We start from the raw sequence: 57,671 nt of genomic DNA on the forward strand, positions 1-57,671 counted from the left end.
TTTTTATACCTTCCTTTACAATTGTCTTTCGCCTCATAGCAACTCAAAAACACCATCTCCCTTACACACTTAACACACAACAAAGCCCCCTTAACACAGACATATACATATAAAAGGTGCACAAACTCTTGAGCAATACCGCTCAGAAATCTGTGCACCCTTTCGTTGTCCGAAGACAAACTCTTAATGTGTTAATCCTGGTTTACAATCTAAATCCCTTTAATAACTAAAAACCTATTTAATCTAAAACAATCAATCAAACTACCTGTAATAACTAAAACCCTAAATATATATATGTTATAAAACTATGAACTCTTTTGTTTTGACAGTGCAAAGGTAAGTGTGCGCGTACACATACGCAAACTTTTCATGGAAAAAGTTTCATTTCGTAACCTTTTTTTTGACTTACATCAACCCGCCTTAGTTCTCTTCCCCTTTTTCTGCCCTATGTCTTCCCAAGCTCAACCTACGCCAAAGCACTCTTGGAACACACCTCATAGCCAGTGCCACCACATGCCAAAAGCCATCTATATAAGCCACGTGCTTACGCTTATATATAGCCTTTAAGATGTCTTTGGCAGCTTTATCCACCGGCAGAAGATGAGGGTAACTGTTGCCTTTAAGTAGCGGTGTAGCTACAAAACCCGGACGAATATCGGTAATGAGTATGCTCTTTTTGCTATTGCGGGCTTTCTGTTCTAAGGCTTCAAGGTAAACGTTTTGAAAGGCTTTCGAGGCAGAATAAGAGGGAGAAGCCCCAAGACCACGCACTCCGGCAATAGAGCTTACCACAGCAATATGCCCCTTTCCCTGCTCAAGGAAATAGCGAAAAGCCTCGCCCACCATTCTTGTAAAGCCCAAAGCGTTAGTCTGCACCGTGGGAAGCTCTATCTCGGGCAGCAGTATAGGGCTTTGCTCACCTATGCCCGAAGCATAGAAAAAGAGGTCTACACCACCTAACGCCGTTATAAGAGTACGCAAAAGGTGAGGCGACTGCTGCATGGTAACATCTATAACTGCCCACTCCACCTGCTCTTCCCACTCCTTTTTAAGAGCCTCGAGCGGAGCTTTTCGCCGTGCCGCAACACCTACTTTCCACCCATCACGAAGCAATAACCGAGCCACGGCAAGACCTATTCCTGAAGAAGCACCTATCACTATGGCTCGCTTTGGCAAGCCTTCCCAATACCTTTTAACCATAAAAACCTTTTTATATTATTCCTCCAAGCAAAGATAATAATATTTTCACTTTTTGCAAAGGCATACTATAAAATAACTAAAGCTAAAGAGCTTTATATCACTAATATACTCATTATTAGGTATTGTCCGTATTTTCAAGAACGAGTATCTTTGCAATAATAATTTTTTTTGTAGAATTTTAAACAGTAATAAAAGAAATGAAAACTATCAATTTACAAAAAGTAGCCGTAGGATTGCTATGCTGCTCCTTCGTCTTCTTTACTTCTTGTAGCAAAGACGATACCTTGGATAAGCTGCAGCAAGAGGTAGAAACTATGAAAAAGAAGCAAGACGAAGAGGCTCAAAAGAGAAAGCTCAAAGAAGAAGCCGACAAGAAAAAGCAGCAAGAAGAGGCTGAGCAGAAGAAGAAACAAGACGAAGAAAACAAGCAAAAGCAAGAGGAGGAAAAGCAAAAGCAAGAAGAAAAGGAAAAGCAAAGAGAAGCTGAAGAGCAGAAAAGGCAAGAGGCTGAAAGGCAAAGACAAGAAGCTGAACAGAAAAGGCAAGAGGCTGAAAGGCAAAGACAAGAGGCTGAGCAAAAGAGAAAAGAAGCCGAACAGAAAAGAGAGCAAGCCGGCAAAAAGCCAGAAAAGGCTCAAGGCTTAACCTTTAAACAAGGTTCGTCTGTAAAAGTACCTCCTTACCAAAGTAAAGCAATAGATATAGTAGGTGGTAAAGCACCTTATACTGTAGTAGCTAAAACTAAAAATTTAGTTAAGATTACTCAATATGATAATGAAAATTACTTTTCTGTACAAGGCATGGCTTGGGGCGAAACAGAAATAGAAGTAACCGATAGCACTGGTAAAACAGGCATTCTCAAGCTAACAGTAGGCTACTAACAAAGCAGTACCATTAATATTTAGTCATAAAGGAAGCCCCCTTTAGAGATGAGCCACTACACAACACTTTAGAGGCTACAACATCTCCTAAAGGGGGTTATTATAAGGAAAAGGGGCAGAAAGGCTTCCTTTTAGCTAATAAAAAGCAAGCTACCAAAACTTTTTCTCTCTTCCCTGTGCGTGTTACAGCCGTTTTATGTAACTTTGCTTTATAACATATTATAATTTCTCTGTTTATTAACTAACAAACTATAGTTTATGAAAAAGATTTTATCTCTCGCATTTTTACTAATGCTCTCTCTATCTGTTTTTGCACAAAGGCAGGTTACCAAGTTTTTAGGAATACCCGTAGACGGCAGTCGCACAGCTATGATACAAAAGCTAAAGGCTAAGGGCTTTAGATATAATAACTATGTTAAAGCTCTTGAAGGAAAGTTTAATGGAACGAATGTTTGGATTAGTGTGCAGACTAATAATAACAAGGTTTGGCGAATTGCAGTAGCATACAAAGATAGTTTTAATAAAGGGGATATTAAAATACAATACAACAGCCTTATTAATCAGTTTGCTAACAACCCAAGATATATGTCCTTTGATGCAGAAGAGCTTACCGACAAAGACGACATAGGCTATGAGGTGAGCATTAATAAAAAGCAATACGCAGCCAGTTTTTATCAGCTCTCTGACGACGAAAATATAAAAAACGGATTAGTATGGTTTACTATTAGAGAAGATCCTAATAATTTCCAAAAATATTCTATTGCAATTTTTTACGAAAATTGGTATAACGAAGCCAACGGCGACGACCTTTAAAAGGGGCATAACCCCTAAAGGCGCAACGAAGAAAGCCCTTTTGCTTTCCTTCGTAAGGAGAAAAACGAAGCCGAAAGAGGGTGAGAAGTGGCATAAAGAAACATCACCTTTTACCCTCTAAAACATCACCTTTCGTGGCATAAAACATCACCTTTTACTCACCAAAAGGTGATGTTTTTTTCTTCACTAACGGCATAAAAAAAAAGCACTAACAGCCATTACAGCCGTTAGTGTCTTTATATATTGCCTACACCCTTGCCCGCTAAAGAGCCTTACTCCTAAAGCCCTTGCCTTCAGAAGCCCCATGTAAGAGCCTCTAAAGGGCGAGGGTGTGAGGGTTAGAGCTGCTCGCTCCAGTCTTCCTTAGTCTTACGTACGTAGCTCTGATAACGTAGCTTAGCCATGTCTTCACAAGCCTTAAAGAGCTCATCAGCCTCAGCAGGATATGCTTTCTTTACTGATAAGAAGCGCACCTCGCTTGCAAGATAGTCCTGGAACTTCTCCCATTGAGGAGCCTTAGAATCGAGAGAGAATGGGTTTTTGCCCTCTTCAGCCAAGGTAGGATTATAACGCCATAGGTGCCAGTAACCAGCTTCTACGGCACGACCCTCCTGTGCTTGTGAGCGTCCCATACCGCCCTTAAGCTTCAAGCCGTGGTTAATACATGGCGAGTAAGCTATGATGAGCGATGGTCCATGATAAGCCTCAGCCTCTTTTATGGCTTTAAGGGTCTGAGCATTGTCAGCTCCCATAGCTACCTGTGCTACATATACATAGCCGTATGTAGTGGCCATAAGCCCAAGGTCTTTCTTACGTACACGCTTACCCTTAGCGGCAAACTGTGCGATAGCGCCAAGCGGAGTAGCCTTAGAGCTTTGTCCACCAGTGTTAGAATATACCTCAGTATCGAGCACAAGGATATTAACATCTTCACCCGATGCAATGACGTGGTCTAAACCACCATAACCTATATCGTAAGAAGCACCATCACCGCCTATTATCCATTGTGAGCGTTTTACCAAATAGTGGTCTAACACTTTAAGCTCTTTACATACAGGGCAGCCAGCCTTAGCACCTTCTTCTATGAAAGGCTTTAGCTTATCACTTGCCTTCTTAGATGCTTCAGCATCGTCCATGCTTTCTATCCACTCCTTAGCAGCTTCCTTAAACTCGGCAGGCACATGTTCGTCGCTTGCCTGCTGTGTTAATAAGAACTTGATACGTCCGCGCATCTTCTTATTACCCAAAGCCATACCAAGCCCAAACTCGCAGAAGTCCTCAAACAAAGAGTTGTTAAAGGCAGGACCCTGACCACGCTCGTTAGTGGTATAAGGTGTAGAAGGCACAGAGGCAGAATAGATAGACGAACACCCAGTGGCATTGGATATCATCTCACGGTCGCCAAAGAGCTGTGAAACGAGCTTGACATAAGGTGTCTCACCACAACCTGCACATGCTCCAGAGAATTCGAACAGTGGCTGTGCAAACTGTGAGTTTTTAACGTTCATCTGTATATTAACCAAGTCTTGCTTGCTCTTAACCTGCTTTGTAAGATATTGCCACTGTGCTGCGTTGTGCTTTGTTTCTTCGCTTGCAGCGTTAAAAGGCTTTAAGGCAAGTGCTTTCTCGCCTCGCTTACCCGGACATACGTCTACACAGTTGTTACAGCCTGTACAGTCGAGATCGGATACCTGAATGCGGAACTGCATGCCTTTAAGCTCTTTAGGAGCCATAACGTTTATGGTAACATCGTCGAAACCAGCCTTCTCCTGCTCATCGAGCACGAAAGGACGTATAACAGCGTGAGGGCAAACATACGAGCATTTGTTACACTGTATGCAGTTTTCCGAGTTCCATACTGGCACGAAAGCTGCTACGCCACGCTTCTCATAAGCTGCCGTACCCACCTGCCATGTACCATCGGTAGTGCCGTGATTAACAAAGTCTGACACCTTTAGAAGGTCGCCAGCCTGTGCGTTCATAGGGCGGCAAACCTCTTTAACGAAAGCAGGAGCGTCGTCGTTTTCCTTCTCATCGTCAGGGAGATTAGCCCAAGAAGGGTCTACCTCTAAGATGTTATACTCACCTCCACGGTCTACAGCGGCATAGTTAAGATCTACCACGTCCTGACCTTTTCTGCCATAACTCTTAACGATAAATTCCTTCATCTGCTCTATAGCAAGATCTAAAGGAATAACCTTTGTTATGCGGAAGAAAGCCGATTGTAAGATGGTGTTGGTACGTTTGCCCAGCCCTATCTCCTGTGCTATCTTAGTGGCGTTGATGTAATAAACGGTGATATTGTTTTTAGCAAAATAGCGTTTTACCTTGTTAGGAATAAACTTTACGAGCTCCTCACCCTCAAAGATAGTGTTCAGCAAGAAAGTACCGTTCTTACGCAGACCGCGTGTAACATCGTACATATTAAGATAAGCCTGCACATGACATGCTACAAAGTTAGGCGTCTTAACCTGATAGGTAGAGCGTATGCGCTCATCGCCAAAGCGAAGGTGTGAACAGGTGAAACCTCCCGACTTCTTAGAGTCGTACGAGAAATAAGCCTGACAATACTTATCAGTGTTATCACCTATAATCTTTACAGAGTTTTTATTAGCACCTACCGTACCATCAGCTCCAAGACCATAGAACTTAGCCTCAAAGGTGTTTTCACCACCAAGTGGTATTTCCTCCACCTCAGGTAAAGAGGTAAAGGTAACATCGTCTACAATACCCACAGTGAAATGGTTCTTTGGCTCTGGAAGCTCTAAGTTGTTATATACAGAGATGATGTGTGAAGGTGTGATATCTGCCGACCCTAAGCCGTAACGTCCACCCACTATCAAAGGCTTGATGTCAGCATCGTAGAAAGCCGACTTGATGTCTAAGTATAAAGGTTCGCCCTCTGCACCCGGCTCTTTAGTACGGTCGAGCACCGAAATGCGCTTAACAGTCTTAGGAACAGCTGCAAAAAGATGCTTCTTAGAGAAAGGACGGAACAAGTGTACCGCAACCATTCCCACCTTCTTGCCCTGCTTTAAAAGGTAGTCTATAGCCTCTTTAGCAGCCTCAGTGGCAGAGCCCATGAGGATAATAATGTTCTCGGCGTCCTCAGCTCCATAGTAATCGAAGAGATGATGCTCACGACCTGTTATCTTAGAAATCTCGCCCAAGAAATGTTCTACTATCTCTGGAACGCTGTTATAATACTTATTGCTTGCCTCACGGTGAGTGAAGAAAGTCTCAGGGTTTTCTGCTGTACCACGTGTTACTGGGCGTTCTGGGCTCATAGCACGGTCGCGGAAACGCTTAACGTCGTTCATATCGAGTAGTGGACGTATCTCTTCCTGATCCATAAGCTCCACCTTCTGATATTCATGAGATGTGCGGAAACCATCAAAGAAATTGATGAAAGGCACCGAAGACCTCAATGCCGACAAATAGCTTACTGCAGAAAGATCCATTACCTCCTGCACAGAGCCAGAACAGAACATGGCAAAACCCGTCTGACGACATGCCATAACGTCCTGATGATCGCCAAAAATACTAAGAGCATGGCTGGCAAGTGTACGCGCTGTAACGTTGAAAACGCAAGGTAAAAGCTCACCAGCTATCTTATACATGTTAGGAATCATCAACAGAAGACCCTGCGAAGCGGTAAACGTTGTAGTCAAAGCACCAGACTGAAGAGAACCATGCACAGCACCTGCTGCACCGCCTTCAGACTGCATTTCCTGAACACTTACCTCCTGACCCCACAAATTCTTACGACCCTTAGCCGACCAATCGTCTACATGCTCCGCCATAGGTGAAGAAGGAGTAATAGGATAAATAGCTGCTACCTCTGAGAACATATAGCTCACATGAGCAGCTGCTTCGTTACCATCACAAGTGATAAACTTTTTTACTTTAGCCATTTCTTTTTAATTAAAATGTTTTTTATAATGTTTTTGTTGTTTTATATATTATGGTTTGGCAAAACTTTCTTCGGATTCCCTTAATAAAGGAAACCGAAAAGCCATAAAGGCACATTATTGTCTGAACCAATTTCTTCGTTATATTGAGCATAATAAGTCTGGGCATTCATACGCACATTAGCCGTCTTAGCATCGCAAACCCTTATGCTCTTATCGCCGTCTACGATATAAGTACCCGCCTTCTTACTGTCGTTAATAATATGGCTGGACCACAGGTTGTTTACCAAAAATATCTCCATAAGCTCCTGAACGTCGCACTGAATGGGATAAATGGCATGCACCAAGTTAGTATTATGAAGCATCAGCTTTGCCGGTTTCTTAGGAAAAGACTGCCCCTGAGGGTAAATGATGTTTATTAAACGGGCATCAGCCAAGTTCTTAATATAATTCATCACAGTAGCCCTACTTGTGTTAATGCTACTTGCCAAACTGCTTATATTGGGTGCTTTAGGACCTCCTAAAGCCAAAAGGTAAAAAAGATCTTTTATCTTTGTGAGATATTTTAGCTCTATCTGCTTTATTAATAAAATATCCACCTCTATCATCATGTTCATCGTCTTGAGCAAATTCTCTGAGAAATTACGATGCTCTAAGAAAAAAGGATAAAAGCCATGGTGTAGATAATCTCGAAAATAAATCAAAGGATTCACCTTTGATAACACCTCTCTTGCTATCGACTCGTGATGAGATAATATCTCTTCTAACGAATAGCTCTTCAATCTTAAGCCAGCCTTTAGGTTAAGATACTCACGGAAAGAAAAACCTAACAAATTATAACTCTTCACTATACCGTTAAGCTCCGGATTCTCTTCCTTTAAGCGCATAACACTGGAACCTGTGAAAACTATCCGCAAAGAAGGATAGCTATCGTAACATTTCCTTAGCTCGGCGCTCCACGAAGGCTGCTTAAAAACCTGATCGATGAGCAACGTCTTGCCACCATTACGATAAAACTCACCAGCAAAATCGGCTATGCCCCTACCCTGAAAATAAAAGTTGTTCATATTAATGTAAAGACATTGACGATCTAAAGCTCCGTATCTCTCCTTAGCATACTGCAGTAAGAACGTTGTCTTACCCACACCGCGCGTACCTTTGATGCCTATTAGACGGTCGTTCCAGTCGATCTCGTCCATAAGAGCTCGGCGCACAGGGGCATTCACATGTTCTACCAAATAGGTATGTGTACGAAAGAAAGTATCCATTGCTTACCTTTGCTTTATAATTTGCATTGCAAAGGTAATATTATTTTCTATTATTTGCAAACTCTACTTTACAAAAAATATTATTTTTAATCTTTTATTTTTGCGCAAGACATTACTTTCTATTACCTTTGCAAGCCCCAAAGAAAAAAATTAAAATATGATTTTACACATTTTTAATCCAGAGCACGACGCTGCTCTTGCTAACAACGATAAGCACTTTGTAGCATCGCACGCTGCACGGCTATTACGTACGGACCTCGACTTCTTGCCCGCTCTCTATGCTAAACCTAACGACTTAGTTTTAGTGAGCGACTATCTTTCGGCTAAGAAGCATCTGAAACAATTGGAAAAGTTTGCTAAGACATATCATCTTGTTACCTTAGACACCTTACAAAACATAAAAAGCGACATAACAGAGATAAGACCTTGGGCTTGGGACAAGGCTATAAAAAACAGTTTAGATAACGTAGGTATAAGCAAAAAACTTATGCCCACAGACCAAGAGCTAAGCATGATAAGGGACGTTAGCAACAGACAGTTTTCGGCATCTGTGTTAAAAGCACTAAAACGCTCGCTAAACCTTCCTAACATAGTGGGAGAAGCCGTATATGTAAACAACATGAAAGAGCTTACACTATATGTGAAATACTATAAAAAAGCCATCTTAAAAGCCCCTTGGAGCTGCAGCGGGCGAGGCATAAGATACATTGACTCTTTACAAGACGCATACACCACTAACTGGGCACACAACATTATAAGAAAGCAAGGAGGAGTGATGATAGAGCCTTTCTATAGCAGGGTGAAAGACTTTGGTATGGAGTTTTATGCCTATATGAGTACGGTAGACTTTCAGGGAATATCGCTCTTTAACACCAATAACGGTGCTTACTCGGGCAATCTTATACAAAGCGAGGACTACAAGCTGTCTGTGCTTGCTAAATATGTTAACCCCGATGAGATAATACTTATAAAAAACAAGCTCGAAATGCTCCTAAGACAATACATAGCTAAACGCTACACAGGACCTTTAGGAGTGGATATGATGATAGTAGCTGACGAAAAACACAAAAAAGCTAAGAAACCCTCGTTCTTTATACACCCTATGGTGGAAATAAACATGAGGTGCACCATGGGACACGTTGCCCTAAAACTATCTAAAACACCAGAAGCTATAGGAAAGATAATGCTCACTGAGTATGACGGGTCGCACTATCATCTGCGCCTAAGCCAGCATAACACCGAGCTTTTCTCTTTATAACACCAAGCTATACAACGCTAAAAGCTAAGGGAAAGCCGCTAAGGCTACAGCCTTTATGTTATTAAAGGCTAAAGGAAAAGCCACTAAGAGATAAAGGAAAATTCTCTTTTTACCTTATAAATATATAACTCCTAAAACTACTAAGATAGCCATTATGATAAGAACGACTAACAAGCCACGCTTAAAAAGCAGCCTACGCTTTCTTCTCTCAGAATGTATCTTACTACTAAACTCTGTGTACTGGTTATGCTTTGCCATACATGCAGTTTGTTTTTAGTTAAAGCATTATAACATAATGCCTATTTATATTATTAAAGAACCTAAAAAGAATAACTGTTGCAAAAGTACAAAATATTATAAAAAAGACGAGAAAGTATTTACCTTTTTTTACACTATCGTGTATTGCCCTCCCCGGTTTTTAATTATTTTAACCTACAAAATCAGCCACACCCCTACCCTTTCTTTAGGTAAGCGTGTGGCTGACAGCTTATAAAGACATGCCTCTTCTTTAGCTATAGGCTTACTTTAAGCCATGCTATGCGGCAGCAAAAATCCATTCGTATATGCCACTGCACACACCAAAGAGCAAGATACCTACCATGCAAACGGCTAAAGCCATCTTGGTATTGTTATCGCTCTTAAAGGTTGGTAATGGGCTATCTGTACGAACAATGTACATAGCCTTAACAATCTTAAGATAATAGTACAGCGAGATAACCGTGTTTAGCAAGGCTATGAACACCACTGCGTATGCCCATGCGCCCATAGTAGTTTGCACAGAAGCCCCCTTAACGCCTGCCATAAAGACAAAAAACTTAGAGAACATACCTGCAAAAGGCGGAATACCAGCCAAAGAGAACATAGCCAAAGTCATTAGTAACGACAGGCGTGGATTAGTTTTATAGAAGCCATTATAGTCGTCTATCTCTGTTTTGCCTCCGTTATTCTGTTCTACTACAGACACTATGGTAAAGACAGCCATGTTAGCAGCAACATATATAAGCACATAGTAAGTAAGCGCACTTATAGAGCTTGCCCAGTCAGTGCCTATAGCTGCAAGGATAATATACCCTGCCTGCGAGATAGAACTAAATGCCATAAAGCGTTTTAGCTCACTCTGTCTCACAGCAAAGAGGTTAGCCACCGTGATAGAAAGCACTATGACAATCATTAAAAGCACATGCCAGTAAGTCATCATGCTACCAAAGACATGGAACAAGATGCTTAGCAAGGTAAAGGCAGCTGCTCCTTTAGAGATAACACTGAGGTATCCCGTTACTGTAGTAGGCGCTCCCTGATAGGTATCGGCAGTCCAAAAGTGGAAAGGCACTAAAGATATTTTAAAACCAAGCCCACTGAAGAAGAACACCAGCCCTGCCACTGTCAGGAAGTTAGGGGTTATCTTTGCAGCAACATCGCCAAAGTATAACGTGCCATAAGCAGCGTAAAGCATACTTATACCATACAGCATCACACCGCTTGAGAAGGTAGCCGTAAGGATAAACTTTGCTGCACCTTCAGCCGAATTGTTACGTTTCTCATCGAAAGCCACCATGCAAGCCAAAGGCACTGATGCCATTTCTAAACCTAAGAAGAACATAAGGAAATGACCCGCACTCATCATTACAAACATTCCCAATAAGGTGGAAGCAGTGATAAGGTAAAACTCGCCTTCCTTACCGCTCTTCTTAGCCCACTGAGAGCTTTGCAAAAACACTATAAACGTGCCCAGTGAAAGTATTGCCTTCATAACGTTTACAGCTCCCGAAGTAGTGTACATTCCCCCGAAAGCCATCGTAGGCTCTAAGGGTAGCAAGCATACTATAGTGTTAAGCAACAACAGTACACAGGCAAGCGGGTTGAGCCACTTACGCTCTTGCGACTTAGCCGACACAAAATCGGCAACAAACAAAATCACCAAGACAGCTACAAGGCTTGCCTCTGGTATCATCTTATAAAATTCTGTATAATTCATTTTGCTATAATCTTATAAGTTACCTATTGTTGGAACATACTCTATGATATGGCTAAAGATAGGTGCTACCCCGCTGATGATTATCTTTTCGAAGACGATAGGGAACATTCCCAGCCCGGCTACGCAAAAGATAAGTCCGCCAATGGCTAAACGTTCGTCCCAAGAAGCATCGTGTAGCTTAAAGAACTTGTCGTTAGCCACTTTCTGAAACAATATCTTACCCACTACACGCAAGATGTAAACGGCAGTAATCACTATCGCCGTACAAGCCACTATGGTAGCTACACGGTGGAACATACCTGCGTTATGGAACGAACCCACAAAGATAGTCATCTCAGCCACAAAGCCCGAGAAGCCCGGAAGACCAAGGTTAGCCAGTCCGGCTATAACGTACGACACTGCAAGGAAGGGTATTACCTTCATTAATCCGCCAAGATAGCGCACATCTCGCGTGCCAGCACGGTGGTATATCATACCTATACATGCAAAGAACAGGGCAGTCATAAGTCCGTGAGACAACATCTGAAGAATGGCTCCCGTTATGGAAGTCTGGGTAGTCATGACAAGCGCAAAGAGCACCATACCACAGTGAGAAACAGAGGAATAGGCGTTGATATACTTTAAGTCGGTCTGCACACAAGCCGAAAGCGCACCATATACTATAGATATAGTGGTAAGGACTAAGAACACCGGAGCCCATACCGTTAAGGCATCAGGCATTAAGAACATAGCTATACGCAAGCAGCCATACCCTCCGAGCTTCATCAAAACACCTGCATGGAGCATAGACACTGCCGTAGGGGCAGAGGCATGACCATCTGGCGACCATGTATGGAAGGGGAATAAAGCACCAAGCACACCAAAACCTATAAAGACAAATGGGAAAAAGATGTTCTGCATCTTCACCGGCATGGCGTGCATCTTAGCAAGCTCAAGGACATTCATCGTAGAAGAGCCACTAAAATAGTAAATACCCAGAATACCTAATATTATAAGAGCAGAACCTCCCATAAGCATAAGGGTAAGTTTCATAGCAGAATACTCCTTAGCTCCAGTACCCCAAACACCTATTAACAAATACATAGGTATCAAAGCTACCTCATAAAACATAAACATGGTAAACATATCTATAGATATAAAGAAGCCAAACACACCTATAGAAAGAAGTACGAACCAAAGGAAATATTCCTTTTTCATAGGTTCCTGCTGCCAAGAGGCAAAGGTACCTGTGAAAACTATCACCGCAGAAAGCAATATCATTACCACTGAAATGCCATCTACACCAACGGCAAAAGCTATGTTGAGAGGTTTAAACCACATAGCAGAAGCAGAAAGCAACATACTACCTGTATTACCTGCCTCACGCTGTTGTATGAAATAAACGGTAAGCCATATAGCTCCCACTAATAACAGTGAAGAACCAGCTACCATAACGCCACGCACCTGATTGTCGTTCTTGGCAACCCAAAGCCCCAAAAGCATCAAGACGGGGATTATTACGAATAATGTTAATATCCAACTCATTTTTTTATATCAAGCAAAGTAATACTAATGTTAAAGCGATAGTACCTGTTAAGAACCATATTACATATTGGCGCACATCGCCACTCTGCCAAGAGCGTATAGACTCTCCTGCCTCGTTAGCACCCCAAGCCATAAAATTGAATGTGCCATCTATAACACGACGATCGAACCAAGCAATAGGAATAGAGAAGAAACGGAATACTATCTTATGTGTGAAAAACTGCCATGCACTGTCTATATAAAACCTGTTTAATGCCGCTCTATGAAGACCCGGCATAGCACGCTGCAACGCATCGGCAACGGGCTGCTTCTTACCCATATACATAAAGGTAGCTAAAGCAATGCCGATAACAGCTGCTACGATACTTGTGGTGGCTATACCTGCATCGATATGTATATCGTAGCGCAAGCCATTAGCACTTACGAAACGCCCAAAGGGTATCAAGCCTGCCACACAAGAGATGATAGCCAAGAACACAAGCGGACCCCACATAACAAAAGGCACCTCCTGAGGACGACGACGATGCTCCGGATCTAGCTCATAATAAGACTGACCCCAGAAGATAACATAATAAAGACGGAACATATAAAACGCCGTCATACCTGCTACAAGCGTCATTATCCACTTCAATGCCTGACCCTCTGCACCTGGAAGAGCATTACAAGCCGATATTATCTCGTCCTTTGAGAAGAAACCCGCAAAGGGAGGAATACCAGATATGGCAAGGCAGCCTATCAGGAAGCAAATGTTTGTAATGGGCATATACTTATGCAGACCGCCCATGTACTCCTTAAAGTTGCTACCTATAATAACTATTATTGCTCCAGAACATAAGAAGAGCAACGCCTTAAACATAGCGTGGGTAAACAAATGGAACATTGCTGCCATATAGCCTAACCCTCCATGATGTAAAAACTCTGCCGAAGAGAAGCTGCCCTGCTTACTATCGTAAAAGCAAACCCCTAAGGCTACAAGCATATAAGCTATCTGAGAGATAGTAGAAAACGCCAAGCCTCGCTTAATATCTTTCTGCACACAAGCCACGGCAGCTGCATAGAAAGCTGTAAAAGCTGCTATCCATGCTATCCAGTGAAGCTGCTCTTGAGCACCAAACTGTAAGTAGATGGGCAGCAAAGACGCTACCTGAAACACACCGGCTACAACCATCGTTGCCGCATGGATTAAAGCCGAAACAGGGGTAGGACCCTCCATAGCATCGGGAAGCCATATATGTAATGGGAACATAGCCGACTTACCTGCACCACCGATAAACATCAGAAACAACGCCGTAGGTATTGCCCATGATGTAGAAGGGTTAGCAGCTAAAGAAGCGAGCTTACCTACAAGATGAGGATTTACCGATAAGTCGTAATTGAAAGTACCTACATAGAAACTGAAAAACAATATTCCTATAAGGAAAAACAAATCGGCAAAACGCGTTACTATAAACGCCTTCTTACTGGCATGTACCGCTGTATGCTTTGGATAATAAAAGCCTATCAACAGATAAGAGCACACACCCACAAGCTCCCAGAAGAGATACATCTGGAAGATGTTAGTAGCTACCACCAAGCCTAACATAGAACAGGTAAACATAGACAAGTAAGCATAGAAACGCTGGAAACCATGCTCATACTCCTCAAACTCATATTTCTCGCCTCGCTCTGCCATATAGCCAAACGAATAGATATGTACCATGAAACTAACCGTGGTGATAACAACAAGCATCATCACGCTGATAGGGCTCAAGCGGAAACCTATATTAAAGGTTAGAAGATCTGTAAACTTTAGCCAGGTGAGGTTAAACACCGTTATTGTAGGGTAAGCACCCTGACCACCGTCAAGCCTACCATTAACAACCTTAAAAACCTCGCCCATGGCTGTAAACTCTCCCGTATAGAAGAAGTAACGATAAGCTGTATAAAGACTCAAGGCAAACAACACACCCAGCATGCAAGTGCCTGCAATACCTGCCACTTTCTTAGGCATCTTCATTCCGGTAAGTCCTAATACTAAAAAGCTTAGGAAGGGAAGAAGGAGTATTAAAAATGCGTAATCGAACATAATCTTTTTTTATAATTTCATGTTTTCAATACTGTTCACCTGATCGTTATGGAAATGGCGGTAAACATTAATAATTATAGCAAGTGCCACGGCTGTTTCGGCAGCACTGACACCTATGGAAAACAGTGTGAAGAACATGCCCTCAAAACCACTGGGATAAAGCAAACGGTTAAAAGCAGCAAAGTTGATATCAACACTATTTAATACTAACTCGATAGAGATAAGCATCGCAACAAGGTTACGACGGGTAACAAAACCAAATACCCCAATAAAAAACAGTATTCCGCTAAGTAGGAAAAAATATTGTACTGGTATCATTCTAAGCCTCCTTTTTGTTTTTTTTATTTAATATAACCAGCCCGCCTATGATACAAGCCAGTAAGAAGAGCGATATAAACTCGAAGGGCAACACATACCCATACTTATCCGCACTCATAAGCGTTGTGCCTATCTTCTGCATTGGCACCTCGCCTTTTACCGATGAAGACACTACAGCATTTAGTAGCTCGTTCTTTAAAAACACAGCTGCCACTACCACAAAGCCTACCACGGCAAGCCCAGCGGCTAAGAACGTACGCTTACCGAGCCAACGCTCTGACAAGCCACGAAGGGTCTGCTTATTAACAAGGTGAATGGCAAAAACATATACCATAGTAATGCCACCGGCATAAATGCTTATCTGCACCGTACCAAGAAAGGTATAGTCGAGCAAAAAATACATTCCTGCCACACCAAACAACACAAACAACAACGCCGTTGCTGCACGCATAATCCTACTGGTTAGCACCGAGAAAAAGGCTGCTGCCAATATTACTACGGCTAAAACCGCAAACATAATAATCTGTGCCATAGGGCTTATTTCTTTTTGGTATTAAAGGTTCCTACTTCCCAGTCGGCTCCGCCATCAATGATATTAGGCAAAGACCCTCCGGTATAAACTTCTTTATCAAGATGAAGAACGAGCTTAGAACGGTCGAAAACAGCATTCTCAAAGTCGTTTGTAAACTCGATAGCACCAAAGCCGCAAGCATTTGTACACAGCTCGCAAAACATGCAATCGCCCAAATCGTACTGGTAATCGACAAGCTGCTTCTTCTTCCTGCCCTCCTCGTTGGTAACCATCTGCGACAAGATGCGGATAGTTCCGTTAGGGCAAGCTTTCTCACACATGGTACAAGCAGTACACTTATAGTTGCCTTCCTCATCGCGGATAAACGTCAAACGCCCACGATGGCGTGCAGCAACGTGTAAGGTTGTTTTACGATTCTCTGGATACTGTTCTGTCGACTTTGGTGTGAAATATTCTTTCATCGTAACCTTTAAGCCGGTAGCCAGTGTCTTTAGAGCACTCCCAACCTCACCGAAATATGATTCTTTCTTTTCTTCCATATCTCTTCTTAAGCATTAATAGTAAACGTCCAGCCGAAGGCTACACACACCGTCATTAAGACTAAGATGACCAGCGACAGGGGCATTAAATATTTCCATTCGAGCTTTAAGATCTGGTCTACACGAAGACGAGGGAAAGTCCAGCGCACCCACATAAGCAGGAACACCACTACAAACGTCTTACCCAAGAACCAGACAATGCCCGGAATAAAGTTCATTACACTGTCGAAGCCCTCGATACCTATATTTAAAGGTGCCCAGCCTCCTAAGAAAACTGTAGTGGCAATACCCGAGACTACAAACAGATTAAGATATTCTGCTAAGTAATAAAAGCCAAAACCCATACCAGAATATTCGGTATGGTAACCTGCGGTAAGCTCGCTCTCGGCTTCTGCCAAATCGAAAGGACCACGGTTAGCCTCTGCATTACCTGCTATGCAAAACACTAAGAATGCCAGCAAGGCAGGTATATGTCCCTGTACGATGAGCCACTGCCAGGGACCCGTCTGTGCTTCCACAATACCAGATACCTGCATCGTACCCGTAAGGATAACGGCAGAGATAAGACACAAGCCCAAAGAGAGCTCGTAAGAAATCATCTGCACTGCCCCACGCATAGCCGAAAGCACGGAATACTTGTTATTACTACCCCAACCAGCAAGGAAAACCCCTACTACACCTATCGAACTAATAGCTGTAACGAGGAATATACCTACGTTAAAGTCGAGAATGTTAGCACCTTTGTTCCAGGGAAGGAACGAGAATGTACCCACCGAGGCTATAATAACCAAGAAAGGTGCTATAAAATATATCAGCTTATCAGCCTTATCTACTGAGAAGATCTCTTTAATGAGCATCTTCAATACATCGGCAAACACCTGCAATGTGCCCCACCAGCCCACACGCACCGGACCTATACGACACTGGAAGTAAGCACATACCTTACGCTCCATGAAGATAAGCACAATAGCAAGCACAGCATAAGCCGTAAGGATTATCAGCCCCACTACAATACACTCTATCAGGGTAGAGGAAAAATTGCCTAAGCCCAGCGTTACTCTTAGCAAGGCATCAAACCATTTTGTTATAATACTAAAATCGAACATTATATGATTTTATGCTTAATTATTTACTTTTTTTCATACCACTTTCTTAACGGTCGATGTCTGGAATAACAAAGTCTAAAGCGGCTACGTTGGTAATCAGGTCGGCTACCTTTTCGCCTCTCAACATCTTATCCAAAGCACCCACCAAGGTAAGACCCATAGGGCGGAACTTAACACGATACGGACTCTTATCTCCACGTGAGTCGAGATAACAGCCAAACTCGCCACTGGCTCCCTCCACAGAGAAGAACCACTGCCCTTGAGGCACCTTTATTATAGGTCGCTGCTTAATATAGAAATCGCCTTCAGGGATATTATCTATTAGCTGCTCTATGATGTTAAGGCTCTCATAAATCTCCTTTATATGGCAATAGTAACGATCCATAGAGTCGCCATGGGTCAAAACTACCTCTTTAAAGTCCACCTTATCATACATATCGTATGGGTGATGCTTACGAACATCGTTTTTCCAGCCTGCTGCACGACCTGCCGGACCCGTTACAGCGTAGCTTATAGAGTCTTCTCGGCTCATATATCCCACCTTCTCCAAACGCTTATGAGTAATGACGTTATCGCCAAAGACGTCGAGATATTCCTGCACCATAGGGCGAAGATACTTGCAGAGCTTCTTCACATTATCTACAAAGTGAGCATCGATATCTGCCTGCAAACCACCTATACGATAGTAGTTTTGTATCAAACGTCCACCGGTAGTCTCCTCCATTACGTTAAGCACATGCTCACGGTCGCGCATACCATAAAGGAAAGCGGTAAGCGCACCAAGGTCTTGAGCCACACATGAGGTATAGAGCAAGTGGTTATCTATACGCTGAAGCTCGTCCATAATGGTTCTTATATACTTTATACGGTCTGAAAGCTCCACGCCAAGCCCTTCCTCTATTACACCCACTAAAGCGTGGCGGTGCATCATAGCCGAAAGATAGTTCATACGGTCAGTAAGAGCCAGTGTCTGTGGATAAGAAAACTCCTCACAAAGCTTCTCTATACCACGATGTATATACCCAAGATGGGGATATATGCGCTTAACGGTCTCACCGTCTAAGACTGTCTGCAAACGTAGCACACCATGCATGGCAGGGTGCTGCGGACCAAAGTTTACCACATAATCGTCATCGGTAAAGAGCGAATGCTTTGTAGAAACAAGATTGCCACTACCATCTAACGACCACTCCAAAGTGGTATCCACCTCTACATCGTCGGTTAAGGTATAAAGGTTTTTTGTAGGATCTTTATCGAAATCCTTACGCAAAGGGTAACCATTACTATAGTCGTTACGCAAAAACAGACGACGCATGTCAGGGTGCCCTAAAAACTTAATACCAAAAAAGTCGTACACCTCGCGCTCCAGCAGCTCGGCATCTGCCCATAGCTTAATAACAGAAGGAATGACATGCTCTTCATCTATCTGCTTAGCTATCTGCTTTACCGATATACGCTCATGAGAAAGAGTGTTCTCAAGAATGTAAATACAGCCTAAACCCTCTTCCTGACCAAAGTCTTCACCAACAATAGTTACAAGGTAATCGAAATGATTCTCGTTCTTTAATCTTGCCATCTCAAGGGCAAAACTATCAAAGCCAAATTCTTTATTTTCTAATTTCATCTTCCTTATATACCTTATTTATTATTAGTATCCGATGGCTTACTTACAGAGTTAAGCTCATCTATCTCCTTACCAAGCGATTCTACCTGCTGCTTAGTTACAGGCTTATCCACCACGATAGTATCTTTCTTTATAGCAGTAGCCTCTGGAGCCGCAGCCTTTGCTGCTACTGGCTTTTTTACAGGCTTTGCCTTAGAGCCGTTCTCCTCTAACCAAGCTGCCTCACGCTTTTGCTTTATCTCAAGAGGGTCTATGCCCAGCTTATCCTTAAAAATAAGCGTAGCATTACTTACACCAAGCTCACGCTCTGAAGAGCTCTGCTTATGGTTGACACCTCCAAAAAACTTCTCTATCTTTACCTTACGCTGAAGCTGCATCATACCATAGATAATAGCCTCAGGACGAGGAGGACAGCCCGGTATATAAACATCTACAGGGATAATCTCGTCTATACCACGCATAACATGATAACTATTCTTAAACGGACCTCCAGAAATGGCACAGCCACCCACTGCAATAACATACTTAGGCTCTGCCATCTCATCATACAAACGCTTAAGAGCCGGAGCCATCTTATTAGTAATAGTACCGGCACACATTATAAGATCTGCCTGACGAGGAGAATTACGAGTTACCTCAAAGCCAAAACGAGAAAAGTCGTAACGGGCACAGCCCACAGACATAAACTCGATACCACAACACGATGTAGCAAAGGTAAGAGACCACAACGAATTACTACGACCCCAGTTTATCAACTGATCCAAATTGCCCAAAACAAGGTTAGTACCACCATCGTTAAGGTCGGCAGCCATCTTGTCAAGAGTGTCGTTGTCCTTCCATTCTTCATAAGGAAGCGATTTTATCCTGGGCTTTCTTATTTCCATTCTAACGCTCCTTTCCGCCAAGCATAAGCAAGGCCAAATACTAATACCAACATAAAGAACCCTATCGTAAATAACGCTAAAGGCCCAAATGACTTAACAACAACCGCCCAAGGATACAGAAACACCGTCTCTACATCGAACATCAGAAAAAGAATGGCAAAGAGGTAATAACCTATACGAACAGGCAGCCAAGACTGACCATACGTAGGAATACCACACTCGAAAGGCTCACCCTTTATCGGACTGTAAGACCGCGGACCTATCAGCTTGGCAATGACATAAGCAGCCACTACCAAAAAAGCTGCAGTTATCAATACGGTAACAAATAGTGTGAAATACATAAATTTATATAGCTATAATTTTTATTTAATAAATTAACCTTGTCTCGATTTCATAACCACCGCAAAGGTAATAATAAATTCTCTAAAGAATAAAAAAAATATAGTAAAAATGTAATATTCACTTTGCAAAAACATTATCCCTTATACAGCAAAAGGTGATATTTTAATCACTAAAACATCACCTTTTAAGGTGTAAAACATCACCTTTTACTCTATAAAAGGTCATCTTTCTTATCCACCTTCTGTGTTATCAAGATATTCAAAACAAACTTTTATCCCTTACACAAACATATACATACGAACATCTCTCCTCTCTAAAAGAGAACACCATAAAGCACTGACACTTTAAAAGACCTGAACATCATTTGCGAGATAACCTAAGCGATGCTTTATGGTAGTTGCCAAAGTTAAGAAAAAACTTTTATATAAACAAGAAAAAACTTTCTTTTTTATTATTTTTCTTCTTTTCCTTTATAGACAACAAGAAAAACAGTACCTTTGCACACAAAGTAATTAAATAATAAGCATTTAGATAATAAAAAATGATTACATTATCAAATATCGCAATCCAATTTGGTAAAAGAGTATTATACAAAGACGTAAACATAAAGTTTACCCGTGGTAACATCTATGGAGTAATAGGAGCTAACGGAGCAGGAAAATCGACACTACTAAAAGCTATCTCAGGAGAATTAGAACCTAACAAAGGAACTATAGAGTTAGGAACGGGAGAAAGATTGTCGGTATTGGAACAAGACCACTTTAAATACGACAGCTTTAACGTTATGGACACCGTACTCATGGGACACAGCAAGCTCTGGGATAACATGAAAGAAAGAGAAGCACTATACGCTAAAGAAGAAATGAGCGAGGAAGACGGTAACAGAGCTGCCGACTTAGAACTCAAATTCGCAGAGATGAACGGCTGGGAAGCTGAAAGCGAAGCGGCACAGCTATTACAACACTTAGGCATAAACGAAGATTTGCACACTAAGGAAATGGCACAGCTTTCTAACAACGAAAAGGTTAGAGTAATGTTAGCCAAAGCACTCTTTGGCAAACCTGAAAACCTTTTACTCGATGAGCCTACAAACGACCTCGACTTAGACACCGTGGAATGGCTCGAAGATTATCTCGCTGATATTGACGACAACCAAACAGTACTCGTAGTTTCACACGACAGACATTTCCTTGACACTGTAAGCACACAGACCATTGACATCGACTTTGGGAAAGTAACCGTCTTCGCTGGAAACTACTCCTTCTGGTACGAAAGCTCACAACTCGCACTAAGACAAGCACAAAACCAAAAACTAAAAGCTGAAGAAAAAAAGAAACAGCTCGAAGAGTTTATAAGAAGATTCTCTGCCAATGTGGCTAAAAGCAAACAAACCACATCAAGAAAGAAAATGCTCGAAAGACTTAACGTAGAAGAAATAAGACCGTCAAGCAGAAAATACCCCGGAATAATATTCCAAATGGAAAGAGAACCGGGTAACCAAATTCTACAGGTAAACGACCTTAAAGCCGTAGAACCTGACGGAACTGTACTCTTCGACCACGTAGACCTCAACATAGAAAAAGGACAAAAAGTAGTCTTCATATCACACAACCCTAAAGCCATGACGGCATTCTTCGAAATAATAAACGGTAACAGAACACCCGATGCCGGACAATATAACTGGGGAGTAACCATAACCACAGCATATCTACCTTTAGATAACACCGAATTCTTTTCTTCAGAACTTAACCTCGTAGACTGGCTTTCACAATACGGACCAGGCAACGAAGTGGCTATGAAAGGGTATCTTGGAAGAATGCTTTTCAGACAGGAAGAAGTGGAAAAACAAGTGAAAATACTCTCCGGAGGAGAAAAAATGAGGTGCATGATAGCAAGAATGCAGCTACAAAACGCTAACTGCCTTATCTTAGACACACCCACTAACCACCTCGACTTGGAAAGCATACAAGCCTTTAACAACAACCTCATCAGCTTTAAAGGAAATATCCTCTTTAGCTCACACGACCATGCTTTCATCGATTCTATTGCTAACAGAGTCATTGAGCTTACTCCTAAAGGGACCATTGACAAACTTATGCCATACGATGAATACATACACGATGACAAACTAAAAGAAAAAAGAAACGCAATGTACCAATAAGAAATGAGCTTTTATATATAAAACTATTCTTTTGGCACATAATTTGCTTTACTTACAAAAAAACAATTATATAAAATGAAAGCAAAAAAAAATAACAAAAACATAAACAACAACACTCAAGAGCAAGAAAACAATGCTCAAAGTACTCTGGAAAATGAAGCTCAAGAAGATGTTAAGCAGCAGGATAATGAGCAGCAACATAGTCAAGAAGAAAGTAGTGAGCAAGAAGAAAAGGTAGACCCTACTGCTAAAGCACAGCAAGAGGCTGAACAGTGGAAAGATAAGTACATACGATTAGTAGCTGAATTTGATAACTACAAAAAACGTACTCTCAAAGAAAAAAGCGAACTTATCATAAATGGTAGCGAAAAGACTATCAACGCCGTACTACCTATCTTAGACGATTTTGAACGAGCATTATCTGACAATACCGAGGACCCTAACTCGATAAAAGAAGGATTTAACCTTATATATAAGAAGTTTGTCGAAACTCTAAAGAAAATAGGTGTACAGAAAATAGATACCGATAATGCCGATTTTAACGTCGATTACCACGAAGCAATAGCTATGGTGCCAGGAATGGGAGACGAGAAAAAAGGTAAAATAATAGATTGTGTACAAACAGGATATACGCTTAACGATAAAGTTATACGCCACGCTAAAGTGGCTGTAGGGCAATAAAAAAAAGCTCGAAAGAGAAATAAAAGAAAATGGCAAAAAGAGATTACTACGAAGTACTTGGGGTAAGCAAAGACGCCTCAGAAGATGAAATAAAAAAGGCTTATAGAAAGTTAGCTATTAAATATCACCCTGATCGTAACCCTGACGATACTCAGGCTGAAGAAAAATTTAAAGAAGCTGCCGAAGCATACGATGTTTTACACGATCCACAAAAAAGGCAACAGTACGATCAGTTTGGGTTTAACTCACCCGGAGGATTCTCATCAGGTGGATTCTCATCAGGTGGATTCTCTGTAGACGACATCTTTTCTGCCTTCGGCGATATTTTCGGTGGGCATCAAGGCTTTAGCGGATTCTCCTCAGGTGGAGCTCAAAGGCGACAACATGGCACAGATATGCGCCTTAAAGTAAGGCTTACCCTACAAGAAATAGCCACTGGCGTTAAAAAGAAGTTTAAAGTGCGCAAAGACGTAGTGTGCCAACACTGTCATGGTACAGGAGCAGAGGGAAATAGCAAGCCAATAACTTGCCCTAACTGCCATGGCTCGGGCATGGAAGTACGTACACAACAGTCTATGTTTGGCATAATACAGACACAAGGTCCTTGCCATGTTTGTGGAGGAGAAGGCACTATAATAAAAGACAAGTGTAAATGTTGCAATGGAGAAGGCATCGTAAAAGGCGAAGAAGTGGTAGAAATTAACATACCAGCAGGAGTAGCTGAAGGCATGGTGCTCAACGTTGCAGGAAAAGGTAATGCCGGAAAACGAAATGGAGTAAATGGAGATATTCATGTATATATAGAAGAAGAGGAAAACGATACCTTCCTTAGAGATGGACAAAACATCATTTACAACCTTCTCTTAGATATTCCTACAGCTACCTTAGGAGGACAAGTAGAGATACCTACCATAGAGGGAAAAAACGTAAGGATAACCATAGAACCCGGAACACAACCCGGAAAAACTCTTCGCCTACGAGGAAAAGGGTTACCCGCAGTGCAAGGATACGGCTCTGGAATAGGAGACCTTATCGTACACACAAGCGTGTATATACCAAAAGAACTAAGCAAGTCGGAGAAAAAAGCAATGGAAGAATTTGCTAAAAGCGACAATTTTAAAGGAGATAAAGCCACAAAACACTCTATCTTTGAAAGCTTTAAAAAATTATTTAGCTAAATAAGAGCTAGTTGTACTAGTTGTACTAGTTGTACTAGTTCTACTAGTTCTACTAGTTCTACTAGTTTCACTAGTTCCACTAGTTCTACTAGTCCCACTAGTCCCACTAGCCCCACTACCCCCACCACTTATCATGAACTACCAAGAAACTATACAATATCTTTTTAACAGCACGCCTGTCTTTGAGCATGTTGGTGCACAAGCATACAAAGAAGGACTATCTAACACACACCTGTTAGATAAACACTTTAACCACCCACACACCCGCTTTAAAACCATTCATATAGCAGGAACAAACGGGAAAGGCTCATGCTCACACACCCTTGCAGCTATACTGCAAGAAGAAGGGTACAAGGTAGGGCTATATACAAGTCCGCATCTTATAGACTTTCGTGAACGAATACGCATAAACGGCAAAATGATACCAAAAGAATATGTTATCAATTTTGTTGCTAACGAACGCCATTTCTTCGAACCTCTACACCCTTCATTCTTCGAACTCACCACTGCACTTGCCTTTAAATACTTCGCCGAAGAACAAGTAGACATCGCTGTTATAGAAGTGGGATTAGGTGGAAGGCTCGATTGCACTAATATTATAACACCTATACTATCCATTATCACAAACATATCCTTAGATCACACACAGTTTCTTGGAAACACTTTAGAAAAAATAGCATTCGAAAAAGCTGGTATCATAAAGCATAACATACCTGTTATAATAGGTGAAACAGTAAAAGAAACTAAAGACGTCTTTCTACAAACTGCTGAAAAAATGGAAGCACCCATAACTTTTGCCCAAGACAAAATACTCTTCCAACCCACACCTAAACACGATGAAAAAGGAATACATTACCACGACACACCTTTCGGAGATATTATAGGAGAACTAACAGGACTATATCAACAAAAAAACACCAACACACTGCTTTATGCATGCCTAAAACTACAACAATTAGGTATTCACCTCAACAAAGAAAACATCATCAAAGGTTTTGCTAACGTTACCACTAACACCTCACTCATGGGACGATGGCAAACAATATGCCTATCTCCACTAACCATCTGCGACACCGGACACAACATAGGGGGCTGGAAATATCTTGCAGAACAGATAAAAAACACACATGCAAAAGAAAAACACATCGTCTTTGGTATGGTAGATGATAAAGACCTGCACACTGTTTTAACATTATTACCTAAAGACGCACACTACTACTGGACACAACCTTCCACACACAGAGCATTCCCTGTAGAAAAAGTAGCATCAGAAGCACTGACCTTACGACTTAAAGGCACTACCTTTCACGATGTCTTCACAGCATATAAAGCAGCTAAAAAAGCTGCACAGAACACCGATTTTATCTTTATAGGAGGCTCAAGCTACGTTGTTGCCGACCTCTTAAAACACCTACAACCACTCCCCCAACCTAAAAACACCTGACCAAAAGCCTATATCTAAAACAAACTCTTTTCTAAACAAGACTTTTTATATCGTAAAAAATGTATATTCTACATACCAAAAGAACATTTTTTCTTACCTTTGCACCACAACTTTGAATGCTATTATAGCACATACAAAGGCAAAAACATATTATTTTTATTATTTTTATACATTAATATTTTAGTTTTTATGAATAACAAGATTAAAAGATTTTCTGTGTTTTTATCTCTACTTATAGTAGTTTTGTGTAGCATCACCCTGCTTACTTCGTGTGATAAAGATATCGAGAAGACGATGAATGCTAAAGTAACCCTTAGAGAAAATGGGGATAGATTTTTTGTAAAGTTTTATCCTGATAATACAAAATCTCAATTTATAGAGATTGATATACCTAAAAGGTTAAACGCACAGAATATAGATCTTACCCAGCAAGGCGATTGGAAAGTAATAGGTTTAGGATTCTATGGAGAAGATGGGCACGTTCCTTTCGAAAAAGGTAGCTACATATATATTAATAAAATAAGCGACAAACAGATAAAAGTAGCGTTCTCTATCAAGCAATATAACGATGGCAAACTCATAGAAAGATCACAGACTTACGAGGGACCTATCTCGTCTGACTAAAACAAAAAGCAGCAAGCAATAAAACAAAAATCAGCAAATAATAAAACAAAAAGCAACAAGCTCTCGCCCAGAAAGAAATGGGTGAGAGCTTTTTTTTTATAAAAGCATCTTAGATAATGTAAGATGTAGTTAGCATTTTATGGCAAGTAGTGGTTAATTTAATATTGTTTAATACTTAAATGGATTGCAAATCTAAGAATAATTCTGTAACTTTGCATTGTTTCAGGAAAAGAAATACTCTTTTAGAGCGTAAAAGAAGATTTATAATATTCACTTTAATAAATAAAAGTTAAAAGACAATGATTAAAATTGGTATTAACGGTTTCGGTCGTATCGGTCGTTTCGTGTTCCGTGCTACTTGCGAAGCAGCAAATGCAAAAGAAGTTCAGGTTGTAGGTATTAACGACCTTTGCCCAGTAGACTACCTTGCTTATATGTTGAAATATGACACTATGCATGGTAAGTTTGAAGGTTCTATTGAGGCAGATGTAGAAAAGTCTGAGCTTATAGTAAATGGTCAGCACATCCGCGTAACAGCAGAGCGTAACCCAGCAGACTTGAAGTGGGACGCTGTAGGTGCTGAATACGTTGTAGAATCTACAGGTCTTTTCTTAACAAAGGAGAAGTCTCAGGGTCATATCGATGCTGGTGCCAAATATGTAGTAATGTCAGCTCCTTCTAAAGACGATACCCCTATGTTCGTTTGCGGTGTAAACTTTGACAAGTATGTAAAGGGTACACAGTTTGTTTCTAACGCATCTTGTACTACAAACTGTCTTGCTCCTATCGCTAAGGTGTTGAACGATAAGTTTGGTATTACAGATGGTTTGATGACTACTGTTCACTCTACTACTGCTACACAGAAGACTGTAGATGGTCCTTCTCTAAAGGATTGGCGTGGTGGTCGTGCTGCTTCTGGCAACATTATCCCTTCTTCTACTGGTGCTGCTAAGGCTGTAGGTAAGGTTATCCCTGAGCTAAACGGTAAGCTAACTGGTATGTCTATGCGTGTTCCTACATTAGATGTTTCTGTTGTTGACCTTACTGTAAACCTCGCAAAGGCTGCTACATACGCTGAAATATGCGACGCTATGAAGGCTGCTTCTGAAGGTGAGCTAAAGGGTGTATTAGGTTACACTGAAGACGCTGTAGTTTCTTCTGACTTCCTTGGCGACCCTCGCACATCTATCTTCGATGCTAAGGCTGGTATAGCTTTGACAGATACTTTTGTTAAGGTTGTTTCTTGGTACGACAACGAGATTGGTTACTCACACAAGGTAGTAGAGCTAATCAAGCACATGGCAAAGGTTAACGCTTAAAAATATATTTTATAAGCATTAAAAAAATATCCTTTTAGCTCATAAGAGCTATAAGATACTTTAGATAAGAAAGCCGCCACAGCAGCATAGCTGGGCGGCTCTTTTATTATAATAACATAATAACAAAAACAATACGAAAATCTCTTTTTAAGCATTGCTTAAACCGTGTTTTTTTAATATCTATCTATATGATAACTATAATAGGACCTACAGCATCAGGAAAGACTGCTCTTGCCACAACACTGGCATATACCTTAGGAAGCGAAATAATATCTGCCGACTCACGACAGGTATACCGAGGCATGACGATAGGCACTGGTAAAGACCTTAAAGAATATACCGTAAACGAAAAAAAAATACCATACCACCTCATAGATATATGTGATGCGGGAGAAAAATATAACCTCTTTGAATATCAAAGAGATTTCCTTAAAACATACAACCTCATAACAAAACGACACATAGAACCTATTCTATGCGGAGGAACAGGACTATACATAGAAGCTGTACTGAAAGGCTACCAGCTCGCTGATGTACCACAAAACCCCACTTTAAGGAAAGAACTCGAAGGAAAATCGCTCAAAGAACTTACACTAATACTTACACAGCTGAAAGAAAAAAACCTATCTAACATGCACAATAATACCGATGTAGACTCCTGTAAACGCGCCATCAGAGCCATAGAAATAGAAACCTATAACCTTGAACACACCATAGAAAAACGCAAGCCAGCACCCATAAAATCGCTTATCATAGGTGTAGACATTGACAGAGAAGAAAGAAGAAAGAAAATAACCCTACGACTTAAACAACGCTTACAACAAGGAATGATAGAAGAAGTAGAAGGACTTCTACATAAAGGTATCAACCCTGAAGACCTTATATACTACGGTCTGGAATACAAATACATCACAGAATATATCATAGGAAAACGAAACTACGATGATATGTTTAAACACTTGGAAATAGCTATACACCAATTCGCTAAAAGACAAATGACTTGGTTCAGAGGAATGGAACGAAGAGGATTTGAAATACACTGGATAAAAGCATCATGGCAACGCAAAAAACAAATAGAAACAATACTGAAACTTAAAGAATCATCTATATAAACACCATATAAAAAACGCTAACCTTAAACACAAAAAATATTTCTCCGTGAGCATAAACACACGGAGAAAAATTGTTTTTCTACATAAAAAAACTAAAAACTAAAGAACTATAAACCCCCTACCCTATACTTTTCTTACAACAGACTCTCACCAAAAATGGCATTCTTTATGTCCTGCTCGTGGTCGAAAACAAAACGAGCCACAATAGCACTTAACAGAGCTGTTGAAGGCATCTTTATGCTACTTGCCGACTTTAAACGGTCCAGAACACTCTTTAAATCGCTATCTATATATACTGTAGCTAACTTTGAGTCGCGCTGCTTATAATCCTTTGCAAGGTCTAAAAACAGCTGCCAGCTATCCTCACCACTATCACGAGCTATAGTATACTCACGAGCTAACTGCTTGCCCTCTGCCTTAGGCAACTTCTTTGCTGCAGGAGCTGTACGATCCTTAACTATCTCGCCATGCTCATTACGCACTGCTGTACGCGTAAAAGAGCTCGCTACGTCGCCAGGAACCATAGCTGCCTGCCCTTCAGTACCTTGAGAAGACTCTACTTCTTGCTTTACATTACCGTTATTAAACTCCGTCTTAACCGAAGACTCCTGACCACTCTGAGCCGTATGCACTAAGCCCTGCAAACCTCCAGGAATTATTACCTTTGTCTTTTTCTTTACCATAATATTCCGTCTTTATTGTTTCCTATCTCTTATAACTTCACTCTAAATAACACCACTGGATTATTTCATCTTCTTTAGCATATAGTCGAAAGCCATCTTAACTGCCTCACGCTGCTGACCAAAAAGCTCAAAAGTGTTTGTGCGCTTAAGACAAGCACGACTGTTTATAGTAGGAGTTACCTTACCAAACTGCTGAAATATCTCGTCCGTTTCTGCCCACATACGCTGCTCATCACTCGTTCCTATACGGGGATCTATACGGTTAGGAACAAAGAATAACTTAGCATGCATCTCCGGATTATGCTCCCTTAAAGCATTGATAACCTGAACGAAAACACCTGTAGAATCGAGAGTCTTATCCTCGTACTCGTAAGGACAAATAATAAAATCGGCACCTACAAAAAGCGGAGCCAAACCGTCTTGAGATATGTTACCCGGAGAATCGAACAACACAAAACCATCTACATCGCTCGCACTCTCCACTAACTGCTGCATAAGCTCCGGAGAATCTACATCAAAATCCTGTATTGTATAAGGCTCCTCCTCACCCTCATACACCTCCATGTCTTTCTTACGCTGCATAAGAATAGTCTTCTGAAGGTCAGTATCTATTAAGCAAACGTCCTTGCCCTTGTAAGACAAATAGTTAGCAAAAAGTATGCAAAGCGTGCTCTTACCTACACCACCCTTTTGATTAGCAAATACTACTTTTACGTTTTTCATTATTTATATATTTATATATTCATATTAAAATATTCTTATATTATAACGTTTATATATTCTTACGTTGATATATATCTTTATTATTATATTAAAATATTATTACTTTTTTATATTATTACGTTTATTTATTTTTATATTCATATTTCGCTGCAATTATGCTTACAAACCATCAGCAAGATGATTAAAACACCAAGCAGACAAGTTTTTTTTATCTCTTTCGCTACAAAAGCAAGCACTGCGAAGAACCGATAAATGTTATATTCAATAATCATTCTAACCGTTTTTAACTCCAATTCTATCCTTTTAACGCACTTATTCTAACGTTTTAATAGGTTTGCGCTGCTTTTATAACTCCCATTTTTCGGATATTTTCCTTTTCTCCTACCACCCGAGTGATATTCTAAAATTTTCCAGACCTCAAAGAGTTCTTTTTCTTGCTCACATCTGCTTTTTAGTCTGCTATCACCCAAAAATAGCTTTAAGCGAATCGTGCGCTGCTCGTTTCTGCGCTCTGAAAAATTCATCTCTGCGGTCTTACCCTAAAGTTCGCCCCTATTTTTGCCCCCTGCCTGCGGCGATGTGGTGGAGTGGGGTGAGTTATGCGCTGCCTATCTCTGCGCTCTTACCCTACAAATCCACTCCCTGTTTTTGCCCCGTGCGTGTGGTTATGAGGTAGGGTAGTGAGGGGTATGCTGCCCGTTTCTGCGCTCTTGCCCTACAAATCCACTCCGTGCTTTCGCCCCGTGCGTGTGGTTAATGGGGTAGGGTAGTGAGGTTGCGCTGCCTATCTCTGCGCTCTTACCCTAAAGTTCGCCCCTATTTTTGCCCTCTGCCTGCGGCGATGGGGTGAAGTGGGGTGGGGGTTATGCTGCCTATCTCTATGCTCTAAGCCTCGCCATGAATCCTTTTTTTACAACAAAGGCACACCTTCTAATAAGCTCTCTCTAAAGCCCTGCGAAGCAAAGCCATAGGAAGCACCGTCAAAACCAAACCTGCAATGCTACCCATATTAACATAGGTGGCTATCTCCGATAAGGTAAGCCCACTTGCAACATTATATAAATAATAGTTTAACAGGCTCACACCGCCCAACAACACAGGCGACAAAGCAAGCCACAAACCATAGATGCGCATCTTGCCCACATAGCTACATGATATTACTATGCCTAAAAACACCATCGCCAAAGCTGCAAAGCTCCCAGCATAACCGCAACACAACGCTGAAACGTTTACAAACCCTCTGCCTAAAAAGCCCCACACAGGCAAGCCTAACACCACCTTTACAAAGCTAAGCACCATTATCACCGTCAGCAGCACAAAGCTCAACACTCTGCCACGCTTAAAAAAACACCTACTTAAAATGCCCCACATCGTAAGCGAAGCCGCCAAACTTATAACGCCCTCTGCGATTGTTACCGGAGAAACACCCTGAGAAGCATCAAGCATAGCACCCGAACCCTGAAAAGCCTCCATAGCTCCTTGCAAGACACCCCCAACATGAGCACTCTCACCCTCGCTCACCCAGCCATCTAATACACCCAATATCTTAGACGCACCATACAGCCCCAAGCTCCAAGAGAAAGCCTCACTCTGTAAGCCATTAACTAAAAATGTATTTATCTTCATATATATTTATATAAAAACATATCTTTATATTTACGCTTACATATAGCATAAATACTTTTTTATATATGCAAATATACACTTATTTATCTAAATAACAAAATATACTTTTATCTTTTTAAGCATTACTATAAAAACATATTACTATAAAAAGATATTTAAGCATATATACAATTATACATTCATCTATACACATACATATATATTTATATATTTATTAGCAATTCTTTTTATAAAAGCGTATATATATATTTATATAAAACGCGCAAAAAAGAAAGAAACGGGGCAATAAATATAAACGTATAAATATATATTTGTATAACAAATTCCGCATATAATATATAAAAGTATGAATGTATAAAAATATAATAACTTATAAATCAGTTAAATATAACATACAAAACGAAGATAAAACCAGAGCTATAAAAAAGAAGTAGGGTGGGGAAGTGGAAATATATATTTATATAAAAGTTTATGTAAATATATAAACTATCAAAACAAAACTATACATATATAAACATATAAATATATAAAAACCAAAACGCCTGCACGCGCCCTACACAAAAAACTGCTCCCGTCAAAACCACTATCCACACTAAAACGCAAACCATACTAAAACCTTCCACCCATTAAATAACCTCCACCATCAAAAAAATCCTACACCAACACCGCTCTAAACATAACTATTTAAATAGAAATATATACGCCAGAAAACATAAAAATATAAATATATAAATAAATATTAATACAAAATAAAGTGAATACAACTGTATTTTTATATTCGTATATAAATATATATTTTTATAAAAGCACACATATATAAACCCATAAAACGCACAAAAAACCTCTCTCTACACTACCAAAAACACCCCAAAAAGCACCTTTATGCCCCTTAAAAACGCCTTAAAAGCCCCCAAAAAGCCCCCTTTTCCCACAAAAAAAACAAAAGAAACACCACCTAAACCCCATAAAAACTATAAGAGAAAACCTAAAAAAACATTGCTGCGACATTTTGGGAGCATCGCCTAAAAAAGCCCTTTTTTAAAAGTCATCACTGCCCACTTTCCTAAATAAAAAATAAAAGAAAAAGCTCTCGTCTTCATTACTTTGATATCATTAGCATATATCATTTATATAGACTTATATAAAGCCTTGATAATATCCTTATTCTAAGAAAGTTACATAAAGGTCTTGCGACATAAAGGGAACTTACCCGCGACATAAAAGGAACTTGCCTGCGACATAAAAGGAACTATCTTACGACAAAAACGGAGCAAATCCTTTAACACTGCGACTTTTAGGGAACTATGCCCCGACAAATATGGAAGAAATATGTTTTTTTATGTAATTATTCCGACAAAATAGGGCTATTTTTCCTTTTTTTGTCGCCGATGAGCTTTGGAGAGTATGAAAAGGGCTAAAAATTTCATTACTTCGCATCAGGTTCTTGCGCTTTCTTATAAGCGCGTAAAACACTATTATACCGATTTTTATTTAATTCTATATTTTTACAACGCGACAAATTAGGAGGATTTATTGTACAATAAAATTCCACAATGTGCGACAAATTGGTAGGTTTTGATATTTTTTTTACAAACAATGCTTTATCCCACTTTTTTAATCTATTTTTGGCTGTTGACCTATGTATTATTGCTTTTAGAGTGGGGGCTTGTCGCTTCCTTTCTCGATGCTCTTTCTTGTTGGGTTTTTGTTTTGTTTATGAGGTTACACCAAAGTGGGGTTTATCATTGCAAGGAGCAGGGGTGGGAGCAGGGAAGTGTAGGGAGTGATAGTTGCAAGGTAGTGGGGCGAGGTTGTGATGGCAGGGGTGGGAGCAGGGAAGTGTTAGGAGTGAAGGCTGTAGGGGGTGGGGGTAAAGCTGCAAGGTAGTGGGCGGGGTTGCAAGGAGCAGGGGTAGGAGCAGTAAAGTGGTGGGAGTGATAGTTGCAAGGTGGTGGGGCGGGGTTGTGAGGTGTCGGGAGTGAGTGCTGTGAAGTGCAGGCTGTTAGGGCTGCGAAGTAGTGTGGAGAGTAGTAAAGTGTAGGGAGTTAGGGTTGCAAGGTAGTGGGTGGAAGTTGCGATGAGCAGGGGTGGGAGCAGGGAAGTGTAGGGAGTTAGGGCTGTAGGTAGTGGGTGAGAGTTGTGATGAGCAGGGGCGGGAGCAGTAAAGTGGTGTGGGGCGGGGTTGTGAGGAGCAGGGGTAAAGCTGCGAGGGGGTGGGTTATGAGCAGGAATAAGAAGGAGTGTATGGTGTGGTGTGATAAAAAAGGAGAGTGTAAAAATGTTCGGTTTCATCGTTGCTGGCATCTTTTTTCTGTTTGCCGATATTGTATGGCGGGGTAATCTTAGGCGTGGAAAGTGCGTAGGCATGGTTTCGCGTAGCAGAAGGCTGATAGATGATATGAAATAGAAATGGCATAGTGTAGTAGATATGTATCGCATCTCGTGAGCAGCGGCGACAAAAAGGGAAGAGATTAATAACAATATTGATGACAATTCGTTATTATACCACAAAAAAAATAGTGCAGAATAAAAGGACTGACGAAAATTTTCCAGTCCTCTTGTTCTTACAAAATGGTACAACACTCATGCGCCTGTCAGCGTGTAACCGCTGGTTTTATAATCATAGGTATGCTAACTCTCGTAAACTTTTGTAATGAGGCGTTCTGCGTCAATAGTTAATTGCTACCTTTATGGTAACATCAGCGAAATGGCTGTATATGGGAATTATCATCACGAAGAGGTTAAGCAGTATGGTAGCAAAGTGATGAAAAATATTTGTTAGTTAAACAAAAAGTTATAACCTTTGCAGAAAATAAAGCTACAACGATATATGGAGGTACAAAAAATAAAACCGTCTCAAGATGCGCTCTACAGGTTTTTATTGGAGCATGATGTAAAAGTTTCACGCTTAGCGGAATTAATGTGCCTACAATTAAGGGAATAAAGTTTTTATTATTTGTATTTTTGTAGGTGTGAAGAAAACATTTTTCTTTTCTCTTCTTGTGTTTCTGTGCAGGAAGTGTAATGCTTTTTCCAGTGTGAGAATGCAAGAGTGGAAAGACTTTTTTTTAAATTAAAAATATTGGTATGGCTATAATACGTAAGGTGTTGGGTAAGAGTCCTCGTTGGGGTAAAGATTGTTTTTTTGCGGAGAATGCGGCGTTGCTGGGCGATGTTGTTATGGGCGATGACGTGTCGGTGTGGTATGGTGCTGTGTTGCGTGCCGATGTTGATGGCATACGTATAGGCAATAGGGTAAATATTCAGGACGTGGCTTGTGTGCATCAGAGTGGTGGCTGCGTGGCAGTGTTAGACGATGATGTCAGTATAGGGCATGGTGCAATAGTGCATGGTGCTCATGTGTGTTCAGGAGCTCTCATAGGTATGAATGCTGTGGTGCTGGATAGGGCTATAGTGGGTCAGGGCAGTATAGTGGCAGCAGGTGCTGTGGTCTTGGAGGGCACGCAGATAGGTCAGGGAGAGCTGTGGGGCGGCGTTCCTGCCCGTAAACTAAAAGATGTACCACAGGAGAAGGCAGCAGCGTATGCAGCCCATTATATGGTGGCAAAAGGCTGGTATGAGGACGAGTAAAGTAATGGCGAAAAGGCAGGAAAGTTCCTTTTTTGTCGCCACAAAGGGGTGATTTTGCTGTTGCCTACTTTTATGGCTCGTGTAAAAGTTCTGAATATTAAGTTGTTAGGTAGCTGTGTGGCGGCAGCAGAAAAGTTGATGTATTGCGGCAGAAAAGTTGATGTATTGCGGCAGAAAAGTTGATGTATTACAGCAGAAAAGTTGATGTTTTACAGCAGAAAAGTTGATGTTTTACAGGGTAAAAGCTGATGTTTTAGAAAGGTTGTTTTTTGGAGGATAGTTCTTTTTTTATTTTTTCTGCGTGTTTCCCTTTTGGGGAACTTTCCCCTTGCCTGCCATGTGCTTTCATTATGCCTGCCTTGTGCCTGCTCTCTGCCTACCTTATCCCTGCTCTCTGCCTGCCATGTTCCTGTATATAAATAGAACGATAGGGCAGCGGTGGTGTATTTTCCCTTTTTGCGCGCCTTGTCTTTCTTTTCGGGGCATTACCTTTTTTTTATTCCCCTGCCTGCTTTGTCCCTGCTCCCTGTGTGCCTTATTTTTGCGAATGGTGGGGGACGGTATAGCGAGGTTGGTGGTTAATGGGCGTTATAGGGCGATGTGTTGCAGTGAGGAGGGTGTAGGATAAGGGGGAGAGGGAATAGGCTACGGCTAAAGTTGTGTGGGGTGGTTAGGGGGAGATGTTTTGTTTTCTGTTTTGGAGTAGTAAAGGGTCGGGGAGGCAGGGAGGTGCGACAAAAAACTGTAAAGTTTAATTATTTTCAAAAAACTACTTATTTGTCGCAGAACGTGATGTATGAGATGCTGCTGTAAGTTCCCTTTTTGTCGCTTACGTCTGTAGGTGTGTGTCTTATAATGTTTTATGTAGTTATGGTTGTCTGCTTAAAGTGTTCTTTTTAGCGGTCTTTTGTTTTTCAGGAAAAGGAAAAAGCGTTAAAAACGTGCAGTTTTGTAAAGAAAAAGTAAAAGTTATGTGTTCTACTTCCCTTTTTGTCGCTGTCAATCTCCCTATTTGTCGCGGTGTGGGTGTAGGAAGCTACGTGTTTGTCGCGGTTAGGTTACGTGTTTGTCGGAGTGAGGTTACGTGTTTGTCGGTGGTAAGTTCCCCTTTTGTCGTGGTGTGTGGGTGCTAATGGTTGTGCGTTAGTGTGTTATGAGTGCTTAAAAAATCTATTATAATAGGATAGATAATGATAGTCTAAGTTTTTCGATGTTTTCTTTCTCGCTTTTTTTCTTTTTCTTCTTTCTTTTCTTGACTTTGCCCGCAATAGAGGCGGTGCATGGCTTGGCGGCGGAATGGATAGGCTGACGCCTTCTAAGAGTTTGCATGAATAGAGGCAAGGGGGCAGACTTGGCGGCGAATGGATAGGCTGACGTCTTTCTAAGAGCTTGCAAAAAGAGCGGAAAGGGGGCGGAGTTTGGGGGCGAAAAATGATGTGTGAAAGGTTTATTAACGTTTAAAAGTGCCAAAATTGAACATATATTGCACACTGTTTTTTACCAAAAAAAGAGGTAGAGGTAAAAGAAGGGAAATTTTTCGAAAATTTTTCATCGCTGTATCATTCTCATTTATAATAAGATACGAAGATTTTTGGAAAGCCCAGAAAAAAATAATTTGCAAAAAACTTGCAATCGCTTTCTTCTCGTATTATATTTGCATTGTTGTCCGACAAGGGATATTTAATCTGAAATCTTTCATTCTGGGGTACTCATTCTCTGGTGTGAAAACTATAGAAAGAGATTAGTCTACGGTGATGGGTTTTAGAAAATTAAAGAGACAAATAACATATAAATCAAATTAAACAAAACGACTAAAACGATGAATTTGTTAGAGCAATTATCACCGCATTTTTCTTTAGGTGAGATGTTACAGTCTGGCGTTGCAATACGCTTTGGTATAAATAACGAGCCAGAGGACGTAGAAAACACTAATGTTACTGCTGCTGATGTGAGGCGTAACCTTAGGAATCTTTGCAAAATGGTGTTGGAGCCTTTGCGCCAGCGTGTGGGCAGGATAATAATAACGAGCGGTTACCGCAATAAGGAGCTTAACGCTCTGGTAAACGGTGTGCCAGACTCTCAGCACGTTTTTGGCGAGGCTGCCGACATATATGTGTCCGATGCAGCACAATGTGCTAAATATGCCGACATCATTATGCGCTATACCGACTTCGACCAGCTTATCTTTGAGCCGCTAAACTCTAAGACAAAACATTGGCTTCATGTAAGCTTTTCGCGCCGACATAAAAACCGCCGTGAGGTAATAGGGCTGTAAGGCAAGGCAAAGGTGCTGATGAATAAAAACACAAAGGCGTAAAAATATAAAGATATAAGCAAGCAAAGATATAAGAATATATAAAGATAAATATATAAAAATATAAAAACACAACTTTAATATCTAAGTATAACCTAAGGCGTATGATGTTATTGTTTCGTTTCTTCTACGACAGGTTGTTATGGCTGCGTTCTGCTCCGTGGTATATATATATATAAGGTGTAGGAGCATCTGTAAAGGTCTACTATGAAAAACACATATCTTCTTTTGCTTTTATAGCGTTAGAAGAAAAAAGGTCTAAACCATTAAAGGGCTATATAGGGTGCACACTTGAGGCTTTCTTTTTATGGTGTAGAGAAGTATTATTATTAATTTTTAAAAGCTATTCCTCGCAAAAGACCATGGGCTTTACTGCTCTTGGAGAGGTAATTTAACACTATGATTAACTTTAAAATGTATCAAGACAATCGTAAAAAGAGTAAGAAAAAGGGTTATTGGTATGCTCGAGCTCACATTCAGGGCTTAGCCGACATTAAGTATTTGGCAGGCAGGATAAGTAACACTTGCACTGTTACCGAGAGCGACATCTTAGCAGTAATAAGTGCGTTAGTAACCGAGATGAGCTATGCTTTAAAAGATGGCAAGCGTGTTCTTATAAACGGCTTAGGCTCTTTCAAGGCAAGTTTCCGTTCAAGGGGTGTAGAAAAGCTTAAAGACTTTAAGCCAGCCACTCATATATATAATCCTCGCATCATCTTTTTGCCCGAGACAGCTCGTGCAGGTGATAACAGTCGATACAAAACCATGCTGTTGGGCTGGAAGGTGTCAGAGCTTTCCACTTATAAGCAGGACAGTGCAGATGCACCGGGTCTTAAGCCAAAAGCTGCAGAAGGTGGCCATTCGGCAGGTGTAGTGTCTGATGGCGGGACGTTATAAAAAAAAAGTGAGTTTAATATAAAGAAAAAATATTGTTACTATGAAGAAAGATACTTGGAAAACAATTTTTCAGATAGTGATATCTGTTCTTACTGCTTTAGCTACTACTCTTGGTGTAGCATCTTGCAGATGAGCTTAGATAGGTGTTCAGGTAGAGTTATTACCAATATATCTTTTTTAAGGTTATGCCTTTTCTCAGGTGGTTAATGTCTGTCCAGTTCCATATTCCGTGCACTCTTGCGTGCTTAGAAGATTGCCATATATCGTATTGTGCGTCTTTCAAGGAGGGTTCTTTGGTGTAATTGGCTATGAAGAGCTGGTATTTATTAAATTCTGGGTATAGGTTTTTAAGGTAATACTTTTCGCTTGTGTATATGATAGGAGCCTTGCCAGTTTTCTTCTTTATAATGGAGATAAACTTGGCAAGGTTTTTTTGTATAGTATTTCTTTTCCACTGTTTAGTGCCGTCTTCTTCTATGTCTACCATAGGCAGCAGGTCTTGCCATTGTGTGTCTATGGTGTTAAGGAAGAGAGTGGCTTGTCTTTCCATGGTGGTGTATGATGTAAGGAAATGGTACGATCCCACTTTCAGTCCTTGTCTTCTGGCTTTTTTTATGTTTTCGTTGTAGTATGGGTCTTTTATGCTGCTTCCTTCAGTGGCTTTTACGTAGACGAAGGTTAAGGAGGTGTTGTCTTTTATCTCTTGCCAGTGTATTTTTCCCTGATGCCTTGATATGTCTATACCGTCAAAGCAGGTAGCATATTCTCCAGAGGTAAGGTCTTTAAAGGGCCAGCTACTACTTTTAGTGGGGTAAGAATATTGTTGCCATGTTTTTTTAGATATTATAAAGAATAAAGCTGTTATTGCTATCCAGAAAGCTATTATAGAAGTGGTGCGTATGGAGTTTTTCTTTTTTTTTCTTTTCATTTTAATGTTTGTTATGGTGTGTTAAGCCTATTATATATAATGCAAAGATAATAAATTTTATGTAAGTTATAGTCTTGAAACAATACCGATTTTTTGATTCTTGTAAATAAAATCAAACATTTTTGCTAAAAAATATCTATTTTATTTTGTTTTTATTAAAATAATACATACTTTTGCAGATGTGAGAGGAGGATAAGTATTATTTTTAACCCAATTATTAGTTACAGATTGTTTAATAACATTATGATTTTATCACGGATTAACATTACAAAAGTGCCGTTATAGTATGTTATCGGCATTAAAAGGCTTTTTCTTATAATAGGAACTGGCTAAGAGAGTATTTATTTTTATAACAATTATATTTTTTATTATTAAAAAAGATTCTATGGAGAAAAGATTTTCTTTATTATTAGTCTCACTGTTCTTTTTTGTGGGTGCAGTGTTGGCTCAAGCCCCTTTAGTACGGGGTACCGTAGTATCGCAGGACGATGGAGAGCCTATAATAGGTGCTTCAGTTGTCGTGCAGGGAACAAAAACAGGGACTCAGACCGACATTGACGGTAAGTTTTCTATTAATGTGCCTTCAGGCAAGAAGATAGTAGTGAGCTATGTTGGTATGCAGAGTAAGACTTTGATAGCTAAAGACGGCATGAAGGTTACTTTGTCTGGCGACGAAACTAATCTTCAGGAGGTGGTTGTAACAGGTTTGCAAAAGATGGATAAGCGTCTTTTCACTGGTGCAACAACAAAGGTTTCAGGCGAAAAGTCAAAGCTCGACGGTGTAGCCGACGTGAGTCGTTCTTTAGAGGGTCGTGTAGCAGGTGTTAGTGTGCAGAACGTTTCAGGAACGTTTGGTACTGCTCCAAAGATCCGTGTCCGTGGTGCTACTTCTATTTATGGTAGTTCTAAGCCATTATGGGTAGTAGACGGTGTTATCATGGAGGACGTTACCGAGGTAGATGCCGATCGTCTTTCTTCAGGTGATGCAGCCACATTAATCTCTTCTGCCATAGCAGGTTTGAATGCAGACGACATAGAGAGCTTTCAGGTGTTGAAAGACGGTTCTGCTACCTCTATATATGGTGCTCGTGCCATGGCAGGTGTGATCGTTGTTACTACAAAGAAGGGTAAGGCAGGTTCTACCCGTGTTAATTATACGGGTGAGTTTACCATGCGTCTTCGCCCAAGCTATAGCACGTTTAACATTATGAACTCTCAGGAGCAGATGTCTGTTTACCGTGAGATGGAGAAGGCAGGTCTGTTTAGTTTCAGTCGTACCTTCCGTGCTTCAAGTAGTGGTGTTTATGGTAAGATGTATCAGCTTATGAACACTTACGATGCTAAGACGGGTAAGTTTTTGCTTGCTAACACCCCTAAAGACAGGGCAGATTACTTAAAAGCAGCAGAGTATCGTAATACAGACTGGTTTAAGGAGCTTTTCAGCACAGCCATCTCGGCAAACCATTCTATAAGTTTGTCTACAGGTAATGAGAAGGCACAGCTCTATACTTCTTTTAGCTTTATGAACGATCCGGGCTGGACGGAGGCATCTAAGGTAAATCGTTATACTGCAAGTATTAACGGTTTGGTAAACCTTTCCAAGAAGTTGTCTTTAAACATGATCTCTAATGCTTCTTACCGTAAGCAGAAAGCTCCCGGCACAACAAGCCAGAGTGTAGACGCAGTAACAGGTACTGTAAGTAGAGATTTCGACATCAACCCTTACTCTTACGCTATAAACAGCTCCAGAACGTTAGATCCTAACGTGTTCTATACACGAAACTATGCTCCTTTTAACATTCATAACGAGCTTGCTAATAACTTTATCGACTTTGACGTTATGGACTTAAAGCTCCAGGCAGAGCTGAAATATAAGCCCGTACGCACTGTAGAGCTGGCTCTTTTAGGTGCTTATAAGGTGTCTGCTACTACACAGGCTTCACAGATAAGGGAAAATTCTAACATGGCTCAGGCTTTCCGTGCTATGGACGATGCTACCATACGTAACAACAACCCATGGCTATATACAGACCCTGACAAACCTAACTCTTTGCCTTTCTCGGTGCTTCCTAAGGGTGGTTTCTACCGTGAGACAAAATATAAGATGAACTCTTGGGACGTTCGTGCTACAGTAAGCTATAACGATGTGTATAACGATGATCATATAGTAAACCTCTTTGGAGGTATGGAGGTAAACTCTACCGACCGTTCGCAGAGCTATTTTAACGGTGTAGGTATGCAGTACGAGATGGGCTTCTTAGGAGCTTACGACTATAACTACTTTAAGCAGGCTTCAGAGCAAAACGATGTGTACTATTACCTTGCTAATGGTTACAGCCGTGAGGCATCGTTCTTTGGTACAGCCACTTACTCTTGGAAGGGTCGTTACACCCTTAACGGTACTGTGCGTTACGAGGGTAGCAACCGCTTAGGTAAGGCAAGAAAAGCACGCTGGCTTCCTACATGGAACATCTCCGGTGCTTGGAATGCTCATGAAGAGCCTTGGTTCCATAAGGTGTTTAAAGATTACTTCACTCACGCTACCTTAAAGGCTTCTTACTCGCTTACAGGAGATAAGCCTGCCGTTACTAATGCTTTGGTAATCATTAAGAGCGTTAACCCTTGGCGTCCTTTCACAGTAGATAAGGAGTCGGCTTTGGAAGTGGCAGACTTTGCTAACCCTGACCTTACTTATGAGAAGAAGCATGAGTTTAACTTAGGTTTCGACCTTGGCTTCTTAAAGAATCGTCTTAACCTTACCTTCGATATTTATTGGCGTAACAACTTCGACCTTATAGGTCCTAAGGTTACCAATGGTACATCGGGTAGCATAACAAGATATATGAATATTGCTTCTATGAAATCTCACGGAGAGGAGTTTGCTATATCTTCTAAGAATATAGATGGTAAGGACTTTAAGTGGAGTACAGACTTTGTCTTCTCGCACGTCAATACAAAGGTTACCGATCTTGACAGCCGTGCTAACATCATGCGTATGATCTCTGGTTCTGGTTTCACTATGAAGGGCTATGCTTACCGCTCACTGTTCTCTTTAGACTTCCAAGGGCTCAACTCTCAGGGTATACCTACATTTATAAATGAGAAAGGCGAAAAGACAGTTAGCGAAATCAACTTCCAGTCTACCGATGTTTCACATCTAAAATATGAAGGCCCGGTAGATCCTACCATAACAGGTTCGCTTGGTAACACCTTTACATATAAGAACTGGCACTTAAACCTTTTCGCTACCTATGCCTTTGGCAATAAGGTGCGTCTTAACCCTGCCTTCTCTTCTTATTATTCCGACTTAGACGCTATGCCTAAGGAGTTTGCTAACCGTTGGGAAAAAGGTGGTGATGAAGCCTTTACAAATGTTCCTGCTATAGCCGACTTGCGTTCTCTTCAGAACTATGGTAAATTAGGAATAGCTTACAATGCTTATAATATGTCTTCAGAGCGTGTAGCAAAAGGCGACTTTATACGTATGAAAGAAATTTCTTTAGCTTACGACTTACCACGCACATGGGTAAGAGCGGTATCGCTAAGCTCTGCAAGCTTAAAGCTTCAGGCTACAAACCTCTTCTTGATCTATTCCGACTCTAAGCTCAACGGACAAGATCCTGAGTTCTTTAACGTAGGTGGTGTGGCAGTGCCTATGGCTCGCCAGTTTACTCTTACCTTACGTCTTGGATTATAAATTTTAAAGGAGAAAGACAATTATGAAGATAACAAAATTAACAACAATATGTATGTTTGCATTAGGTACGCTATCACTGTCTACCTCTTGCGATAGCTATCTCGATACGCTTCCTGACGATCGTGCAAACCTTAACAGCTTAGACAAGATACAGTCTACGCTTACTACAGGTTTGAGCACTAAGCTACCATGTATGCTTATGTACATGAGTTCTGACAATGTTACCGATAATGGTAAGGCGTATAACTACACACCTGCTATGCAGGACATGTATTGCTTTAAAGACGACAACCGTCGTGGTAACGACGACCCTGCTCTTCTTTGGAACTCTACCTATGCGGCTGTGGGTACTGCTAACCAAGCTCTAAAGGCTTTAGAAGATAAAACGGGCAAGCAGGCAGATGCTTTGCGTGCTGAAGCGTTGTTAGAACGTGCTTATGGCGTGTTCTCTATATCGAATGCTTTTTGTATGGCATACGATCCTACAAAGGCAGATAAATATCTTGGCTTGCCTTATCCTAAGGTGGCTGATAAGGAGGTAAGCAGGCGTGGCACATTAAAAGAGCTTTACGAAAACATCAATGCCGACATAGAGGCTGCTCTGCCTATGGTAGACGATGGCTATCTGGCAGTGCCTAAGTATCACTTTAACCGTAAGGCTGCATACGCTTTTGCTGCTCGGTTTAACCTTTACTATGGCAATTATGATAAAGCTATAAAGTACGCCACAGAGGCTATTGGTGTAGACCCTTCTGCATCACTACGACAGATGGACAATTATAAAAGCTTAGCAGGTCTTAAGGATATATCTAATATGTATATCAACTCTGGCGAGAAGGCTAACCTCATGCTTCAGACGGCTTACTCTTTCATGGGACGTATATCCCTTTACGATCGCTATGCTCATAACTTGGAAATATTAAAATATGAAACTTTCTGGGCTTTAGCTCCTTGGGAAGAAGGTAAAATGCCTAACGACCAGAAAAGTACTCTTTACGAGTCGAGAAGAATCTTTGGTGCTGCACCAAACACTAATTTCCCTAAGATGCAGGAAATCTTTGAGGTAACTGATAAGATTAACCAGACAGGTTTTCCTCATATAGTAAACGTAGCATTCTCTACCGACGAAACGTTATTAGTGCGTGCAGAGGCAGAGATAATGAAAAAAGACTATGCTGCTGCTGTGCGTGATATGAACTATTGGATAGGTGCCCACTGTGCCGAGTCGGCAAAGGTGTTAGGGGGTAGTGCTTTAATAAAGCGTCCTGTGCTTACAGAGGAGAGCGTAGTGGAGTTTATGGATAAACTTCCAGAATCGGCTGTTACACCAGAAACACCTCTTGAGCGCAACTTAAAGAAGCACTTAAACCCACAAGGCTTTACCGTAGAGGCTGGTAAGCAAACAAGCTTCATACAGCTCGTGCTACACATGCGCCGTATAGAAACATGGAAGACAGGTCTTCGCTTTATGGACTTGAAGCGTTACGGCATAGAGTACACCCACAAGCGCGACGGTGAGGACCCTATAGTTATTAAGGCTGGTGATAAGCGTTTGGCTCTTCAGCTTCCTGAAGACGTTCTAAAAGCTACTACGGGAGCATTGGAAGCTAATCCAAGATAATTTAGTTACATATTAAGATAAGATAAATTATGAAATTTCCAAAGATATTATTATTCGCAGGTCTCTTATCACTTACATGTGCTTGTAGTGAGGAAACTCTTAGCGAACAGTCGGTAGTTACTACCGACACGGATGTGGATAGTTCCGAGTTTGGACAATGGTTGCAAAAAAACTATACAGAGCCTTATAACATTAGGTTTAATTATAGATATGTAGACAAGTTAGCACACTCTGTGTATAACGTTGTGCCAGCCGATGAAGAGAAGTCGAAGGCTCTTGCCATCTTAATAAAGAAGGTATGGATGGACGCTTATGAAGAGGTAGCAGGAAAGGATTTCCTTAAGCAGAAGTGTTTCCGCGAGTTCCATCTCATAGGTTCGCCACAGGTAAAAGAGAACGGCTCTATTACCTTAGGTACTGCCGAGGGTGGTATTATGGTAACGCTGTATCGTGTAAACGAGCTCGATCCTAAGAAGGTTTACATTAATCAGGACAACCATTACGAGCCTAAAGAACGTACTCCGCTCGACCTTAACTTCTGGTATTTCCACACCATGCATCATGAGTTTATGCATATTCTTAACCAGACTAAGAATTACTCTACCGACTTTCAGACCATTTCTGCCGGTAAGTATCATAATCAAGACTGGGTAAACGTAAAGGACGAGGACTCTCCTAAAGAAGGTTTCGTTACCGGATATGCTTCTATGGAGCCTCGAGAGGATATTGCCGAGATATACTCTACCTACGTTACCCTTACCGAAAAGGCATGGCAAGACGTTCTTAATCATGGTGTAGTGGTTAAGAGGGACGAAGCTAATAACCCTGTTTATCAGCGCGATAAGGATGGCAACTTTGTATATGCTAAGGACGAAAAGGGTAATAAGATTTATGCTACCGATAAAAACACAGGAGATCTTATTCCTGCAAGAGATGCTAAGGGTAATATCATTTACGAGAAAAACCCTGACGGCAGCTATAAATACTTTGAGACAGAAAGTGGCAATAAGATACCTGTATACAAGGACCAGGGCAAGGTAGTGTACGGATATATGAACGGCAAGGTAGTGGCTGCTTATTTCGACAAGAGTGGCGAACCTAAGCTTATCACAGAGCCTACCGAAGGCGATTTGGAATATGAGAAGAACGAAGCAGGTAAACCTGTTTACGATGAGAATGGCAAGCCTGTTTATGCTTATTATAAGATTCCAGTGTTTGAATATGAGAAGTTGCCTGTAGTAGATGCTTCTGGTAAGGAGGCTATACTAAAGAAGCTCAATATTATCCGTTCTTATCTAAAGGATAGCTGGGGCTTAGACCTTGACAAGATACGTGAGGCAGTGTTAAGAAAGTCGAAAGAAGCAGAGACGATGGATTTAACCAAATTACCATAAAGATAGGGAGGATAAGTAATATGAAAAAATTATATAGTTTAGGCTTTGCGCTTGTAGCGTTTCTTGCTGTTACCTCTTCTTGTAAGAACGAGGAGGATAATGTTTTCGGTAAGTCGGCAACCGAGCGTATTAATGAAGAGATAAAACACACTAAAGACGTGCTTACTTCAGCTAAAAACGGCTGGTGTCTGGAGTTCTTTGGTAAGAGTGCTCTTGGTGGATATAACGTGTTGTTAAAGTTTGGTGAGGATAATAAGGTTACTGCCTCAAGCGAGCTCGAGGAGAGCGTAGAGGAGAGTGCCACTTCCCATTACGTTGTAACACAGAGCAAGGGTGTGCTTTTGTCGTTCGATACTTATAATAAGGTGTTCCATAAGTTTTCTGCACCTGTTCCTGATAACGACGGAATGCTTGGTGAGGTGGAGTATCGTGTAATGCGCGTAACCCCAGACAGCATCTTCCTTGCTGGTAAGAAGCACGAAGTAAAGGTAGTTATGGTGCGCATGGACGAGAAGACTTCTTGGAAAGACTATCTTACCCAAGTGCATAAGGTAGCTGATGATATGATAACCGAATGGTATGAATATGCTGCAGGTAAAGATACGCAGCGTGCAAAGAGCTTAAATCATACCATAACCCTTGTTGAGAAGACTCAGGACGGTAATCATAAAGACGTATTAATGCCTTACATCGTTAAGCCCGACGGCATACACTTCTACAAGCCTTACACCGTTAATGGTAAGGTGCTTACAGGCTTTAAATATCCTGAAAACAGCGAAGGCGAGTATGCCGAGCTTAAGGATAAGGGAGTTACCTTAAAGCAGTTTGTATTGCCTTTAAACGAGCAGTTTACAGAGGGCGAGTGGTATATAGACCCTTCAAAGTGTGGTGGCTTACCTCAGAAGTTTGCAAGCTTGTTACCAAGGTCGAAAGCCGATTTAGGTGGTGAAGCATTAAAATTTATTGGTGTTACGAGAGATTCTAAGAATAATAAGTTTGCTATTTGCTTCAGATCAGGTAAGTATGGTGGCTTTATGTATATGGACTATGAGTATGTAGGTAAAGATGGCATTAAGCTCACCTATGCTAACGACGGTGATGGTAATGGTAAGTGGTATTTTAAGAACACATTTTATATGTTTATGCCATATATCTTTGCAGGTACTATAGAACAAGTAGGTGATAAGCCTATGCCTAAACTACTTACTAAGGAATGGGTTATCACAGCAGATAATGTTAAAAAGCCTACAGTGCTAACGTTTACCGAGAAAAATAATACAGGTAATGTAGTGGTATTAAGTGCCAAAGCTGTGGAATTTCCTTTTGGTAGGTAACTAAGAAGAGGCAGTTTAGATATTTCTTTTTTTTTAAAGGTGCATATAAAGCTAAAGGCTTGTATATGCGCCTTTTTTAATGTGTTTTTTTTTGTAGTAGTGGAAAATAATTTTTATATTTGCATTTAAGAGAAAAGGTTAATAAGAAATATTTTATTTTTAAGATATGAAAAGAATAGTGCTCTTTGTCTTTAGTGCTTTTGTAAGTATGTTGTTGTCAGCTCAAAGTGGTGTAGTATCTATGCGTGAGGCAGCGCGTATCTTTAAGCAGAAAAGCAGTGTGGCTGTAAGAGGTAGCTTGCTAAAGTTGGGCTATGTATATAAGGGTGTTTCTTCTGATAGTTATGGTAAGTGTTATAACTATGTGCGTAATATGGACCTTACGGCAAGTTTTCTTCCCACAAGGTTTTCTAAGGGTACTTCCTCTTATGTTATGTTTTCAGTAGACGGCTCTGCCCTATATATATATGTGTTTAACAAGGCAGTCTTTAAAGAGCTTGCTTCTGAGGTAAAGGCGTTGGGCTATGATATGGGCAGTGGTGTAAAGAGTGGTGCAGGTCCTATGGTTTGCACTTTAGACGGCGAGCCTACCTTTACCTTTCTCACCCTTCATCAGCCATTACCTTATTGTGTACAGATAACAGAATAGAGAGATATATATAAAGCAGTGGAAAAGAAAAGTAACAAGCCCCGCCCCTCGTATAAGTATGTAGTTTCTACTTGTGCTTTGTCGTTAGCCTTAGGTGCAGTTTTGCTGGGTTATCTTATGGAAACACGTCCTAAGATGCCTCCCAGGAAATATGTTGTTAATACCAGTGGCGACATTATAGGTATAGCTAAGCCTGTAAGGAAAGCCGATGTTACCGATGCCGACACTATAAAGATAAAGCAGCAGGTGGAAAGGCGTGTAGAGAAAGCTAAGCGCGAGGAAGCTATAAGGAAGCAGGAAGAGGGCGAGCATGCGCAAGATCTTATCGTACCGAGCGTGCCTGATGAGGATAAGGGCGAGGTAAAGCCTTCACAGCAGTCGGCGTCTAAGGCTGACATGGTAGTGCCAGATATTAGTGTGCCTAAGGTAGAGAAGGTGGAATGAAAAGCGCGATGGGTAGTGTTATATATAAAGGAGTAAAAGCTTTAGTAGGTAGAAGGATATGAGAAAGATGTTGTTAGTGGTAGATCCTCAGGTAGATTTTGTGTCAGGGTCGTTACCCGTTCCCGGTGCTGTAGAGGCTATGAATAGTCTTGCGAGCTATATCCGTGAGCAAGAGGATAGCTATGTCTTGCGCGTAGTAACAGCCGACTGGCACCCTTATCATCATTCTTCCTTTAAGCCTGAGGGTGGTGAGTGGCCAAGACACTGTGTGCAACATTCTGTAGGTGCTGCCCTTTATGAGCCTATACTCGAGGCTCTTAACGAGGTGCGCGGTGGCTTTACATTGTTATATAAGGGCGATAGCATAGAGAGGGACGAATATTCTATAATGCGAAACGTGAGGGGCGCTGCTGTTTTAAGTAGGCTTATAATGGCATTAAAGATAGATAAGATAGATGTGTGTGGCTTAGCAGGTGATGTTTGTGTATATAACACTGCTAAGGATTTAAGCTCTTTGCTTGGCAAAGATATGATAAACGTGTTAGAAAAGTATTCTCCAAAGATAGCATAGAGCAGCTGGTAGGGGCTGTGTGATGTCTTGAGAATAAAAGGTTTTTTAGCATAACAGAGTGCTGTTTTTGGTAAAAAACCCGCTTATAGTAGTCGTTATTTCGGTTTTTGTACACAAAAGGGTTAAAAGTGTGCAAAAAACTAAATAAAAAAGAATAAATATTTAATCATTGTTGTAATAAAAACAAAATAGCTACTTTTGCGCCGCAATTAGATTTAGAGGTTCCGCAGAAGTGTGCTGCAAGCAAGCTCCCTAAGTAAAGAGAAAGGGAACTTTTATCGGAATATAACAAGCTATTATCAATTTTTTTTTAACATTAATAAGTGAAATGAAAGCAATCAATTTACCAAAGTTAGTATTAATCCTATTATGTGGGTCTTTTCTTCTTTTTACTTCGTGTGGTAAATCGGAAATAGAAAATATCCAAAGCAACGACAAAGAACAGCAAGAGCAGCAAGAAGCTCAGAAGAAGAAAGCTCAAGAGGAAGCAGATAAGAAGAAGAAAGAGCAAGAGCAGCAGGAGGCAGAAAAGAAAAAGAAAGAGCAGGAGCAGCAGAAAGAAGAGCAAAGAAAGAAAGAAGAAGCTGAAAAGAAGCAGCAAGAAGCTGAAGAGGCTGCAAGAAAGAAGAAAGAGCAGGAGGAAGAAGCAAAGAGAAAGAAAGAGGAGGAAGAAAAGAAAAAGCAGCAAGAAAAGCAAGAAGAGCTTAAATTAAGTGTAGAAAGTCTGACAGTGAAAATAAGAGAGAGAAAAACTGTAAACATCTTAAATGGTGATGCTCCTTATACTGTAACTGATAACATGACTCCAGTTGTTTCAAGAATTTATGGGAAAGATAATTTTTTCACAGTAGAAGGAATATTTAAAGGCTCTGGTAATATAAAGGTAGAAGATAGTAAAGGTAGGAAAAAATTATTATTTGTAACAATAATAGAGGAAAATCCAAGCCCTTTACAGGTGGGTAAAAACAAGATAACAGTGCCTTATAAAGACATTGTTGAAGTAAGAATCCTTAACGGTAAGGGTCCTTATAAGCATAAGATAATTGGGGCACAGATTTTACAAGTAAGTTTTAGTAGCGATAGCATATTAATAGCAGGTTCTACAAGAGGAAGCACTAAGGTAGAGGTTACTGATGGTGAGGGTAAAGTAGCAGTAATAGAGGTTACTGTGCAATAAAAGAGGGTTTGCTATATATAAGTATTAATATACAATTAAAAAAAAATTAAACAAGATGAAGACAATCAATTTTTCAAAATTAGCATTATTATTATTATGTGGATCTTTTCTTCTTTTTACCTCGTGTGGTAAATCGGAAATAGAAGATATGATAAATAAAGAGCAAAAGCAGCAGCAAGAGCAGCAGGAAGCAGAGAAGAAAAAGAAAGAGCAGGAGCAAGCAGACGCTGAAAAGAAGAAGAAGGAGCAGGAGCAAGCAGATGCAGAAAAGAAGAAGAAAGAACAAGAGCAAGCAGACGCTGAAAAGAAAAAGAAGGAGCAGGAGCAGGCTGATGCAGAGAAGAAAAAGAAAGAGCAGGAGCAGGCTGATGCAGAAAAGAAAAAGCAGCAAGAGGAAGCTGAGAAGAAAAAGGCTCAAGAGGAAGCTGAAAAGCAAAAGCAGTTAGAAAAGCAGAAAGAAGAGCAAAGAAAGAAAGAGGAAGCTGCAAAGAAGCAGAAAGAAGCTGAAGAGGCTGCAAAGAGAAAGCAGCAGCAAGAAGAGGCTGCAAGAAGACAGAAGCAGCAACAGGAAGAGGCTGCAAGAAAGAAGAAAGAGCAGGAGGAAGCAGCAAGAAGAAAGCAGGAAGAGCTAAAGAGAAAGCAGCAACAGGAAGAAGCTGCAAGAAGACAGAAGCAGCAACAGGAGGAGGCTGCAAGAAGACAGAAGCAGAAAGAAGCTGAAGAGGCTGCAAGAAAGAAGAAAGAGCAGGAGGAAGCAGCAAAGAAATTGACATTAAGTTCGTCTACGCTAACGCTGAAACCAATTGTAACAAAAAATGTAACTATAGGAAACGGTGTAGCTCCTTATACAGTAGTTCCAGAGGATAGAACTAAAGCTGCTGTAAAAGTTTATAATGATAAAAATGAATTTGCTGTTACAGGTTTAAATAAAGGCAAAACCAAAATAAGAGTAACCGATGCGAAAGGTAAGACAGGAGTAGTAGAGGTAACAGTAGAATAAAGGAGGGAAATGAATATGAAAGCAATAAAATTATCAAAGTTGGCTTTAAGCCTATTATGCGGGTCTTTTATTCTTTTTACCTCGTGTGGTAAATCGGAAATAGAAAATATTCCGGGAAGCGACAAAGAGCAGCAGGAACCAGAGAAGAAGAAACCTGAAGGTAGTCAAGAACCAGAAAAGAAAAAACCTGAAGGCAGTCAAGAACCAGAAAAGAAAAAGCCTGAAGGCAATCAGGAACCAGAGAAGAAAAAGCCTGAAGGCAATCAGGAACCTGAAAAGAAGAAGCCGATGATGCTAAACCGAGTATCGTTAAAGCTGAAATCTATGGAAACTGTAAATGTAACTATAGAAAACGGTGAAGCTCCTTACGATATAAATGTTGTAGATAAGGAAGTAGCTCAAACAAAATTACTTGAAGATAAAAAATCGTTTGCTGTTACAGGTCTTAAAGATGGTAAAACAGAAATTATAGTAACCGATAAGAATAAAAGCGAGGCAAGGGTTACTGTAGTGGTAGATAATGGTAAGCCTAAGCTTCAGCCCTTGAGGTTAAGCAAGTCTAAGGTAGAGCTAACAATGGGCAGCGCGAAGGCAAAAGAGTCGTTAAATGTGCAGTCGGGCAAGTTCCCTTATCATGCATCTAACTATGATACTGAAATAGTAAAGGTAGATATATGGGATTCGAGCATAACGCTAACAGCCGTTAAGCAAGGGACTACTACTGTAACTATAAATGACAGCGAAGGCAGAACAGGTAAAATAACGGTAGTGGTGAAATAATACTAAGAAAGACGGGAAAAAGGAAATCCCCTTTTTAAGAGAAGGTTACCATATATATATAAGGTAAGGCACTTCTTTTAAAAAGGGGGTTTTTATTATACTTTTCTTTATTTAAGAAAGTTTTCTTTCTTTTCAGGCTAATCCTTCTATCTCGCCGTTAATAAGGTCTATGTGCTGTGCTTGTGGCACTTTAGGCAATCCCGGCATTCGCATAATATCTCCTGCTATGGCAACAATCATTTCAGAAGCGCCGTTTATAACAAGGTCGCGTATGTTTATTTCAAAGTCTTTTGCCACGCCATAGCGTGTAGGGTCTTCGCTAAAGGAGTATTGTGTCTTTGCTATGCACACAGGTAGGCTCTCCATGCCCCACGACTTGATGCGCTCGAGCTTCTTTTTGGCGTTCTTTCCCATAACTATAGCCTTAGCACCATATATGTTTTTACATACCTTTTCTATCTTTTCGGTAATGGTATCGTTGTCGTCATATACAAAGTTTACCTTCTTAGCCCCTTGTCTTTCTATGGTGTCTACAAGTACTTGTGCAAGCTCCTTAGCTCCATTGCCACCTTTGGCAAACACGTCGTTGGCAGCAAAGCCCACGCCTAACTCCTTACAATGCTCGGCTAAGAGGGATATGTCTTCCTGAGAGTCGTCGCCATAGCGGTTAAGGGTTACTATTACGGGCTGACCAAAGGCTTGCATATTCTTTACATGCTTATCGAGGTTTTCAAACCCTTTTATCATAGCTTGTGTAGCCTCTTGAGGTGTAGCTCCCTCTTTTATGCCTCCATGTAGTCGTAGTCCACGAAGAGTAGCTACAAGCACTGTTGCCGAGGGGTGAAGACCTGCCTTTCTACACTTAATGTCCATAAACTTCTCCGCTCCGAGGTCAGCACCAAAGCCTGCTTCTGTGATAGCATAATCGCTCACCGTCATTGCCATCTTAGTAGCTAAAACGCTGTTGCAGCCATGTGCAATGTTAGCAAAGGGACCACCATGTATAAAAGCAGCCGTACCCTCTAAGGTCTGCACAAGGTTAGGCTTGATGGCATCGAGCAGTAACACTGTTATAGCTCCGGCTACTCCGAGCTGCTTCACTGTAAAGGGTTTGTCATCGAAGGTAATGCCTAAGACGATGTTTTCTATACGGCGTCGCAAGTCGTCCAAACTGTCTGCTAAACATAGGGCTGCCATTATTTCGCTTGCAGGTGTAATGTCGAACCCTGTCTGTTCAGGAATGCCATCTACAGAGCTTCCCAAGCCCGAGACAATGCTGCGCAAGCTCCTGTCATTAACGTCAATGACCCTACGCCATAATATCTGTTTTAGGCGGAATCCCTCTTTACGACGTTGAAAGATGTAGTTGTCGAGTAATGCCGCAATGGTGTTGTTAGCACTTGTAATGGCATGGAAGTCGCCAGTAAAGTGGAGGTTAATCTTCTCCATAGGCACTACCTGTGAGTAGCCACCTCCAGCAGCTCCTCCCTTCATGCCAAAGCATGGGCCAAGGCTGGGCTCGCGTAAAGCCAAGACCGACTTCTTCCCCATACTGTTCAGAGCCATCGAAAGCCCAATGCTTACCGTTGTTTTGCCTATTCCTGCCTTAGTAGGCGAGATGGAACTTACTAACACCAAATGGCTCTTAGCCACTTTCTTTTCATCAATAACATCGAGCTTTACCTTTGCAATGTGCTTACCATATTGCTCTATACTGTCGTTATCAATACCTATCGAAGAGGCTACCTCCTCGATACGATGCAGCTTACATGAGCGTGCAATTTCAATGTCAGATTTCATAATAGTTTGTTATACAAAATTATACTTTAGTAGCAGCAAAGATAGTTATAAATATTATATCAGTCAACATTTAACAGTGCTTTTTTTTTATATATTTATATACTTATAATTAGGTATAAATATGCCTTTATGTAAATGTGTTTTTTACCAAGATTTAAGTATTGTGATGTGGAAAATAACATTTTACCTTTGCATGTTAAGAAAAGATATCAAATAGGTTATAAAATTTTTAATAATTAAAGTTATGAGTAGATTTTTTCTTTTTATTTTCTCATCATTATTATCTATAGCAGCAATGGCTCAAAACCTTTACGATGCTTTAGAGGGCTTACTGGGCATTAGGGTAGAGCAGCAATGCCAGTTCTGCAACTTCTCTGAGGTGCGATGCAGGGTTTAGGTGCAGAGCATACACAGGTGTTGTTAGATGGTGAGCCTATATATTCTGGTTTGGCTGGTGTGTATGGTTTGCAGCAGCTTTCTACTAACAATGTCGATCGTATGGAGATTAGGAGGTGTGCAAGGATACTTTACTCGCTTGCATGAGACGGGTCTTTACATTGTTTCTGATGAGGACTCTAAGCAGGCCCCTCTTTATGGTAAGGAATATTTCTCTACAAGTAAGAAGCACGTTAATGAGTGGGGATTGTTTGTACAAGACGAATGGAACATAACACCAAAACTTACCGTAGTGCCTGGTCTGCGTTTAGACAGCCACTCTTCTGGTGAGAAGTATGATATAGACAAGGATCTATCTGATAAATCTTTTGAAAAGCAAAATAGTGCTTTCCCTTCAACTTCTTTCTCTGCTACAACGTTCAATCCTCGTTTTGCTGTTAAGTACGAAGTTGCTAAGAACTCTAAGATAAAGACCATCTCACCATTTGTTTTAGTTAATTGCCGCGCTTCCAAGCGTTTAGGTGTATTCACTATCTATGCAGGTGGTAAGAATATCTTTAGCTACATTCAGGATGAAAAACACCTTGATGATGCAGCCTTTATGTATGCTCCTGTTTATGGTGCTACATGGTATGCTGGTGTTAGTATAAAATTATAAACACACACACGTTATAATCAACAAAAGTTTTTTAAAGTTCTCTCTGATAATTGTTGATTACAGAAGGGTGATGCTTTAGTGATTAAAGCATCACCTTTTGCTATAGTAAGGGGGAGATATGTTTCTTTTGTTTTTCTTTTTATTATCATTTGTTTCTTTTTCCTTACCTTTGCATTATGGTAAAGCAGGTAAAAACATATATGCAAGATAAATACGACCATCTGATGGTAAAAGCCCCCATGGGCTTGTTAGAATGGTTGGAAGCTAATGGTGGAAGGACAAAGACAAAGATAAAGTCTACACTTAAGCATCGAGGCATTAAGGTAAATGGTAAGATTGTTACCCAGTACGATTATCAGCTCAAGGCTGGCGACAAAATATCTATTAGCAAGAGCAAGAAGAACGATCAGTTTAAAAGCAGGTATGTAAAGCTGGTCTATGAGGATAAGTATCTTGTAGTAATAGAAAAGAATGTAGGTATTTTGTCTATGGCAGCAGGCCATTCGTCTTTGAATGTTAAGAGTGTTTTAGACGATTATTTTCAAAAGAGCAAGCAGCATTGCAGGGCTCATGTGGTGCATCGTTTAGATCGTGATACATCGGGACTGATGGTTTATGCTAAGGATATGCAGACCGAGCAGCTTTTAGAGCACGATTGGCACAACATAGTGTACGACCGCCGTTATGTAGCTGTGTTGAGTGGTGAGCTGATGCAGCAGCAGGGTACGGTGGCAAACTGGTTAAAAGACAACAAGTCGTATGTTACTTATAGCAGTGCAGTGGATAATGGTGGAAAGTATGCCGTAACCCATTTTTTTACTATAGACACAACGGCAAGCTATTCTTTAGTGGAGTTTAAGTTAGAGACGGGTCGTAAGAATCAGATTCGTGTGCATGCTGCCGATATGGGCTATCCTGTGTGTGGCGATACAAAGTATGGTAACGGCGACGATCCTATAGGAAGGCTTTGTCTTCATGCTTTTATGCTTTGTTTTTATCACCCGGTAACACATGAGCGCATGGAGTTTGAAACACCTATCCCGCCATTATTCCGTCATTTGTTAAAGTAAAGAGGTCTTTCTCTATATTGTTAGATTATGGAAAGTATAGAAACTTTTATTGCCTTAATTATAGCCTTAGTGGTAGGCATTATCTTAATAAAGAAGATAACAGGGTGTATCTTTCGTCTTATAGTAGGACTTATAATGCTTGGTATGGGCTATTGGGCTATACACTTTTTAGGAGTGGTATAACAAAAAACAAAAGAGGTGGGGGAACTCTATATGGAAGCAGACAATAACAGGCAGAAGGTGTTTTATGATGGTATAGACTGGAAGAAGCTACGTTTTTATCAGAAGGCGGACACACTCTATCAGATGACTTTTGTGTTTTGTAAGCGATTTCTTCCTCCTTATGGCGACCGTACTGTAGACCAGATGGTGCAAGCTGCTCGCTCTGGCAAACAGAACATTGTAGAGGGTTCTGAAGACGGCAAGACTTCTACAGAGATGGAACTTCGCCTTTTGAATGTGGCTCGTAGCAGCTTGCAAGAGCTGCGTCAAGACTATGAAGACTATCTTAACACACGTAGGCTTGTTACATGGGGTTCTGCTCACCCACGCTATGATGCTCTTTTAAGTTTTTGTCGTTTGCATAACGCTTATGCTGACTATGCTCCTATCGTTGAGAAGTGTACAGATGAAGAGTTTTGTAACATAGCTCTTTCGGTGTGTCATATCACAGATAAGATGATGTGTAGTTATTTAGATTACCTTCAGAAGCGTTTTATAGAGCAAGGAGGGCTTAAAGAGCGTATGTATGCTGCCCGCACAGGCTATAGACAAAAGATAGATAGCCAGATGAAAGCTCTAAAAAGCGAAAATGCTGCTTTAAAGGAAGAAATAAAAAGGCTAAAAGAGCTTTTGAAAGAGAAAAAGGGTTAGTAGTGGGGGGCTGGGGGGACTAGTAGTCCTAGTGGTCCTAGTAGTCCTAGTAGTACTAGTTATACTAGTGTTACTAGTAATACTAGTAATACTAGTTTTCCTAGTTTCCCTATAGCTACTAGGAAACATAGTAGCTATAGGAAAAGGAAAATTTTATCTGATAGCTATTTTTTCTACTCTTCTTAGATGCCTACCACCCTCGAAGGTAGCTTTTAAGAAAGCATCAAGTATCTTTTCGGCAGTTTTATTATCTATAAAGCGGCCAGGTAATACTATGGCATTAGCATCATTATGCTGTCGTATAAGTTCTGCTATGTCTTTGTTCCAAGCTAAGCCAGCGCGGACACCCTGATGCTTATTCATAGTGATAGCCATACCTTCGCCGCTACCGCAGATAGCAATGGCTGGGTAAACCTCGCCTTTCTCTAATGCTTCTGCCAGTGGGTGTGCGTAGTCGGGATAGTCGCAGCTTAGGTCGCTGTTGCAACCAAAGTCTTTATAAGCATATTTATGTTCTTCTAAATACTGAATAACAAACTCCTTCAATGGGAAACCTGCATGGTCGCAAGCTACTCCGATAGTCTTTATTTCCATAAGCTGTTAGGTATTATGAGCTTTCTTTAAAAGGTTAGAGGTTAGTCTGTCTTAAAAAGAAAAGCTCAGGTTTATAAAAATATTATTTAGAA

The 57,671-nt window shown here is 40.8% G+C and carries 52 protein-coding genes and 1 pseudogene (1 of these 53 running past the window's edge); 31 read left to right on the forward strand and 22 right to left on the reverse strand.

Annotation, left to right across the window (positions count from 1 at the left end):
* Positions 1-420: 420 nt before the first annotated feature.
* The gene (locus tag HMPREF9018_RS07825; protein ID WP_008450394.1) at positions 421-1,200 is read right to left on the reverse strand and encodes an SDR family NAD(P)-dependent oxidoreductase; all 780 of its coding nucleotides are present in this window, start codon (positions 1,198-1,200) and stop codon (positions 421-423) included.
* A gap of 197 nt (positions 1,201-1,397) precedes the next feature.
* On the opposite strand from HMPREF9018_RS07825, the gene HMPREF9018_RS07830 reads away from it, so the two are divergent.
* Together HMPREF9018_RS07830 and HMPREF9018_RS07835 are read left to right on the forward strand one after the other, a co-directional pair.
* Positions 1,398-2,081 carry a lipoprotein gene (locus tag HMPREF9018_RS07830; RefSeq protein WP_008450445.1) on the forward strand — a complete coding sequence of 228 codons (684 nt, stop codon included), beginning with the start codon at positions 1,398-1,400 and terminating at the stop codon, positions 2,079-2,081.
* A 258-nt stretch (positions 2,082-2,339) separates the two neighbouring features.
* Positions 2,340-2,894, forward strand: coding sequence for a hypothetical protein (locus tag HMPREF9018_RS07835; protein ID WP_039864675.1), 555 nt, complete (start codon positions 2,340-2,342; stop codon positions 2,892-2,894).
* Positions 2,895-3,232: 338 nt separating this feature from the next.
* Here the strand turns inward: HMPREF9018_RS07835 and nifJ are convergent, their stop codons facing one another.
* Both nifJ and HMPREF9018_RS07845 read right to left on the reverse strand, forming a co-directional pair.
* Positions 3,233-6,808, reverse strand: a complete 3,576-nt coding sequence (gene nifJ / locus HMPREF9018_RS07840; RefSeq protein ID WP_008450312.1) for a pyruvate:ferredoxin (flavodoxin) oxidoreductase — start codon at positions 6,806-6,808, stop codon at positions 3,233-3,235.
* Between the two features lie 80 nt (positions 6,809-6,888).
* Positions 6,889-8,073, reverse strand: coding sequence for an ATP-binding protein (locus tag HMPREF9018_RS07845; RefSeq protein WP_008450398.1), 1,185 nt, complete (start codon positions 8,071-8,073; stop codon positions 6,889-6,891).
* A 157-nt stretch (positions 8,074-8,230) separates the two neighbouring features.
* Between HMPREF9018_RS07845 and HMPREF9018_RS07850 the strand changes: the two genes are divergently transcribed.
* Positions 8,231-9,331 carry a hypothetical protein gene (locus HMPREF9018_RS07850; protein WP_008450441.1) on the forward strand — a complete coding sequence of 367 codons (1,101 nt, stop codon included), beginning with the start codon at positions 8,231-8,233 and terminating at the stop codon, positions 9,329-9,331.
* Positions 9,332-9,445: 114 nt separating this feature from the next.
* Here HMPREF9018_RS07850 and HMPREF9018_RS11130 read toward each other — a convergent pair whose 3' ends face one another.
* The 11 genes from HMPREF9018_RS11130 to HMPREF9018_RS07905 all read right to left on the reverse strand — a co-directional run bounded on the left by HMPREF9018_RS11130 (position 9,446) and on the right by HMPREF9018_RS07905 (position 20,239).
* Entirely contained in the window at positions 9,446-9,589 is a 144-nt protein-coding gene (locus HMPREF9018_RS11130; protein ID WP_008450220.1) for a hypothetical protein, read from the reverse strand.
* A gap of 277 nt (positions 9,590-9,866) precedes the next feature.
* Positions 9,867-11,306, reverse strand: a complete 1,440-nt coding sequence (locus HMPREF9018_RS07860) for an NADH-quinone oxidoreductase subunit N (protein ID WP_008450271.1) — start codon at positions 11,304-11,306, stop codon at positions 9,867-9,869.
* A 12-nt stretch (positions 11,307-11,318) separates the two neighbouring features.
* Entirely contained in the window at positions 11,319-12,830 is a 1,512-nt protein-coding gene (locus HMPREF9018_RS07865; RefSeq protein ID WP_008450434.1) for a complex I subunit 4 family protein, read from the reverse strand.
* Between the two features lie 4 nt (positions 12,831-12,834).
* Positions 12,835-14,895, reverse strand: coding sequence for an NADH-quinone oxidoreductase subunit 5 family protein (locus tag HMPREF9018_RS07870; RefSeq protein ID WP_008450469.1), 2,061 nt, complete (start codon positions 14,893-14,895; stop codon positions 12,835-12,837).
* 9 nt (positions 14,896-14,904) lie between these two features.
* Complete coding sequence (gene nuoK, locus HMPREF9018_RS07875) at positions 14,905-15,213, reverse strand: NADH-quinone oxidoreductase subunit NuoK (RefSeq protein ID WP_008450431.1); 309 nt, start codon at positions 15,211-15,213, stop codon at positions 14,905-14,907.
* 1 nt (position 15,214) lies between these two features.
* Positions 15,215-15,745 carry an NADH-quinone oxidoreductase subunit J family protein gene (locus HMPREF9018_RS07880; RefSeq protein WP_008450305.1) on the reverse strand — a complete coding sequence of 177 codons (531 nt, stop codon included), beginning with the start codon at positions 15,743-15,745 and terminating at the stop codon, positions 15,215-15,217.
* 5 nt (positions 15,746-15,750) lie between these two features.
* The gene (locus HMPREF9018_RS07885) at positions 15,751-16,284 is read right to left on the reverse strand and encodes a 4Fe-4S dicluster domain-containing protein (RefSeq protein WP_008450277.1); all 534 of its coding nucleotides are present in this window, start codon (positions 16,282-16,284) and stop codon (positions 15,751-15,753) included.
* 8 nt (positions 16,285-16,292) lie between these two features.
* On the reverse strand, positions 16,293-17,390 hold the full coding sequence (gene nuoH / locus HMPREF9018_RS07890; protein ID WP_008450485.1) for an NADH-quinone oxidoreductase subunit NuoH: 1,098 nt from the start codon (positions 17,388-17,390) through the stop codon (positions 16,293-16,295).
* Positions 17,391-17,436: 46 nt separating this feature from the next.
* Positions 17,437-19,014: an NADH-quinone oxidoreductase subunit D gene (locus HMPREF9018_RS07895; RefSeq protein ID WP_008450244.1), complete on the reverse strand. Its 1,578-nt coding sequence runs from the start codon at positions 19,012-19,014 to the stop codon at positions 17,437-17,439.
* Positions 19,015-19,028: 14 nt separating this feature from the next.
* Positions 19,029-19,898 carry an NADH-quinone oxidoreductase subunit B gene (locus tag HMPREF9018_RS07900; RefSeq protein ID WP_008450437.1) on the reverse strand — a complete coding sequence of 290 codons (870 nt, stop codon included), beginning with the start codon at positions 19,896-19,898 and terminating at the stop codon, positions 19,029-19,031.
* A complete protein-coding gene (locus tag HMPREF9018_RS07905) occupies positions 19,889-20,239 on the reverse strand; it encodes an NADH-quinone oxidoreductase subunit A (RefSeq protein ID WP_008450257.1) in 351 nt (116 codons plus the stop codon). The genes HMPREF9018_RS07900 and HMPREF9018_RS07905 overlap by 10 nt, the downstream gene beginning before the upstream one ends.
* Positions 20,240-20,781: 542 nt before the next feature.
* On the opposite strand from HMPREF9018_RS07905, the gene HMPREF9018_RS07910 reads away from it, so the two are divergent.
* From HMPREF9018_RS07910 to miaA, 7 genes are all read left to right on the forward strand, one after another.
* Positions 20,782-22,401, forward strand: a complete 1,620-nt coding sequence (locus HMPREF9018_RS07910; protein ID WP_008450320.1) for an ABC-F family ATP-binding cassette domain-containing protein — start codon at positions 20,782-20,784, stop codon at positions 22,399-22,401.
* Positions 22,402-22,476: 75 nt separating this feature from the next.
* Complete coding sequence (locus tag HMPREF9018_RS07915) at positions 22,477-23,082, forward strand: nucleotide exchange factor GrpE (protein WP_008450466.1); 606 nt, start codon at positions 22,477-22,479, stop codon at positions 23,080-23,082.
* 29 nt (positions 23,083-23,111) lie between these two features.
* Positions 23,112-24,260: a molecular chaperone DnaJ gene (dnaJ, locus tag HMPREF9018_RS07920; RefSeq protein ID WP_008450314.1), complete on the forward strand. Its 1,149-nt coding sequence runs from the start codon at positions 23,112-23,114 to the stop codon at positions 24,258-24,260.
* Positions 24,261-24,393: 133 nt separating this feature from the next.
* Entirely contained in the window at positions 24,394-25,704 is a 1,311-nt protein-coding gene (locus HMPREF9018_RS07925; RefSeq protein WP_008450289.1) for a bifunctional folylpolyglutamate synthase/dihydrofolate synthase, read from the forward strand.
* A 189-nt stretch (positions 25,705-25,893) separates the two neighbouring features.
* Complete coding sequence (locus HMPREF9018_RS07930) at positions 25,894-26,328, forward strand: hypothetical protein (protein WP_036855560.1); 435 nt, start codon at positions 25,894-25,896, stop codon at positions 26,326-26,328.
* A gap of 299 nt (positions 26,329-26,627) precedes the next feature.
* Positions 26,628-27,647, forward strand: coding sequence for a type I glyceraldehyde-3-phosphate dehydrogenase (gap, locus tag HMPREF9018_RS07935; RefSeq protein ID WP_008450450.1), 1,020 nt, complete (start codon positions 26,628-26,630; stop codon positions 27,645-27,647).
* Positions 27,648-27,835: 188 nt separating this feature from the next.
* Entirely contained in the window at positions 27,836-28,759 is a 924-nt protein-coding gene (miaA, locus tag HMPREF9018_RS07940) for a tRNA (adenosine(37)-N6)-dimethylallyltransferase MiaA (protein WP_008450427.1), read from the forward strand.
* A 134-nt stretch (positions 28,760-28,893) separates the two neighbouring features.
* On the opposite strand, the gene HMPREF9018_RS07945 is transcribed toward miaA, so the two are convergent.
* The 4 genes from HMPREF9018_RS07945 to HMPREF9018_RS07955 all read right to left on the reverse strand — a co-directional run bounded on the left by HMPREF9018_RS07945 (position 28,894) and on the right by HMPREF9018_RS07955 (position 31,791).
* The gene (locus HMPREF9018_RS07945; protein ID WP_008450256.1) at positions 28,894-29,442 is read right to left on the reverse strand and encodes a hypothetical protein; all 549 of its coding nucleotides are present in this window, start codon (positions 29,440-29,442) and stop codon (positions 28,894-28,896) included.
* Between the two features lie 60 nt (positions 29,443-29,502).
* Positions 29,503-30,165, reverse strand: coding sequence for a ParA family protein (locus HMPREF9018_RS07950; protein ID WP_008450449.1), 663 nt, complete (start codon positions 30,163-30,165; stop codon positions 29,503-29,505).
* A 317-nt stretch (positions 30,166-30,482) separates the two neighbouring features.
* Positions 30,483-30,689, reverse strand: a complete 207-nt coding sequence (locus HMPREF9018_RS11030) for a hypothetical protein (RefSeq protein ID WP_156098353.1) — start codon at positions 30,687-30,689, stop codon at positions 30,483-30,485.
* 406 nt (positions 30,690-31,095) lie between these two features.
* On the reverse strand, positions 31,096-31,791 hold the full coding sequence (locus HMPREF9018_RS07955; protein WP_008450500.1) for a hypothetical protein: 696 nt from the start codon (positions 31,789-31,791) through the stop codon (positions 31,096-31,098).
* A 1,632-nt stretch (positions 31,792-33,423) separates the two neighbouring features.
* Here HMPREF9018_RS07955 and HMPREF9018_RS07960 point away from each other — a divergent pair.
* From HMPREF9018_RS07960 to HMPREF9018_RS11035, 7 genes are all read left to right on the forward strand, one after another.
* Positions 33,424-33,678 carry a hypothetical protein gene (locus tag HMPREF9018_RS07960; RefSeq protein ID WP_157794593.1) on the forward strand — a complete coding sequence of 85 codons (255 nt, stop codon included), beginning with the start codon at positions 33,424-33,426 and terminating at the stop codon, positions 33,676-33,678.
* A 391-nt stretch (positions 33,679-34,069) separates the two neighbouring features.
* The gene (locus tag HMPREF9018_RS11385; protein ID WP_008450322.1) at positions 34,070-34,198 is read left to right on the forward strand and encodes a hypothetical protein; all 129 of its coding nucleotides are present in this window, start codon (positions 34,070-34,072) and stop codon (positions 34,196-34,198) included.
* A gap of 246 nt (positions 34,199-34,444) precedes the next feature.
* Entirely contained in the window at positions 34,445-34,573 is a 129-nt protein-coding gene (locus tag HMPREF9018_RS11390; protein ID WP_262498015.1) for a hypothetical protein, read from the forward strand.
* 305 nt (positions 34,574-34,878) lie between these two features.
* Positions 34,879-35,382: a gamma carbonic anhydrase family protein gene (locus tag HMPREF9018_RS07965; RefSeq protein ID WP_008450381.1), complete on the forward strand. Its 504-nt coding sequence runs from the start codon at positions 34,879-34,881 to the stop codon at positions 35,380-35,382.
* A 1,819-nt stretch (positions 35,383-37,201) separates the two neighbouring features.
* The gene (locus HMPREF9018_RS07970; protein WP_019035946.1) at positions 37,202-37,657 is read left to right on the forward strand and encodes a D-Ala-D-Ala carboxypeptidase family metallohydrolase; all 456 of its coding nucleotides are present in this window, start codon (positions 37,202-37,204) and stop codon (positions 37,655-37,657) included.
* A 438-nt stretch (positions 37,658-38,095) separates the two neighbouring features.
* Positions 38,096-38,593 (forward strand): HU family DNA-binding protein, encoded by a 498-nt coding sequence (locus HMPREF9018_RS07975; RefSeq protein WP_232724664.1) that lies wholly within the window; start codon positions 38,096-38,098, stop codon positions 38,591-38,593.
* 40 nt (positions 38,594-38,633) lie between these two features.
* Positions 38,634-38,726, forward strand: a complete 93-nt coding sequence (locus HMPREF9018_RS11035; RefSeq protein ID WP_154648174.1) for a smalltalk protein — start codon at positions 38,634-38,636, stop codon at positions 38,724-38,726.
* A gap of 27 nt (positions 38,727-38,753) precedes the next feature.
* Here the strand turns inward: HMPREF9018_RS11035 and HMPREF9018_RS07980 are convergent, their stop codons facing one another.
* Entirely contained in the window at positions 38,754-39,521 is a 768-nt protein-coding gene (locus tag HMPREF9018_RS07980; RefSeq protein WP_008450248.1) for a glycoside hydrolase family 25 protein, read from the reverse strand.
* 385 nt (positions 39,522-39,906) lie between these two features.
* Between HMPREF9018_RS07980 and HMPREF9018_RS07985 the strand changes: the two genes are divergently transcribed.
* The 10 genes from HMPREF9018_RS07985 (at position 39,907) to HMPREF9018_RS08030 (ending at position 52,188) form a co-directional block, all read left to right on the forward strand.
* Positions 39,907-43,218: a SusC/RagA family TonB-linked outer membrane protein gene (locus tag HMPREF9018_RS07985; RefSeq protein WP_008450537.1), complete on the forward strand. Its 3,312-nt coding sequence runs from the start codon at positions 39,907-39,909 to the stop codon at positions 43,216-43,218.
* Between the two features lie 22 nt (positions 43,219-43,240).
* Complete coding sequence (locus HMPREF9018_RS07990) at positions 43,241-44,839, forward strand: RagB/SusD family nutrient uptake outer membrane protein (RefSeq protein WP_008450370.1); 1,599 nt, start codon at positions 43,241-43,243, stop codon at positions 44,837-44,839.
* A gap of 29 nt (positions 44,840-44,868) precedes the next feature.
* A complete protein-coding gene (locus tag HMPREF9018_RS07995; protein WP_008450259.1) occupies positions 44,869-46,233 on the forward strand; it encodes a zinc-binding metallopeptidase in 1,365 nt (454 codons plus the stop codon).
* 20 nt (positions 46,234-46,253) lie between these two features.
* Positions 46,254-47,567, forward strand: coding sequence for a DUF4302 domain-containing protein (locus tag HMPREF9018_RS08000; protein WP_008450318.1), 1,314 nt, complete (start codon positions 46,254-46,256; stop codon positions 47,565-47,567).
* A 166-nt stretch (positions 47,568-47,733) separates the two neighbouring features.
* On the forward strand, positions 47,734-48,216 hold the full coding sequence (locus tag HMPREF9018_RS08005) for a hypothetical protein (RefSeq protein WP_036855534.1): 483 nt from the start codon (positions 47,734-47,736) through the stop codon (positions 48,214-48,216).
* 18 nt (positions 48,217-48,234) lie between these two features.
* The gene (locus HMPREF9018_RS08010; protein WP_008450504.1) at positions 48,235-48,660 is read left to right on the forward strand and encodes a hypothetical protein; all 426 of its coding nucleotides are present in this window, start codon (positions 48,235-48,237) and stop codon (positions 48,658-48,660) included.
* A gap of 58 nt (positions 48,661-48,718) precedes the next feature.
* Complete coding sequence (locus HMPREF9018_RS08015; protein ID WP_008450420.1) at positions 48,719-49,231, forward strand: isochorismatase family protein; 513 nt, start codon at positions 48,719-48,721, stop codon at positions 49,229-49,231.
* A gap of 328 nt (positions 49,232-49,559) precedes the next feature.
* Positions 49,560-50,408 (forward strand): hypothetical protein, encoded by an 849-nt coding sequence (locus HMPREF9018_RS08020; protein ID WP_008450482.1) that lies wholly within the window; start codon positions 49,560-49,562, stop codon positions 50,406-50,408.
* A 55-nt stretch (positions 50,409-50,463) separates the two neighbouring features.
* Positions 50,464-51,408: a lipoprotein gene (locus HMPREF9018_RS08025; protein ID WP_008450242.1), complete on the forward strand. Its 945-nt coding sequence runs from the start codon at positions 50,464-50,466 to the stop codon at positions 51,406-51,408.
* 15 nt (positions 51,409-51,423) lie between these two features.
* Positions 51,424-52,188, forward strand: coding sequence for a pilus assembly protein N-terminal domain-containing protein (locus tag HMPREF9018_RS08030; protein ID WP_039864682.1), 765 nt, complete (start codon positions 51,424-51,426; stop codon positions 52,186-52,188).
* A gap of 132 nt (positions 52,189-52,320) precedes the next feature.
* Here the strand turns inward: HMPREF9018_RS08030 and HMPREF9018_RS08035 are convergent, their stop codons facing one another.
* On the reverse strand, positions 52,321-53,988 hold the full coding sequence (locus tag HMPREF9018_RS08035) for a formate--tetrahydrofolate ligase (protein ID WP_008450252.1): 1,668 nt from the start codon (positions 53,986-53,988) through the stop codon (positions 52,321-52,323).
* Positions 53,989-54,286: 298 nt separating this feature from the next.
* Between HMPREF9018_RS08035 and HMPREF9018_RS11495 the strand changes: the two are divergent.
* The 4 genes and pseudogenes from HMPREF9018_RS11495 to HMPREF9018_RS08050 form a co-directional block, all read left to right on the forward strand.
* Positions 54,287-54,838, forward strand: a pseudogene (locus tag HMPREF9018_RS11495) (TonB-dependent receptor domain-containing protein); the annotation flags it as partial.
* Between the two features lie 380 nt (positions 54,839-55,218).
* Positions 55,219-56,112 (forward strand): RluA family pseudouridine synthase, encoded by an 894-nt coding sequence (locus HMPREF9018_RS08045; RefSeq protein ID WP_008450324.1) that lies wholly within the window; start codon positions 55,219-55,221, stop codon positions 56,110-56,112.
* A 27-nt stretch (positions 56,113-56,139) separates the two neighbouring features.
* Positions 56,140-56,295: a hypothetical protein gene (locus HMPREF9018_RS11135; protein WP_008450479.1), complete on the forward strand. Its 156-nt coding sequence runs from the start codon at positions 56,140-56,142 to the stop codon at positions 56,293-56,295.
* A gap of 30 nt (positions 56,296-56,325) precedes the next feature.
* Positions 56,326-56,985: a four helix bundle suffix domain-containing protein gene (locus HMPREF9018_RS08050; RefSeq protein WP_008450369.1), complete on the forward strand. Its 660-nt coding sequence runs from the start codon at positions 56,326-56,328 to the stop codon at positions 56,983-56,985.
* A 153-nt stretch (positions 56,986-57,138) separates the two neighbouring features.
* Here HMPREF9018_RS08050 and HMPREF9018_RS08055 read toward each other — a convergent pair whose 3' ends face one another.
* Together HMPREF9018_RS08055 and HMPREF9018_RS08060 are read right to left on the reverse strand one after the other, a co-directional pair.
* Positions 57,139-57,579, reverse strand: coding sequence for an RpiB/LacA/LacB family sugar-phosphate isomerase (locus HMPREF9018_RS08055; protein ID WP_008450458.1), 441 nt, complete (start codon positions 57,577-57,579; stop codon positions 57,139-57,141).
* 82 nt (positions 57,580-57,661) lie between these two features.
* Positions 57,662-57,671, reverse strand: the 3' end of a protein-coding gene (locus HMPREF9018_RS08060; protein WP_039864686.1) for a transketolase family protein. It continues 2,009 nt past the right edge of the window; only the last 10 of its 2,019 coding nucleotides appear in the window; its start codon lies off the right edge, out of view; its stop codon occupies positions 57,662-57,664.

The organism is Prevotella amnii CRIS 21A-A (genome assembly GCF_000177355.1).
In the GTDB taxonomy this organism is placed as follows: Bacteria; Bacteroidota; Bacteroidia; order Bacteroidales; family Bacteroidaceae; genus Prevotella; species Prevotella amnii.

Excerpts from the sequence above, each read along its gene's own strand:
- gap (WP_008450450.1), top strand. The coding sequence starts at position 26,628 with ATGATTAAAATTGGTATTAACGGTTTCGGTCGTATCGGTCGTTTCGTG.
- HMPREF9018_RS07910 (WP_008450320.1), top strand. The coding sequence starts at position 20,782 with ATGATTACATTATCAAATATCGCAATCCAATTTGGTAAAAGAGTATTA.
- HMPREF9018_RS07885 (WP_008450277.1), bottom strand. The coding sequence starts at position 16,284 with ATGGAAGAAAAGAAAGAATCATATTTCGGTGAGGTTGGGAGTGCTCTA.
- miaA (WP_008450427.1), top strand. The coding sequence starts at position 27,836 with ATGATAACTATAATAGGACCTACAGCATCAGGAAAGACTGCTCTTGCC.
- HMPREF9018_RS07990 (WP_008450370.1), top strand. The coding sequence starts at position 43,241 with ATGAAGATAACAAAATTAACAACAATATGTATGTTTGCATTAGGTACG.
- nifJ (WP_008450312.1), bottom strand. The coding sequence starts at position 6,808 with ATGGCTAAAGTAAAAAAGTTTATCACTTGTGATGGTAACGAAGCAGCT.
- HMPREF9018_RS07985 (WP_008450537.1), top strand. The coding sequence starts at position 39,907 with ATGGAGAAAAGATTTTCTTTATTATTAGTCTCACTGTTCTTTTTTGTG.
- HMPREF9018_RS08020 (WP_008450482.1), top strand. The coding sequence starts at position 49,560 with ATGAAAGCAATCAATTTACCAAAGTTAGTATTAATCCTATTATGTGGG.
- HMPREF9018_RS07955 (WP_008450500.1), bottom strand. The coding sequence starts at position 31,791 with ATGAAGATAAATACATTTTTAGTTAATGGCTTACAGAGTGAGGCTTTC.
- HMPREF9018_RS08055 (WP_008450458.1), bottom strand. The coding sequence starts at position 57,579 with ATGGAAATAAAGACTATCGGAGTAGCTTGCGACCATGCAGGTTTCCCA.
- HMPREF9018_RS07915 (WP_008450466.1), top strand. The coding sequence starts at position 22,477 with ATGAAAGCAAAAAAAAATAACAAAAACATAAACAACAACACTCAAGAG.
- HMPREF9018_RS08045 (WP_008450324.1), top strand. The coding sequence starts at position 55,219 with ATGGTAAAGCAGGTAAAAACATATATGCAAGATAAATACGACCATCTG.
- HMPREF9018_RS11030 (WP_156098353.1), bottom strand. The coding sequence starts at position 30,689 with ATGAATTTTTCAGAGCGCAGAAACGAGCAGCGCACGATTCGCTTAAAG.
- HMPREF9018_RS07905 (WP_008450257.1), bottom strand. The coding sequence starts at position 20,239 with ATGTATTTCACACTATTTGTTACCGTATTGATAACTGCAGCTTTTTTG.
- HMPREF9018_RS08050 (WP_008450369.1), top strand. The coding sequence starts at position 56,326 with ATGGAAGCAGACAATAACAGGCAGAAGGTGTTTTATGATGGTATAGAC.
- HMPREF9018_RS08015 (WP_008450420.1), top strand. The coding sequence starts at position 48,719 with ATGAGAAAGATGTTGTTAGTGGTAGATCCTCAGGTAGATTTTGTGTCA.
- HMPREF9018_RS11385 (WP_008450322.1), top strand. The coding sequence starts at position 34,070 with ATGTTCGGTTTCATCGTTGCTGGCATCTTTTTTCTGTTTGCCGATATT.
- HMPREF9018_RS07895 (WP_008450244.1), bottom strand. The coding sequence starts at position 19,014 with ATGAAATTAGAAAATAAAGAATTTGGCTTTGATAGTTTTGCCCTTGAG.
- HMPREF9018_RS07995 (WP_008450259.1), top strand. The coding sequence starts at position 44,869 with ATGAAATTTCCAAAGATATTATTATTCGCAGGTCTCTTATCACTTACA.
- dnaJ (WP_008450314.1), top strand. The coding sequence starts at position 23,112 with ATGGCAAAAAGAGATTACTACGAAGTACTTGGGGTAAGCAAAGACGCC.
- HMPREF9018_RS07980 (WP_008450248.1), bottom strand. The coding sequence starts at position 39,521 with ATGAAAAGAAAAAAAAAGAAAAACTCCATACGCACCACTTCTATAATA.
- HMPREF9018_RS08000 (WP_008450318.1), top strand. The coding sequence starts at position 46,254 with ATGAAAAAATTATATAGTTTAGGCTTTGCGCTTGTAGCGTTTCTTGCT.
- HMPREF9018_RS07880 (WP_008450305.1), bottom strand. The coding sequence starts at position 15,745 with ATGGCACAGATTATTATGTTTGCGGTTTTAGCCGTAGTAATATTGGCA.
- HMPREF9018_RS07845 (WP_008450398.1), bottom strand. The coding sequence starts at position 8,073 with ATGGATACTTTCTTTCGTACACATACCTATTTGGTAGAACATGTGAAT.
- HMPREF9018_RS07970 (WP_019035946.1), top strand. The coding sequence starts at position 37,202 with ATGAATTTGTTAGAGCAATTATCACCGCATTTTTCTTTAGGTGAGATG.
- HMPREF9018_RS07950 (WP_008450449.1), bottom strand. The coding sequence starts at position 30,165 with ATGAAAAACGTAAAAGTAGTATTTGCTAATCAAAAGGGTGGTGTAGGT.
- HMPREF9018_RS07965 (WP_008450381.1), top strand. The coding sequence starts at position 34,879 with ATGGCTATAATACGTAAGGTGTTGGGTAAGAGTCCTCGTTGGGGTAAA.
- HMPREF9018_RS07850 (WP_008450441.1), top strand. The coding sequence starts at position 8,231 with ATGATTTTACACATTTTTAATCCAGAGCACGACGCTGCTCTTGCTAAC.
- HMPREF9018_RS07975 (WP_232724664.1), top strand. The coding sequence starts at position 38,096 with ATGATTAACTTTAAAATGTATCAAGACAATCGTAAAAAGAGTAAGAAA.
- HMPREF9018_RS07835 (WP_039864675.1), top strand. The coding sequence starts at position 2,340 with ATGAAAAAGATTTTATCTCTCGCATTTTTACTAATGCTCTCTCTATCT.
- HMPREF9018_RS07825 (WP_008450394.1), bottom strand. The coding sequence starts at position 1,200 with ATGGTTAAAAGGTATTGGGAAGGCTTGCCAAAGCGAGCCATAGTGATA.
- HMPREF9018_RS07930 (WP_036855560.1), top strand. The coding sequence starts at position 25,894 with ATGAATAACAAGATTAAAAGATTTTCTGTGTTTTTATCTCTACTTATA.
- HMPREF9018_RS08035 (WP_008450252.1), bottom strand. The coding sequence starts at position 53,988 with ATGAAATCTGACATTGAAATTGCACGCTCATGTAAGCTGCATCGTATC.
- HMPREF9018_RS07925 (WP_008450289.1), top strand. The coding sequence starts at position 24,394 with ATGAACTACCAAGAAACTATACAATATCTTTTTAACAGCACGCCTGTC.
- HMPREF9018_RS11130 (WP_008450220.1), bottom strand. The coding sequence starts at position 9,589 with ATGGCAAAGCATAACCAGTACACAGAGTTTAGTAGTAAGATACATTCT.
- HMPREF9018_RS07865 (WP_008450434.1), bottom strand. The coding sequence starts at position 12,830 with ATGAGTTGGATATTAACATTATTCGTAATAATCCCCGTCTTGATGCTT.
- HMPREF9018_RS11390 (WP_262498015.1), top strand. The coding sequence starts at position 34,445 with ATGAGGCGTTCTGCGTCAATAGTTAATTGCTACCTTTATGGTAACATC.
- nuoH (WP_008450485.1), bottom strand. The coding sequence starts at position 17,390 with ATGTTCGATTTTAGTATTATAACAAAATGGTTTGATGCCTTGCTAAGA.
- HMPREF9018_RS07900 (WP_008450437.1), bottom strand. The coding sequence starts at position 19,898 with ATGGAAATAAGAAAGCCCAGGATAAAATCGCTTCCTTATGAAGAATGG.
- HMPREF9018_RS11135 (WP_008450479.1), top strand. The coding sequence starts at position 56,140 with ATGGAAAGTATAGAAACTTTTATTGCCTTAATTATAGCCTTAGTGGTA.
- HMPREF9018_RS08030 (WP_039864682.1), top strand. The coding sequence starts at position 51,424 with ATGAAAGCAATAAAATTATCAAAGTTGGCTTTAAGCCTATTATGCGGG.
- HMPREF9018_RS07860 (WP_008450271.1), bottom strand. The coding sequence starts at position 11,306 with ATGAATTATACAGAATTTTATAAGATGATACCAGAGGCAAGCCTTGTA.
- HMPREF9018_RS07945 (WP_008450256.1), bottom strand. The coding sequence starts at position 29,442 with ATGGTAAAGAAAAAGACAAAGGTAATAATTCCTGGAGGTTTGCAGGGC.
- HMPREF9018_RS07870 (WP_008450469.1), bottom strand. The coding sequence starts at position 14,895 with ATGTTCGATTACGCATTTTTAATACTCCTTCTTCCCTTCCTAAGCTTT.
- HMPREF9018_RS11035 (WP_154648174.1), top strand. The coding sequence starts at position 38,634 with ATGAAGAAAGATACTTGGAAAACAATTTTTCAGATAGTGATATCTGTT.
- HMPREF9018_RS07830 (WP_008450445.1), top strand. The coding sequence starts at position 1,398 with ATGAAAACTATCAATTTACAAAAAGTAGCCGTAGGATTGCTATGCTGC.
- nuoK (WP_008450431.1), bottom strand. The coding sequence starts at position 15,213 with ATGATACCAGTACAATATTTTTTCCTACTTAGCGGAATACTGTTTTTT.
- HMPREF9018_RS08025 (WP_008450242.1), top strand. The coding sequence starts at position 50,464 with ATGAAGACAATCAATTTTTCAAAATTAGCATTATTATTATTATGTGGA.
- HMPREF9018_RS08005 (WP_036855534.1), top strand. The coding sequence starts at position 47,734 with ATGAAAAGAATAGTGCTCTTTGTCTTTAGTGCTTTTGTAAGTATGTTG.